At 43.5% G+C, this 57,671-nt stretch carries 45 protein-coding genes (2 of these 45 only partly in view); 24 read left to right on the top strand and 21 right to left on the bottom strand.

Going from position 1 to position 57,671, the window contains the following annotated elements:
• The 4 genes from M8998_RS06435 to M8998_RS06420 all read right to left on the bottom strand — a co-directional run.
• A protein-coding gene (locus M8998_RS06435) for a TolC family protein (RefSeq protein WP_249991503.1) crosses the window boundary here: on the bottom strand, positions 1-1,335 show its 5' portion. It extends 99 nt beyond the left edge of the window; the window shows 1,335 of its 1,434 coding nt (coding positions 1-1,335); its start codon is at positions 1,333-1,335; its stop codon lies beyond the left edge, outside the window.
• Positions 1,335-4,496, bottom strand: a complete 3,162-nt coding sequence (locus tag M8998_RS06430; protein ID WP_249991495.1) for an efflux RND transporter permease subunit — start codon at positions 4,494-4,496, stop codon at positions 1,335-1,337. The genes M8998_RS06435 and M8998_RS06430 overlap by 1 nt, the downstream gene beginning before the upstream one ends.
• 32 nt (positions 4,497-4,528) lie before the next feature.
• Positions 4,529-5,611 carry an efflux RND transporter periplasmic adaptor subunit gene (locus M8998_RS06425; RefSeq protein WP_249991493.1) on the bottom strand — a complete coding sequence of 361 codons (1,083 nt, stop codon included), beginning with the start codon at positions 5,609-5,611 and terminating at the stop codon, positions 4,529-4,531.
• A gap of 173 nt (positions 5,612-5,784) precedes the next feature.
• Complete coding sequence (locus M8998_RS06420; protein ID WP_249991491.1) at positions 5,785-6,216, bottom strand: hypothetical protein; 432 nt, start codon at positions 6,214-6,216, stop codon at positions 5,785-5,787.
• 296 nt (positions 6,217-6,512) lie between these two features.
• Between M8998_RS06420 and topA the strand changes: the two genes are divergently transcribed.
• From topA to cmk, 3 genes are read left to right on the top strand one after another with little or no spacing between them, the layout of a single operon-like run.
• On the top strand, positions 6,513-8,918 hold the full coding sequence (gene topA, locus M8998_RS06415; protein WP_249991490.1) for a type I DNA topoisomerase: 2,406 nt from the start codon (positions 6,513-6,515) through the stop codon (positions 8,916-8,918).
• 2 nt (positions 8,919-8,920) lie between these two features.
• Complete coding sequence (locus M8998_RS06410; RefSeq protein ID WP_249991489.1) at positions 8,921-9,334, top strand: hypothetical protein; 414 nt, start codon at positions 8,921-8,923, stop codon at positions 9,332-9,334.
• Positions 9,334-10,023 carry a (d)CMP kinase gene (gene cmk, locus M8998_RS06405; protein ID WP_249991487.1) on the top strand — a complete coding sequence of 230 codons (690 nt, stop codon included), beginning with the start codon at positions 9,334-9,336 and terminating at the stop codon, positions 10,021-10,023. The genes M8998_RS06410 and cmk overlap by 1 nt, the downstream gene beginning before the upstream one ends.
• Before the next feature lie 273 nt (positions 10,024-10,296).
• Here the strand turns inward: cmk and M8998_RS06400 are convergent, their stop codons facing one another.
• From M8998_RS06400 to M8998_RS06370, 7 genes are all read right to left on the bottom strand, one after another.
• Positions 10,297-11,448, bottom strand: a complete 1,152-nt coding sequence (locus tag M8998_RS06400; protein ID WP_249991485.1) for an efflux RND transporter periplasmic adaptor subunit — start codon at positions 11,446-11,448, stop codon at positions 10,297-10,299.
• Positions 11,441-15,817: a CusA/CzcA family heavy metal efflux RND transporter gene (locus tag M8998_RS06395; RefSeq protein ID WP_249991483.1), complete on the bottom strand. Its 4,377-nt coding sequence runs from the start codon at positions 15,815-15,817 to the stop codon at positions 11,441-11,443. Before M8998_RS06395 ends, M8998_RS06400 begins: the two co-directional genes overlap by 8 nt.
• Positions 15,818-15,930: 113 nt before the next feature.
• Positions 15,931-16,308 carry a hypothetical protein gene (locus M8998_RS06390; protein WP_249991481.1) on the bottom strand — a complete coding sequence of 126 codons (378 nt, stop codon included), beginning with the start codon at positions 16,306-16,308 and terminating at the stop codon, positions 15,931-15,933.
• Positions 16,309-16,738: 430 nt separating this feature from the next.
• Positions 16,739-17,302, bottom strand: a complete 564-nt coding sequence (locus tag M8998_RS06385) for a DUF4230 domain-containing protein (protein ID WP_249991479.1) — start codon at positions 17,300-17,302, stop codon at positions 16,739-16,741.
• Positions 17,303-17,425: 123 nt separating this feature from the next.
• Entirely contained in the window at positions 17,426-17,851 is a 426-nt protein-coding gene (locus M8998_RS06380) for a nuclear transport factor 2 family protein (protein WP_249991477.1), read from the bottom strand.
• Between the two features lie 218 nt (positions 17,852-18,069).
• Complete coding sequence (locus M8998_RS06375) at positions 18,070-19,182, bottom strand: EamA family transporter (RefSeq protein WP_249991475.1); 1,113 nt, start codon at positions 19,180-19,182, stop codon at positions 18,070-18,072.
• A 24-nt stretch (positions 19,183-19,206) separates the two neighbouring features.
• On the bottom strand, positions 19,207-19,677 hold the full coding sequence (locus M8998_RS06370; protein ID WP_249991473.1) for an Lrp/AsnC family transcriptional regulator: 471 nt from the start codon (positions 19,675-19,677) through the stop codon (positions 19,207-19,209).
• Positions 19,678-19,920: 243 nt separating this feature from the next.
• Between M8998_RS06370 and M8998_RS06365 the strand changes: the two genes are divergently transcribed.
• From M8998_RS06365 to M8998_RS06340, 6 genes are all read left to right on the top strand, one after another.
• Entirely contained in the window at positions 19,921-22,836 is a 2,916-nt protein-coding gene (locus M8998_RS06365; RefSeq protein WP_249991471.1) for an FAD-binding and (Fe-S)-binding domain-containing protein, read from the top strand.
• 102 nt (positions 22,837-22,938) lie between these two features.
• The gene (locus tag M8998_RS06360) at positions 22,939-23,589 is read left to right on the top strand and encodes a hypothetical protein (protein WP_249991468.1); all 651 of its coding nucleotides are present in this window, start codon (positions 22,939-22,941) and stop codon (positions 23,587-23,589) included.
• Positions 23,590-23,628: 39 nt separating this feature from the next.
• The gene (locus tag M8998_RS06355; protein WP_249991466.1) at positions 23,629-24,522 is read left to right on the top strand and encodes a hypothetical protein; all 894 of its coding nucleotides are present in this window, start codon (positions 23,629-23,631) and stop codon (positions 24,520-24,522) included.
• Entirely contained in the window at positions 24,522-25,343 is an 822-nt protein-coding gene (locus M8998_RS06350; RefSeq protein ID WP_249991465.1) for an alpha/beta hydrolase, read from the top strand. The genes M8998_RS06355 and M8998_RS06350 overlap by 1 nt, the downstream gene beginning before the upstream one ends.
• An 18-nt stretch (positions 25,344-25,361) precedes the next feature.
• A complete protein-coding gene (locus tag M8998_RS06345; RefSeq protein WP_249991464.1) occupies positions 25,362-27,689 on the top strand; it encodes a TonB-dependent receptor in 2,328 nt (775 codons plus the stop codon).
• Between the two features lie 4 nt (positions 27,690-27,693).
• A complete protein-coding gene (locus M8998_RS06340) occupies positions 27,694-28,512 on the top strand; it encodes a DUF4249 domain-containing protein (RefSeq protein ID WP_249991463.1) in 819 nt (272 codons plus the stop codon).
• On the opposite strand, the gene M8998_RS06335 is transcribed toward M8998_RS06340, so the two are convergent.
• Positions 28,507-29,115 carry a polysaccharide deacetylase family protein gene (locus M8998_RS06335; protein ID WP_249991461.1) on the bottom strand — a complete coding sequence of 203 codons (609 nt, stop codon included), beginning with the start codon at positions 29,113-29,115 and terminating at the stop codon, positions 28,507-28,509. The two genes, M8998_RS06340 and M8998_RS06335, sit on opposite strands and share 6 nt — an antisense overlap.
• A gap of 85 nt (positions 29,116-29,200) precedes the next feature.
• Between M8998_RS06335 and M8998_RS06330 the strand changes: the two genes are divergently transcribed.
• Positions 29,201-30,118, top strand: a complete 918-nt coding sequence (locus M8998_RS06330; protein WP_249991459.1) for a ComEA family DNA-binding protein — start codon at positions 29,201-29,203, stop codon at positions 30,116-30,118.
• A complete protein-coding gene (locus M8998_RS06325; RefSeq protein ID WP_249991457.1) occupies positions 30,119-30,649 on the top strand; it encodes an adenine phosphoribosyltransferase in 531 nt (176 codons plus the stop codon). It abuts the gene before it with no gap.
• A gap of 77 nt (positions 30,650-30,726) precedes the next feature.
• Here M8998_RS06325 and M8998_RS06320 read toward each other — a convergent pair whose 3' ends face one another.
• Together M8998_RS06320 and gpmI are read right to left on the bottom strand one after the other, a co-directional pair.
• Positions 30,727-31,290, bottom strand: coding sequence for a hypothetical protein (locus M8998_RS06320; RefSeq protein ID WP_249991455.1), 564 nt, complete (start codon positions 31,288-31,290; stop codon positions 30,727-30,729).
• A gap of 10 nt (positions 31,291-31,300) precedes the next feature.
• Positions 31,301-32,833 (bottom strand): 2,3-bisphosphoglycerate-independent phosphoglycerate mutase, encoded by a 1,533-nt coding sequence (gene gpmI / locus M8998_RS06315; protein ID WP_249991453.1) that lies wholly within the window; start codon positions 32,831-32,833, stop codon positions 31,301-31,303.
• Positions 32,834-33,031: 198 nt separating this feature from the next.
• On the opposite strand from gpmI, the gene M8998_RS06310 reads away from it, so the two are divergent.
• The 6 genes from M8998_RS06310 (at position 33,032) to M8998_RS06285 (ending at position 40,465) form a co-directional block, all read left to right on the top strand.
• Complete coding sequence (locus tag M8998_RS06310) at positions 33,032-33,370, top strand: DUF4783 domain-containing protein (protein ID WP_249991451.1); 339 nt, start codon at positions 33,032-33,034, stop codon at positions 33,368-33,370.
• A gap of 72 nt (positions 33,371-33,442) precedes the next feature.
• The gene (gene nadC / locus M8998_RS06305; RefSeq protein WP_249991449.1) at positions 33,443-34,303 is read left to right on the top strand and encodes a carboxylating nicotinate-nucleotide diphosphorylase; all 861 of its coding nucleotides are present in this window, start codon (positions 33,443-33,445) and stop codon (positions 34,301-34,303) included.
• A gap of 13 nt (positions 34,304-34,316) precedes the next feature.
• The gene (gene plsY / locus M8998_RS06300; protein WP_249991447.1) at positions 34,317-34,964 is read left to right on the top strand and encodes a glycerol-3-phosphate 1-O-acyltransferase PlsY; all 648 of its coding nucleotides are present in this window, start codon (positions 34,317-34,319) and stop codon (positions 34,962-34,964) included.
• A 69-nt stretch (positions 34,965-35,033) separates the two neighbouring features.
• On the top strand, positions 35,034-35,837 hold the full coding sequence (locus tag M8998_RS06295; protein ID WP_249991445.1) for a M48 family metallopeptidase: 804 nt from the start codon (positions 35,034-35,036) through the stop codon (positions 35,835-35,837).
• Positions 35,838-35,940: 103 nt separating this feature from the next.
• Entirely contained in the window at positions 35,941-36,825 is an 885-nt protein-coding gene (locus M8998_RS06290; protein ID WP_249991442.1) for an ABC transporter ATP-binding protein, read from the top strand.
• Positions 36,818-40,465: an ABC transporter permease/M1 family aminopeptidase gene (locus M8998_RS06285; protein WP_249991440.1), complete on the top strand. Its 3,648-nt coding sequence runs from the start codon at positions 36,818-36,820 to the stop codon at positions 40,463-40,465. Before M8998_RS06290 ends, M8998_RS06285 begins: the two co-directional genes overlap by 8 nt.
• Positions 40,466-40,527: 62 nt before the next feature.
• Here the strand turns inward: M8998_RS06285 and M8998_RS06280 are convergent, their stop codons facing one another.
• Positions 40,528-43,617, bottom strand: coding sequence for a ligand-binding sensor domain-containing protein (locus tag M8998_RS06280; RefSeq protein WP_249991438.1), 3,090 nt, complete (start codon positions 43,615-43,617; stop codon positions 40,528-40,530).
• A 294-nt stretch (positions 43,618-43,911) separates the two neighbouring features.
• Here M8998_RS06280 and M8998_RS06275 point away from each other — a divergent pair, with 294 nt between their 5' ends.
• The 7 genes from M8998_RS06275 to M8998_RS06245 all read left to right on the top strand — a co-directional run bounded on the left by M8998_RS06275 (position 43,912) and on the right by M8998_RS06245 (position 53,261).
• Positions 43,912-45,009, top strand: a complete 1,098-nt coding sequence (locus tag M8998_RS06275) for a glycoside hydrolase family 43 protein (protein WP_249991436.1) — start codon at positions 43,912-43,914, stop codon at positions 45,007-45,009.
• A 32-nt stretch (positions 45,010-45,041) separates the two neighbouring features.
• On the top strand, positions 45,042-46,073 hold the full coding sequence (locus M8998_RS06270; RefSeq protein WP_249991434.1) for a glycoside hydrolase family 43 protein: 1,032 nt from the start codon (positions 45,042-45,044) through the stop codon (positions 46,071-46,073).
• A gap of 376 nt (positions 46,074-46,449) precedes the next feature.
• Positions 46,450-47,733 carry a Gfo/Idh/MocA family protein gene (locus M8998_RS06265; RefSeq protein ID WP_249991432.1) on the top strand — a complete coding sequence of 428 codons (1,284 nt, stop codon included), beginning with the start codon at positions 46,450-46,452 and terminating at the stop codon, positions 47,731-47,733.
• A gap of 128 nt (positions 47,734-47,861) precedes the next feature.
• Positions 47,862-49,199, top strand: a complete 1,338-nt coding sequence (locus M8998_RS06260; protein WP_249992429.1) for a 3-keto-disaccharide hydrolase — start codon at positions 47,862-47,864, stop codon at positions 49,197-49,199.
• A 25-nt stretch (positions 49,200-49,224) separates the two neighbouring features.
• Positions 49,225-50,640, top strand: coding sequence for a Gfo/Idh/MocA family oxidoreductase (locus tag M8998_RS06255; protein WP_249991430.1), 1,416 nt, complete (start codon positions 49,225-49,227; stop codon positions 50,638-50,640).
• A 64-nt stretch (positions 50,641-50,704) separates the two neighbouring features.
• A complete protein-coding gene (locus tag M8998_RS06250) occupies positions 50,705-52,537 on the top strand; it encodes a glycoside hydrolase family 2 protein (RefSeq protein ID WP_249991428.1) in 1,833 nt (610 codons plus the stop codon).
• 136 nt (positions 52,538-52,673) lie between these two features.
• Positions 52,674-53,261 carry a TetR/AcrR family transcriptional regulator gene (locus tag M8998_RS06245; RefSeq protein ID WP_249991426.1) on the top strand — a complete coding sequence of 196 codons (588 nt, stop codon included), beginning with the start codon at positions 52,674-52,676 and terminating at the stop codon, positions 53,259-53,261.
• A 29-nt stretch (positions 53,262-53,290) separates the two neighbouring features.
• On the opposite strand, the gene M8998_RS06240 is transcribed toward M8998_RS06245, so the two are convergent.
• The 6 genes in view from M8998_RS06240 to panB are tightly spaced (at most 8 nt apart) and all read right to left on the bottom strand, a layout consistent with a single transcriptional unit that may run on beyond the window.
• Positions 53,291-54,466, bottom strand: coding sequence for an NRAMP family divalent metal transporter (locus M8998_RS06240; protein WP_249991424.1), 1,176 nt, complete (start codon positions 54,464-54,466; stop codon positions 53,291-53,293).
• Positions 54,463-55,224, bottom strand: a complete 762-nt coding sequence (locus tag M8998_RS06235) for a 5-oxoprolinase subunit PxpA (protein WP_249991421.1) — start codon at positions 55,222-55,224, stop codon at positions 54,463-54,465. The genes M8998_RS06240 and M8998_RS06235 overlap by 4 nt, the downstream gene beginning before the upstream one ends.
• A gap of 1 nt (position 55,225) precedes the next feature.
• Complete coding sequence (locus M8998_RS06230; RefSeq protein ID WP_249991419.1) at positions 55,226-56,221, bottom strand: 5-oxoprolinase subunit C family protein; 996 nt, start codon at positions 56,219-56,221, stop codon at positions 55,226-55,228.
• Positions 56,202-56,960: a 5-oxoprolinase subunit PxpB gene (gene pxpB / locus M8998_RS06225; protein ID WP_249991417.1), complete on the bottom strand. Its 759-nt coding sequence runs from the start codon at positions 56,958-56,960 to the stop codon at positions 56,202-56,204. Before pxpB ends, M8998_RS06230 begins: the two co-directional genes overlap by 20 nt.
• Before the next feature lie 8 nt (positions 56,961-56,968).
• Positions 56,969-57,568 (bottom strand): hypothetical protein, encoded by a 600-nt coding sequence (locus M8998_RS06220; RefSeq protein WP_249991415.1) that lies wholly within the window; start codon positions 57,566-57,568, stop codon positions 56,969-56,971.
• A 6-nt stretch (positions 57,569-57,574) separates the two neighbouring features.
• Positions 57,575-57,671 carry the 3' portion of a 3-methyl-2-oxobutanoate hydroxymethyltransferase gene (panB, locus tag M8998_RS06215; protein ID WP_249991413.1) on the bottom strand. The gene runs 719 nt beyond the window's last position, so only the last 97 of its 816 coding nucleotides appear in the window; its start codon lies beyond the right edge, outside the window; its stop codon occupies positions 57,575-57,577.

Here is a 57,671-nt window from a genome sequence, read left to right as displayed (position 1 = left end):
TCGCTGCGTGGTCAATACCTCCATATAATCTGCGTGTGCTGCGCTAAACAGGTCATTTGCAATCTGTATAGATTCATTGAGCACATTTACCTGCCGATTTTTGTACCGAGTGCCAGCCACCGCATTGTGGTATTTAGATAGCTGATTGGCCACTTCCACATAGGCGTTCAACACCGTTTGTTCGTATTCAAATACCGATTGAATCTGTTTGGCATTTGCGGTGAGATAATCTGCCTGAATCGCCTTCTTGTTTACCAGTGGAGCCATTAGATCTCCCGCGAGCGAATACACTAAGGATTGAGGCGTTTTCAACAGATATGCTGGGTTGAAAGCCTGGTATCCAATGTGGGCAGATATGCTTAATGATGGGTAGAATCTTGCTTTTGCCACCTTCACATCCAAATCGGCGGCAGCCATGCTGAGTTCTGCCTGCCGTACATCGGGGCGATTTTCCAGCAGCTGAGCCGGCAGCCCAGCATCCAAGGCCGATAAGGTGTTTTCATCAAACTCGGCGGTTGTTCTTTCAATATGTTGCGGAAAACGCCCGGCAAGGTAGTTGAGCTTGTTCTCAGTTTCGAGCAGTCGCTGATCTATTTCAAATTGTAAACTCTGGGTTTTCAGTAATTCAGCTTCGAACTTTTTTACCGCCAATTCTGTCACTCGCGTGGCCAGCTTCTGCACTTTGGCGGTTGCCAAAGCATTCTCTTGCAACGTAATATTCTGTTGCAAGATGATGCGTTGCTGATCTAAGGCGAGCAACTCGTAATAACTATTGGCAATCTCTGCTACAAGATTCGTAATCATAAAATTCTTGCCTTCTACTGTAGACAGGAAGCGCAACTGTGCTGCCTTGCTCGCATTATGTAGTTTGTGCCATACATCAATCTCCCAATTGGCAAATAATGCCGCGCCAAAATCGGGCATAGGATCTGGATTTTCCTTTCCATTTCTGATTTCCACTTCTCGTTCCAATGCACCTAAAGGCGTGTTGGCGCTACGCTTTTCTACGCCCGCTCCACCTCGCACCCCTACAAAAGGCATGTATTCTCCTTTGCGTGCCAATACCTCATTTCCAGAGATCGCAATTTCTTGTAGCATAATATTGAGTTCTTGGTTATGTTGCAGCGCGGTGTCTATGATTTGTACGAGATGCGGATCGTTGAAATACTTATTCCAGTGCAAATCTGCGATATTCTGCGTGGAGTCGGCCCGCGTATAGGCCATCGGTAAATCTGCCGTGGACGCGTGTTTTTCGATAATCTTTGGCGTGCTGCAGCTGCTTGCGAAAGCCGATGCTGCCAGTACGACGCTATATAATAAGGTTGTTCTTTTCATTAGTTTTCAATTTTTTCGAGCAAAGGCATTTCTTCCTCGTCTTTGATAAGTTTCCGTTTGTTGGCAATCGTTCCGAAGACGAAATAGAGCCCTGGAACAATGATTACGCCGAATACAGTACCTAGGAGCATTCCACCTGCGGCGGCTGCACCGATGGTGCGGTTTCCGATGGCACCCGGCCCATGCGCCATCACCATCGGAATCATGCCAGCGATAAAAGCAAACGAAGTCATCAAGATGGGACGAAAACGCACGCGTGCGCCCATAACAGCGGCACGGTAGATCGACAGACCTTCCGCATGCTTTTGCATCGCAAACTCGACAATCAATACCGCATTCTTACCTAGCAACCCCACGAGCATGACTAAACCCACCTGCGCATAAATATCATTGGCTAAGCCCATCACTTTCAGTAATAAAAAAGTACCAAATATCCCGGCCGGTAAAGAAAAGATCACCGATAAAGGAATAATAAAACTTTCGTATTGGGCTGCCAGTACCAAATACACGAATCCAAGTACCACGACAAAAATATAGATGGCTTCATTGCCGCGTGCGGCTTCATCTTTCGTTAATCCTTCCCAACCAATATCATATCCTCGTGGCAAGGTTTGCGCTGCCACTTCATTAATCGCCTGAATGGCTTCTCCAGTACTATATCCTGCTGCAGGTTCGCCTTTAATAGCCGATGAAGGATACATATTATACCGCGTAATCTCATTTAGCCCTTGCGTTTTATGCATCGTCATAAACGAAGAGTAGGGCACCATTTCATCTCTGTTATTCTTTACATACAGCTTCATGATATCATCAGGTAAAGCACGGTACTCCGGTGAAGCTTGCACATATACTTTGTAAAACGTACCAAAGCGGATAAATCCTTGTTCGTAAGTACTACCAATCAAAATCGATAGGTTGTTCATCGCGTTTTCGATATTTACCCCTTTTTGCATGGCGGCTTCATTGTCGATCTCCAATTCGTATTGAGGGTAGTTGGCAGAAAAGAAGGTAAACAAGCCGGTCAATTCTTTTCGTTTGCCCAATGCGGCCATAAAATCATTATTTACCTGCTCTAGCTCTTTGTAATCGTCCGAATTGGTCTTATCTAAGAGGCGAAGAGAAAAGCCGCCTGCCGCACCATAACCCGGCACCGCTGGTGGGCCAAAAAACTCAATATTAGCGCCTGCAATATTCTTGGTGTGCTCTTCCAGCTGTTCGATGATCTCAGGTACGCTGTGTGTGCGTTCCGACCAATCTTTGAGCTCAATCAGACAGGTGCCCGCATTAGAGCCACGGCCTTCCGTCAGAATTTCATATCCTGCTAATGCGGTCACGGATGCAACACCATCCACATGTTCGGCTGCCTTTTGTAATTGTCTAGCCAGGTCATTCGTTCGTTCCAGTGTAGATCCCGGAGGAGTTTGTACAACCGCGTAAATCATCCCTTGATCTTCATTGGGAATGAAACCAGAAGGAAGCGTTCTCGAGATACCAAAAATACCGACAGCAAATGCGGCCAATAGGGAAAAGGTGATGACACGACGGTTGACAATCTGCTTTAAAAATAGAGCATAGCGTACATTTAGCCGATCGAATTTCTTGTTGAATACCGCTAGAAATTTCTCGATGATATTGAGCTTGACTTTCTTGCCTTGATGTGGCTTTAAGAGCATAGCACATAGCACCGGGGTGAGCGTCAACGCTACGAAGCCCGAAATTACGATCGAACAGGCCATGGTGATGGCAAACTGACGAAAGAATACACCGACTGGCCCAGTCATAAATGCGACCGGCACAAATACAGCAGTCATTAATAAGGTAATTGCGATGACTGCTCCACTGATCTCCTTGATGACTTCTACTACTGCTGGATAGGGACGGAGGTGTTTTTCGTGCATCTTCGCATGCACGGCCTCCACTACCACAATGGCATCATCCACCACCACACCGATCGCTAGCACCAGTGCAAATAGCGTAATGAGATTGATGGTGAGTCCAAATGCTTGCATAAACATAAATGCACCGATCAAGGAAACAGGGACAGCAATAATTGGGATTAAGGTAGAGCGCCAATCGCCTAAGAACAGGTACACCACGAGCGCTACTAAGACGAAAGCTTCGCCCAGCGTGTGCACCACTTTATCAATAGATGCATTCAAAAAATTGGATACATCATACGTGATTTTGTAATCCATCCCAGGGGGGAAGGAAGACGCTTTGATCTCTTCCAGCTTACTTTTTACTTCCTTGATGACCTCGTTGGCATTGCTGCCGTAATTTTGCTTTAGGGTAATGGATGCAGAAGGCAACCCATCGAGGTTGGAGTAAATATCATAAAATTCACTACCTAATTCCACTGTTCCAATATCTTTCAACTTGAGGCTTTCGCCTTCCGGATTGGATCGGATAATGATGTTTTCGTATTGATCCGTCTTATTGTACCGACCTTTATACGTGAGCACATATTCCAAGGATTGGGAACGTTTGCCCGTACTTTGCCCGAGGCGACCGGGTGTTCCGATGATGCTCTGTTGGCTCATTGCTTCCATCACTTCATCGGTAGAGATATTATAGGCACGCATGCGGTCTGGATTAAGCCATATGCGCATGGCGTAAATACGGCTTCCCAGAATTTTGGCACTACCCACCCCATTCAGACGGGCGATTTCTGGGATTACATTGACGTTCGCAAAATTGTACAAAAATTTCTGATCGGCATTCGGATCCTTACTGTATACGTTTACATACATCAGCATGTTGGGCGAGGTGTAGCTCACGACTAAGCCTTCACGCTGTACCAGCTCTGGGAGGCGGTTTGTGACCTGCTCAATACGCGTTTTGACATTGACCATCGCCTGACTAGGATCCGTTCCCAGATCGAAATATACCATGATCGTTGCTTCACCGGCACTGGTGGCGTCCGAGGTCATGTATTTCATGCCGGGTGCGCCGTTGATGGATTTTTCCATGGGGATCAATACCGATTCGGTCAATACGTTGGCACTAGCACCTGGATAGGCAATATTCACCACCACCACCGGCGGGGCAATATCAGGAAATTGGGAAATGGGAAGTGTGCCGATAGCCAAGAGACCGAGGAACACAATCACTATAGAGAGGACGATGGCAAGCACCGGCCGTTTTATAAATTTTTCAAACATGTCTTACAATACTTTAAGATGCACCTAATTATTTACTCGCTGGCCAACGTTAGTTTGCTGAACGCGACGCGAGGATCTTCATAGTCGACGACCACTTTATCCCCATCCTGCACTTTACGGATACCGTCCAGCAGGATTTTTTCCTTTCCAGTCAGTCCGGATCCGACGATAAATAAATCTGGCATTTCCGCTTTTATTTGGATAGGGGTAAGCTTCACCTGATTATCTGCATTGATCACATATACATACCGTTTGTCCATGATCTCGAAGCTGGCCTTTTGCGGGATGATCACGGCATGTGGTATAGGTACTGCCATCAAGATAGTGCCCGTTTGTCCGTTTCTCAGGATGTTTTTTGGATTGGGAAATGTAGCTCTAAAGGCAATGTTTCCCGTTTCGTTATTGAAGTCAGCTTCAATTGTTTCCACTTTACCAGAGTTTTCAAACACTTTTTGATTGGCTAGAAAAAGCTGCACCTGATCAAGGTTGTGTTCGCTGGCGTTGCTTTTATAATTCAGGTACTCGGCTTCCGGTACATTGAAATACACCCACATTTGGCTGTTGTCTGATAGGCTGGTCAGTAGATCGCCCTCATCGACCAGACTTCCTAAGCGAAGGTTCAAGTGATCTACAAAACCGTCGTATGGAGCGGTGATACGCGTAAATTGCAGGTGCGTTTTGGCGAGTTCCATCTCTGCCTCGGCACGCTTGTATTTTGCCTTGGCTAAAGCCAGTTCATTGGCAGAAACGACATTTTTGTCGAACAGGGTTTGTGCATTGAGTACTTCTATGCGTGTGGTTTCCAACTCTGCTTCGGTTTTATGAAATTCTGCATTATATACGTTGGGCATGATTTGGAACAGTAGCTGTCCTTTGTGCACGTATTGGCCCTCGTCCACAAAAATCTTTTCCAGGTATCCACGCTCTTGAGAGCGGATTTCTATATGGCGTATGGATCGGATCTGACTGACGTATTGTTTGGTAATAGTCGTGTCTTGTACCAGCGGGGATGTGGCTGTATAGTGGCCTTCTTCTTTGGTATGGGTTTGGTGCTGCTGGCAAGATGTCGCCATGCATAGCGATAAGATGCTATACAGAAAGATGTTTATTTTCATATTAGAGATATGATGATTTTAATCACGGATTGATTTAATAAGATTAACTAGGGGGAGGTGTGGTGTTGCGAAAGCGCACAAAAGCAGCAGCTGTACGTAGGCCGTACACCACAAAATAGCTGACTGCAATCCATGCAGGGCAGCAGATCTCCAGAAAGGAGCCGGTAAGAATGTTAAATTCGGAAGTCTTGGAATAGGATGTACCGTTCGGTACGAACAGCCAATTGATTGGCAATGTGTTTCGTATAACTTGGTAAACAAGTTATTGCTGCAGTAGGGTTGCTATAGTACCACCTTGGGTGAAAGCCCTGCTGTGCTAAGCGATCGGGTTGCGGTGCCGATTCGTCTTTTTTGACAGATATTTCTTCTATTTGTTCAAGCGCTTGATCTAGCGCGTGATGTGAAGAAGAGCTAGTGGAAAATAAATGATGGCGTGAAGCGGGTGTTACAGCGCCGTTGGTAGACGAGGCTGAAATTAGTTCGGATTGTAAACGTGCAGGAGTTATCGTGCGAAGTCTATCTGGCGCAGTCTGGCCCGACACCGATAATATGGTGATCATCCACAACCCTACGAGGGTCAACAGCCGACTAATACGCGTTTCCATGCCGGGCAAATGTAAAAAAAAGTCGTAATACGTCGTGTTAATTTTTTATTAATATTTACAAACAGGCAGTGAATTTTTTTCAATCTCTTCTACACTTAACTAATTATTCTAAGACAGTCGTGTCATTGTGCTATAAAATGACGTAATAGCAAGAACTAGTTGCGCGATCGAGCTTGGTAATTGATGATTAGTTGTCAAGTTTTGTCCTTATTATTAACTTTTCCGACAAAATTCCCTAATTATATTGGCAATGCGTTCTAAAAACGTTTTCTTTGCAAGAATCTAAAGAGGCATTAATGGCGAAGAATTTATTGATAGTAGAGTCCCCTGCAAAGGCTAAGACGATTGAAGGTTATTTAGGTAAAGATTTCCTGGTAAAATCTAGCTATGGACACATCCGGGATTTAGTAAAAACCGATGATGCTATCGATACCGCCAATAAGTTTGAACAACGATACGAAGTTCCCTCCGATAAGAAAGCCGTTGTCAGCGAATTAAAAAAACTGGCAAAGCAAGCAGAGACCGTTTGGCTAGCGTCCGATGAGGACCGCGAGGGAGAAGCTATTTCTTGGCACCTTTTTGAGACTTTGGGTCTAAAGGATGACAATACCAAACGCATCGTGTTTCACGAGATCACCAAGCCTGCCATATTAAAAGCAATAGAAGCGCCACGAAAGATTGACTATAATCTAGTGAATGCCCAACAGGCGCGCCGCGTGTTAGATCGTCTGGTAGGTTTTGAATTGTCGCCTGTTTTATGGCGTAAAGTAAAACCTTCCTTATCCGCAGGGCGAGTGCAATCTGTCGCCGTACGTCTGATTGTAGAGCGTGAACGCGATATCAACAAGTTCGAAGCAACGGCTTCATTTAAAGTTACAGCCGTCTTTTCTACCGGCAACGCACGAGAATTATTTAAAGCCGAATTACCACAGCGTTTTGACAAAAAGCAGGAAGCGCATGATTTCTTAAAAGATTGCATAGCAGCATCATTTGAAATCAATTCACTGGAAAAGAAACCTTCTAAGCGTAGTCCATCCGCTCCTTTTACTACTTCTACCTTGCAACAGGAGGCCAGTAGAAAATTAGGTTTTTCTGTAGCGCGGACCATGCAAGTGGCGCAGCGACTATACGAGGCAGGACATATCACGTATATGCGTACCGACTCCGTGAACTTGTCAGACACGGCTATCGAAAGTGCTCGTGCGGAGATTGTTAAAGCCTATGGTGATCAATATCACAAACAACGTCAATATAGAACGAAATCCGCCGGAGCACAAGAGGCTCACGAAGCGATTCGTCCTACTTATTTTGCACACCACTCTGTGGATGCGGATGCTTCCGAGCGCCGTTTATATGAGCTCATCTGGAAACGCGCCATCGCTTCCCAGATGAGCGAAGCAGCGTTTGAAAAAACGGTAGCTAAAATTCATATCTCGACACGTGCTGAAGAATTTGTAGCTAATGGAGAGATTATGCAATTTGATGGATTCCTAAAAGTATATATGGAATCTATGGACGAGGATCAAGAAAGCGGATTGGATAATGATAGCGATAATGCCTTGTTGCCACCATTGGCGAAGGGTCAAGCATTGCAATTAAATGACTTATCTGCTACGGAACGCTTTTCAAGACCGCCAGCACGCTTTACAGAGGCATCTCTGGTGAAAAAATTAGAAGAATTGGGTATCGGTAGACCATCCACTTATGCGCCAACGATTTCTACTATTCAGAATCGCGGTTACGTCGTAAAAGAAGAACGAGAGGGCCGCGAACGACAGTTCGATGTATTAACCGTAGTAAACAAAGAAGTACAGCAAGAAACAAAAACAGAGATTACCGGCGCGGAGCGTAATAAAATGTTTCCAACGGATATCGGTATGTTGGTCAATGATTTCTTGATCCAGCATTTTAAAGGAATTGTGGATTATCACTTCACCGCTAAGGTAGAAAAGGAGTTTGATGAGATTGCTCATGGAGCAAAAGAATGGACAGATATGTTACAGGATTTCTACGGACCTTTCCATACCGAAGTGCAAGATACGTTGGAAAACGCAGACCGTGCCAACAGTGAGCGCGAGTTGGGAGTGGATCCTGCCTCTGGAAAGCCGATCAGTGTACGTGTCGGCAAGTTTGGTCCATTAGTACAGATCGGATCTCCCGATGATGAAGAGAAACCGCGTTTCGCTTCTTTAAGGAAGGGTCAGATGATTGAAACAATTACGCTGGAAGATGCCCTTGAACTGTTCAAATTGCCGAAGAAAGTCGGTCTTTATGAAGAGAAAGACATGTCGGTAGCGATCGGTAGATTTGGTCCATACATTCGCCACGACAGCGCATTCTATTCTCTACCTAAAGGAGTAGATCCATTGGACGTGACGGAGCAAGAAGCGATTGCCATTATTGAGGAGAAACGCCAGAAAGACCGTGAGAAAGTAATTCGTGTATTCGATGAAAATCCAGATGCCCAGATCGAAAATGGCCGTTGGGGTCCATTCATTCGGATGGGTAAGCAAAATATTAAAATACCTAAAGGTACTGAAGTAGAGAATATAACCTATGCAGATGTGCTGAAATGGGCGGAAACAGCTCCGAAACCTAAAAAAGGTGCCGTAGCGACAAAAGCTGCTACTAAAACGACCGCTAAGGCACCCAAGAAAAAAGCGACAACTGCAAAAAAGACAACCACTAAAAAGAAATCCTAATCATGAAAAAGGATCTGCCGGAAAATAGTGTCGTGGGTATCGATGTGGCGGTTGTATTAGAAAGCGATTCGCCGCACGGTAAGGTATGGAATGTATATCTGATCAATGAAAAGCAGGCCGATGTGCAAAATGTCTTGGTATCATCTAAAGGATACGGGATTAAGGATAATAGAGACGTAAAGACTACGACCTTACGCCACTTCTTGGGCGATGTCTCAGCAAAAACGGCGGTGAAGATCGAAGCGATCGATACCGAAGTGTTTGGTCTTACTAATGAATACTGGGTTAGTTACTACGAAAACGGCGTCATGTACGACAAAAAATATATCTTCCTACCGGAAAGCATCGTAGACGAAAATCTAATTAAGGCACCCTTTATCGGAAAACCTGCTGTGATGATAGGAGGACAGAGCTAATGGCGAAGACCAACTTTGTAATTGCTATTGATGGTTTTTCATCTTGTGGGAAAAGTACTGTCGCGAAAGCTTTGGCTAAGCAATTAAACTTTGTTTTCGTAGATAGTGGAGCGATGTATCGCGCTGTTACCTTGTATTTTATACAACAGGGTGTGGACATGGAGGATGAAGGAGGCGTGGCATCTGCAATTGAAGATATCCACATCGATTTTGTTCCTAATAATCAACAAACCCAGATTTTGTTGAATGGCGAAGATGTATCGGATGCCATTCGTACGATGGAGGTGTCCTCTTTAGTGAGTGAGGTGAGTGCTTTGAAACAAGTGCGCACGGCTATGGTCGCGCAGCAACAAAAGTTGGGCGCCAAACGTAATATCGTGATGGATGGTCGGGATATCGGTACTACCGTGTTTCCGAAGGCTGATTTAAAGGTGTTTATGACCGCTGATCCGTACATCCGTGCAGAACGTCGCTTTGCGGAGCTTGCAGCTAAGGGCGAGCAGCTTACGATGGAAGAAGTGGTAGAAAATCTGGCCCATCGTGATCATATTGATAGTACACGAGAAGAAAGTCCGTTGAGACAGGCCGAAGATGCTATTATATTGGATAACTCACAACTGACACAAGAACAGCAATTGGAATTTGTACTGGATCTCTACCAGCAGGCAAAAAAATCATCCGCTAAGTAGTACGGAAATTTAATTTATGCCTTTCAATAATAATATTCCTGCTTATTTGTAGCAGCCTTTAACTGATGTTGCCAAACGGATGAGAAATCAAGTCAAATAGATCAAGAATAATTATTTCTAGAGGAATACAAAGAAACGTACGTTATTAGTACTTGTAAGCATAATTGAGGTAAATTTCGACTTGATTATGGTGTCTTAGTGATTAAAAAAGATGGAAATATTTAGGGCACTTATCTTTTAATAATGTATAAGCACCCTAAAAGACCTAGATAGCTACATTTCAGAATTTTCAGATTTCATCAATAAAGCAAACGCATTTTTAATAACGACATTTGAATTTTCAGTTATATTACTATTGATAATTTGCTGTTTATGATCCCTCTGAACGCCAATCCTTACTTCAATCCTATTAAACTTTCCCTTAGACTGTTCTAGGAAAATATAGTGTTTATTCTGCCATCTTACTATGGCATCTTCGGGAACTACAATAGATTCGACGTCTTGAATACTTACTTCACTACTCATAAACATTCCTGGGATTAAGGAAGCGTCTGTAGTATTAAATTTACATAGAATTTCTGCCATCCTATCCACATCGAAGTTTCTGCTGATAGATACTATTCTGGCTTCATATTTAAGCTCGCCATCCGTGGGCGTAGATGCTGAAATTTTCTGACCGATTTTAATCTTGTCAAGGTCTTTCTCAAACACCTTTAGCGAAAGATAGATATTTAAAGGATCAATAATTTCAAATAACACATCTGTAGGTGCCGTATATTTACCGATGCTAACGTTTATTTTGGAGATAAAGCCATTTATAGGCGCTCTTACTACCGCTTCCCTCTTAATCGTGGAAGCACTTAGTGTATTATGATCTATCCCGATAAGTTGCAATTTTTCGGCCAAGGCGCTGACAAGTATGTTTTCCTTTTCAAGCGCATTTTGCGCTTGTTCAAAGGCTCGCTCACTGGTAGCTTTACTAGCATTTAGTTCCTGTTGCCTATTTAGTTCCCTTTCCGCCAGCGTCTTATTCGACTTGGCCGACAGGTAATCCTGCTGCAACTGGATGATGCTCAGGTCCTCTATTGTTGCGAGGATTTGTCCGCGACGCACGGGTTTTCCAAGTAACACATGGGTAGACCTGATGTACCCGCCCACCGGAAAACTTAGACTGACGTTATTTTCTGGAGCCGAAACGATCGAACCATGAAGGGATATGACGCCACTAATATTTTCTAAAGAGGGGTTGCCGATTTCGATCCCTACATTCTCGATCTGTGCATCAGTTAAAATGATCAATTCATTTACATTGGTGGAATCTGTCTGATTATTCTGCTTTTTTTCTTTGTCTTTCTCGGTGGCGCTATTGCATGATGCGCTGACCATGCCTACGATACACATGGTCATTAGTAATATCTTATTCATTATATAATTTGCTTAACTGAATTTTTGCCTGATTGGTATTATTTAAAGCATTGATGTACTCATTTTGTAACGTGATGGCCTGGTTCACCAGAATCACCCACTGTATGTAGTCAATGTCCCCAGCGTCAAACTTCTTATCTGCCGTTTCAAAGATTAGGTTGGCCTGTTTTAAACCAATTTGTTCGTAATAGGACAATATTTCTCTAGATTGCTCCAATTCCTCCTCCATATTATTCCGATCGTTGCGCACCCGGAGTGTTTGCTGTTTGGCTCGTAGCAGGCTGCTATTCCAGGATTCTTTAGCAGCTTGAGTCCTGGCCTTTTGCGCTCCCCAAAATATGGGCATACTGATTCCGGCCGCGACAGAGCTGAATCTTTTGGATAGGTCATAGGTCACGTCCATTCCACGGATATTCTGCGTGCCCTGGAATGTCTGCGTATTGTAACCGATCGTGATCTCCGGCAGCATACGTGACCGTTCCAGTTTCCAGCGATCTTCCTCGGTCTCAGCCAATAGGTTTGCCCTTTTAATTTCGGGCAGATCTACTATCGAGTCTGTATTCACCAGCCATGTTTTTCGAGTGGGGAGGTATGTTGGATTGGTGTACTCAGGCACGTACGAAATTGTATCCTGTAGCCAATAGTTAAAATTGTTCAACACCACATGGATGTCTTTTCTCAAGATCTTCAGCTGATTTTCGATCTGTTGCCTCTGCACTTGCGCGGCCGTCATTTCCAGAATGTTCGATGCACCAGAATTAAACCTAGTAACAGATCTTTCTTCAAAGAGTCGGTAGATACTATCTGCTTTTAATAATAGTTTCTCTCGTTCTATCAAGGAGACATATTGATAAAATAGGCTGCGTATGTTTGTGCGAATTTCCTGCCAATTCCATTTCGTAAGCTCCTGCGCAGCTTGATATTCTGAAATCAATACTTTTTTCTGGTTGGCATATACTACTGGAAAACTAAGTGTTTGTGTTATTCCGATCCTGTTATCGGTGTAGGCCGTATTAAGCTGTCCATAATCTCCAGAGATCTGTGCCTTTGTAGGGTCGAAACTCGTGTTGATCAGCTTTCGCGAAGATTGCTCATCGGATCGGACACTTTTTAACTGCAAATTATTCTCATTTGCAATCATAAGTGCGGATTCCAAGGATATTGGTGCGTTATGAGAGATCTGCTGTGCCCTAGCTGTTGCTGTACAAAATGCAAACGTGATCATCAGCGTAGCGGTTGCGCTCGCGATAGGCTTCAAGATAGCTTTGTTGAACAGGAGATAAAGGGAGGGCAATACAAATAGCGTTAGAAAAGTTGCCGAAATTAAACCTCCTATCACCACAGTGGCCAACGGTCGTTGCACCTCAGCCCCCGCGCCGGAGCTGATAGCCATCGGCAGAAAACCTAGGGATGCTACGGCAGCCGTCATCAGCACCGGGCGCAGCCTATTTCTGGTTCCAGTAAGCACAAGATCCAATGCGTTTGCATGATTGCCCTCTTTTTTTAGCCGGTTAAATTCGGAGAGCAACACAATGCCGTTTAGCACCGCAACCCCGAATAGCGCTATAAAGCCAACACCTGCAGAAATACTGAAGGGCATATCTCGTGCGGCAAGCGCAAAAACACCACCTATTGCCGAAAGTGGTATCGCGGTATAAATTAACGCTCCGTCTTTTAAAGAGGAGAAGGCAAAATAAAGCATGCCAAATATCAATAGCAATGCGACGGGAACCGCTATGCTAAGCCTTTCTTTTGCCTGCTGTAAGTTTTCGAATGCGCCACCATACTTCAAGGTATAGCCGGCATCCATTTGTAATTCGGAATCTACTTTTTGCTGCAGTTCTTTTACCAAAGACTGCACATCCCGTCCCCGTACATTGAAACCGACAATAATCCTGCGATGCGCATTTTCGCGTTGTATTTGATTTGGTCCCTCCACTTCCTCCACATTCGCCACCTGGTAAAGCGGTAATTGAATTCCTGTGGGTGTTGCTATCTGCAGATTACGTACGTCATCTATATTTTTACGGCCAGCATCACCAACTCTCACCACCAGATCAAAACTTTTCTCCCCTTCATAAATCTTTCCTGCGGCAGCACCTGCAAATGCGGCATTTACCGTGCGATTAATATTATCGATATCGAGCCCGTACTTGGCAATCTCGTCACGGTTGTAATCTATTACAATCTGTGGCATCCCAGTCACAGACTCTACATACCAGTCGGTTGTTCCATTCACTGTTTTGGCAATAGAGCCGAGTTTTTGTGCGTACAACGCCAATTTGTCGAGATCCTCTCCAAATATTTTGCAAACGACGTCCTGTTTTGCACCCGTCATCAGCTCGTTGAACCTCATCTGTACCGGAAACTGGAATCCCGTAGTCACACCAGGCATCACTTGCTGCACCGTCTCCGACATTTTACCAGCCAGCTCCGAAAATGTGCGTGCATTGATCCATTCCGATTTGGGTTTGAGTACGATGATCACGTCACCACCTTCGATGGGCATGGGATCGGTCGGGATTTCTGCACTGCCGATCCTGGCGACCACCTTTTCTACCTCTGGAAAGTTATTTTTTAGTGCGTTCGATATCTTATCAATCGCATGAATTGTGGTAGACAGGTTGCTACCTACCAATAGTCGGGTTTCTACTGCGAAATCTCCTTCTTCTAACTGGGGGATAAATTCACCACCCATCTTTGAAAAGACAAATACGGTCGTGCCGAAAAGAGCCAACGTAACCAGTACGACTAATTTTTTGACTTTTAGTATCTTACGCAATGCGTTTTCGTACGCCTCTTCTACACGAATCATAATACGATCCGAAAGATTGGGTTGGTGATTTATTTTTTTGCTGATCAATACCGAGCTAATCATCGGAACATAGGTAAGCGATAAAATAAAGGCACCCAAGATTGCGAAGGCTACCGTTTGCGCCATCGGCTTAAACATCTTACCCTCAATACCACTGAGTGATAAAATAGGCAGGTAGACAATTAAAATAATGATTTGTCCAAAAACTGCAGCATTCATCATCCTGGAGGCAGATGTGGATACTTCTTCATTTAATTCACTTTGCGATAATCTATCGACGCCTATGTATTTTTTTGAAAAGTGCAGATGATGAAGAATGGCTTCGACAATAATCACAGCACCATCCACAATCAACCCGAAGTCTAAGGCACCTAGGCTCATCAGATTTCCACTAACACCAAAGATATTCATCATGGTAATGGCGAAGAGTAGGGAAAGTGGAATGACCGAAGCGACAATGACCCCAGCCCTGAAATTGCCCAGAAACAGCACGAGTACCAATACCACGATCAAAGCGCCCTCCAATAAATTTGTTTGGACTGTGCTAATGGCATTGTCTACCATCTTGGTTCTGTCCAAAAATGGTTCTATTTTGATGCCTTCTGGTAAAGTTTGCTGTATTTCGAAGACCTTTTGCTTTACCGTCTTGATTACGTCGGAAGAATTTCCACCCTTGAGCATCATCACAATACCACCGCATACTTCTCCTTCTCCGGCCATGGTCAGCGCTCCGTATTTTATTGCCGACCCTAATTTGACCTCTGCTACATGACGGATGAGAATAGGAACTGAGCCATTATCTTTGATCACAACCTTGCCGATGTCTTCAATAGATTTGGTCAATCCCACACTTCGAATATATAGTACGCTGGGACCTTTTTCAATGTAGGCTCCACCTGTATTCTGATTGTTGCGTTCCAGCGCGGCGAAAACTTCACTTATCGAAATGTTGAGCGCCTTCAACCTGCTCGGATTAACGGCCACTTCGTACTGTTTTAACTCGCCTCCGAAGGTTGCCACGTCTGCCACTCCAGGGGTGCTTAGCAGTTGACGACGAACCGTCCAATCTTGGATCGTTCGAAGGTCGGCCAACGTGTATTGATCCTTGTATCCCTTCTCGGGCTTCAATACATATTGATAGATCTCACCCAGACCGGTGGAAACTGGCGCAAGGGACGGAAGGTTTGCATTCTCGTTCATCTCCACCTGAGATAAGCGTTCTGTGACCTGCTGCCTGGCCCAATATATATCGGTTTTATCTTCGAACACGATGGTAATAAGTGATAATCCAAACCTGGAAATACTTCGGCTTTCTTTGATATGAGGAATATTACTTACTGCCAGTTCTATGGGAAAGGTGATCAGGCGTTCCACATCTTCTGCCCCCAGAGATGGAGCCGTTGTGATTACCTGTACCTGATTATTGGTGATGTCTGGTACCGCATCTATCGGTAATTGAGTCAGTTGGTATACACCATAGATGACCCATATGGACATGAAAAGCCCAATTGCCAGTTTGTTTTTTACTGAAAACTGTATGATATAGTTAAGCATAAAAATTTCATTTCGGATGTTGAAATAGCACAAATGCCCAACGAATAAATCACGTTGAGTAGGTGCATTTGCTCAGCCTAAAAAGTGTTAGGCCACAATAAGATTAAATGAAATTATGCTTGTGGAGGGCGGAAACACGAAGTGCTATACGACGGTATGTAATTATTGGGCGGCATCAGGCCAAAAACGTCTGGCACGAGGTGCACTGTAGGGATAGCTACTGCAACATGACAGTGGGAAACGAATACAAAGGAAAAAGCATTCAGATCAAATTGCTTGAATGGCAATTTCATATCTTCTTTGTCGTCATCATCTGGAAGATCCTCTCCCCAGTAATGCATGGATAAGAAATCCGAGAAACAGACATTGGGGTTGATGTCCTGATGAGATGCAAAATGACTATACAGTGCAGGTAACTTGCTAAGCTGGCAGAGCATGAAAGACTCCCCAGCTACCAAAACAAGAAAAAAGTATAGAAAAAGCTTTTTCACTCGGCAAAACTAGCACATGACCTTCGTTATTCCCAATAAAAAAATAAAAATTGTGTGTAATAATTTTATGCCTATTAAAGGCTTTCACTGATCATAAATTGTATATGATCAGAACTAACTATCTCAACGAGATAATACAATTATTAGGAATGATACGGTATAAAAAAGAATGTGATATGATATACAACGAACTTTAAATTGTGAATTTTATAATTATCACACATCGTTATTACTACTAAAAGAAGCTTAAAAAGACATATAATAAAAAAAAGTCCTGAAACGGGGAGTTTCAGGACTTTACCAAACCAATTATTAACCTAAATTATGAAATTATACTACTAAAACGCCCTTACAAATGGAATGTTGTGAGAATAGTCATCGTTAACATTTCTTTAACAATTCGATTCTCTTGTTGTGCTGTCTATTTTATTTAGCGAGCAAATGATAAGTTTATCTTCGAATAACCCAATCCCTGCAATAATGGCCTGAATACATGGATCGCATTCGACTTAGTTTGCTCAAGAATGTCTGATTGCCTTACTTCTTTCGTGATCTGTGTCTCGGCTGCCTTATATGCTGCATCAACCAGTTGTGCCTCGCGGAAGAAAGCCATTTTGGTATCGTACACACGTGAATTATCATGGTCTATGCGTACATAGCAAATCTCAGGTATTGGCAATTGTATCGTAACGGAGTCCCCGATTACTTCAATGTCATCGGGAGTGATATTGGCTAAGTTTACACAACCCACTGCATCCGCTTTCACGATTAGCAATACAGAGGCATCTGGCAGATATGCGCTGATGTTTTTATGTTCTACCACATCACTTAGCCGGTACTTCACTAATTCCAATTTGCCCATTGCTTCAATACGCTCTACCAATATTTGATGTCGGGATTCCACATTGTCTACCGGACTAAATCTTTTCCAGATCATCCATCCGGCAAAACCTAAAAGAAGTACAACAAGTAGGGTAATTAAGATCTTTCTCATAATAAATGAATACTCAAATAACAGACCAATAGAAGGCCGGAAGGTTTAATTAATGGCATAACGCACAAAAAAAGCCTACATAAAAATGTAGGCTTACACACACTGAAACAAAATACCCAGTTTCTAAGGGTAAGTGGTCACGACTTTACTCACCTGCCAGCCATTATCAATTCGGCTTAATGTGATGTAGTCTACACGGGTGAAGTGGCCGAAGTCCATCGTTGCTTTAGCAATACTGGTATTGCCTACTTCATCTAAAATTTCATATCGGGATACGCAATCATACTTCAGACCTTTGTTCTTTTTAAGGAATTTCAGGTATTCAGACCGATTGTTCTTTGTACGGTTTAAATCGTTGACATACTCGAAATCTTTAGCGAGCAAGTGTTCGCTCCACTCATAGTTTCCAGCGGAGATCATCTCTACATACGTAGCGACGATACGATTCGTGTTGTAATTCTTTAAAGGATTTACCAGTGTTGCAGCAAAGGAGTTCATACTTAGACTAACCAAGATTGCTACGGTGAGGGTGATGAATATCTTTTTCATATCGTTTTGAAGTTATGTTTTAATGTTTCTTCAAAAGTAGTGTACAAATGGCTGGGTCGAAATGGCTATTCGACTAGCGTAGTGCTATATTCGGTCAGTTGGCGAGATTCACCGGTAAAAATCTCACGGACTTCTTAATATATCATTTTGCCGATTTATACGCTTACTTTCATAACTTCAAGACGCGAGGATAGAACGGAATGTTGCAAGCTGATATGTTAAATATTTTTAACGTTTTCTTTTTTGTTGCTTTCTGCGAATTCTGCAATCTCTACAATGCGTGGGATACTCGCTTTCGGAGCCATATTGCGTAGCTTCTTGATACGGCGTTTTCTTTTAAAATTGTGAATCAGCTTGCTATCGGAATACATTCTCCAGTTCATCAATAGTACACTACTCAGTACAATACTTAAGCCTAGGATCTGTAGTCCGGTAACGATATGATCTGTAAAAAAATGAGCTAGTAGGAGAGCAACGATAGGGTTTACATACGCATGCGTGCTCACCTCTGTGGCGGGCCTTACCTGTAACAACCAGATATAAGAACTAAATGCCAAGATCGATCCCATAATAATTAAGTACACGATCGTACCCCAATACTCCAAAGGCACACTAGCCGCATCGAAACGCGCATAATCGCCGTTTGTAGCCCCTACGACGGTAAAGACGACACCTGCGGTCAGCATTTGCCAAGCAGTTTTTACGCTTACATGCAAATCTTTTGGCTTGCGTGATTTATTATCTTCGCTCTCATCATCATAATCAGTAGGTTTTCTACTGTATTTACTATATAGAGAGCCGATGGTCCAAGCAATGGTACCCATGGTCATCACAATCATGGCGATGAGAATCATAGATTGATCGTGTTCATCGTCGCTGCCTTTGAAGATTTGCTCTGCAAAAAGCATAAATACACCGATGAAGCCCATTACCAGACCGATTACAGTCGTTGGACTTGTAAAATTTTCTTTCCAACGTGGTTTATCCAATACGATAAACCAAATAACCGTAGCAGCCGATATAATAGAGACAATACCGCTAGAGATATATTGCTCAGACCAGATTACGGCAGCCATATCTAAAAATAGCAATAAGAAGCCTACGAACATAGCCTGCTTAACAGCGGTACGCTCAAAAAGTCGGTAGCCTTTTATTTTACAATATCCCATCAGTAATGCTCCGGCTATCAAGAAGCGTATAGAACCAATTACGAATGGCGGGAAAACATGCAACGCCTTTTCAATAAAGAAAAAGGTAGATCCCCATACAATATATACGACCAGATATGCGAATACGATAAGCGCAATTGGTGATTGCAGTTGTTTAACCATGATAAAAAATCTAAAATATGTACACTATGGAATAACCAGTTTATGGCTTTCCTTTACTGTTTCTAACACAATGGTGGTGCGTGTAGATACAATTCCGTCAATCTGACTAAGGGAATTACGCATGAGATCAACCAGTCCTCCCGAATCGCTGGTGCGCACTTTAATTAAATACCCATCATCTCCGGCAATGTCGTGAACCTCTAATACTTCGGGAATCTCCGCCAACAAAAGACCTACCCGCTGGTCCCCAATGTTGTCGTGCGATTTGATAAAGATGAAAGACAACATCTTTTGATCCAAGGCATCTGGGTTGATGTGCGCATGGTATTCCAGAATAACATTTTTATGTTCTAATTTCTTGACACGCTCTAATATAGCCGAGGGTGCCATGCCCAACTCACGTGCAATATCAGCATTGTTTGTCCGAGCATTTTGCTGCATTATCCGAAGTATATGCAAGTCTACCTGATCCAGATTGTATTCAATTTTTTCCATTGCGGCACAAAAGTAAGAAATGATATGAATATTATTCGTTGTTTTTATGTAAATTATGAATAATATTCATGTTAAGTTTTTTATATAGAACATAATCCTGTGTAGGTGATTTTATTTAGAACAATATTCGTATTGTCATAGTGTTGATTTTGAGCTCATCAAAACGATCATTATAGATAGAATCACAATCGTTTTATTTATGTTTGCTACACCATTCATCCATATTCCATTGTAAAAAGTTTTATGAACAAGGACGTATTAGGGCAACTTTCAGATATTTTGCAAGGAGCACTTTTTTTCGATAGAGACATCCCCGCGCATCAAACTATGTGCATGGCCTATGCCACCGATGCTTCGATCTATCAAGAGTTGCCTTTGGCGGTAGCTATTCCGGAAGATGAATCCGATATTCAAAAACTAATTGAATTTGCCCAGATACATCGTGTCACGCTGATTCCGCGTACTGCCGGCACTTCTTTGGCCGGACAGGTTGTCGGCAACGGAATCGTGTTGGATATGTCGCGTTGCTTTACGGATATTTTGGAATTAAATGAAGAAGAGGGATGGGTGCGTGTACAACCCGGAGTGATACGCGATGATCTGAATGCTTTTTTGAAGCCATTCGGTTTGATGTTTGGCCCGGAGACATCCACCGCAAGTCGTGCTATGATAGGAGGGATGGTCGGTAATAACTCCTCGGGGCTGCACTCCATCGTTTGGGGAGATACGCGTCAAAATTTGCTATCGGCAGTTCTGCTATTGGACGATGGATCGCGCATGGAGATGGCCGCTTTGCTGCCAACGCAATTGCTCGAAAAGCTGAGTTTGAACACGCGGGAAGGAGAGATTTACCGAAAGTTAAACGATCTGCTAAAAAACAAAGTTAACCGAACAGCGATCGCTAAAGGATATCCAAAGAAAACATTGACAAGGCGTAATACCGGCTACGCACTGGATTTGTTGGCCGAAGAAGATCGACCTTTCGATCTCTGTCAATTGCTAGCGGGCTCCGAAGGTACATTGGGCATTATGCTCGAAGCAAAATTAAAACTCATGTCGTTGCCGCCAGCACAGGTGGGTGTGCTTTGTGTGCATTTTACAGATATGATATCGTGTATGCATGGAAACGTGGTCGCTTTGCAACACGCACCGCAGGCTTCTGAATTGATTGATAAGTATATCCTGGATTTTACGGTAGGGCACCCTACCTATCAGCATAATCGATTTTTCATCTCGGGAGATCCAGCGGCGTTGCTTATTGTCGAGTTTCGTGCAGATACAGTAGAAGGGGTGTTTGCTCAGGCAGAAGCGTTGAAGTTAGATTTACAAACACAAAACTTAGGGTACGCCTATCCTTTAGTAATAGGCGATCAGTCTCAGCTGGTGTGGGATGTCCGCAAAGCAGGTTTGGGACTAATCCGTAATCTTCCTGGTGATGCACAGCCCGTGAATTTGATAGAGGATTGTGCTGTGGCACCAGAAGATTTGCCGGCTTATGTGTCGGATGTGCAAGCCTTGTTGGCCGAGGAAGGTGTTCAAGCTTCCTATTATGCGCATGCCGGTGCTGGTGAACTGCATATCGAACCTTTTTTGAACCTTAAATCTTCACAAGGTGTCAAGCAATTCCGAGATATATTAGAAAAGACCACCGACTTAGTTTTAAAATACAATGGATCTCTGAGTGGCGAGCATGGCGACGGCCGTTTGCGAGGTGAATTTATTGGTAAAGTACTCGGTAAGGAAGTATATGCTTTGCTGCAGCAAGTGAAGTATATCTTTGATCCATCTGGCATTTTCAATAGCCAGAAAATTGTAGATACCCCACCGATGGATACCGCGCTTCGTTATGAAGTCGGCAATCCGCAGGAACAAGTGACTACCTATTTTGATTTCACAAAACAAGAAGGAATTCTTCGGCTGGCGGAGAAATGTTCTGGCTCGGGCGATTGCCGGAAGACAGAGGTAAGCGGTGGTACGATGTGTCCATCCTTTATGGCGACCCGCGACGAAAAAGACACGACAAGAGCACGAGCCAATATCCTCCGCCAGTTTTTAACCTCTTCTGCGCAGAAAAATCGCTTTGCCCATCAGGAAATCAAGGAGGTGATGGATCTGTGCCTAAGCTGCAAAGCCTGTAAGACAGAGTGCCCATCCCAGGTAGATATGGCCAAGATGAAGGCTGAATTTCTACAGCAATATTATGATCAATTTGGGCCTTCTTTTCGTTCGAGAGTAGTTGCCAATTTTACAAAATCGCAGCAGTTGGCTTCCATGGTTGCCCCTTTATACAATGCAGTAGTGCGCTCACCAATGTTGTCGTCAGGCGTTAAGCGTGTGTTAGGCTTCGCAGAAAAACGCTCCTTGCCCACTGTCGGAAATACGACGCTCAAGCAATGGCACGCGAAGAAGGCTAAACCACAATTTACAGATCGCCAGGTGTATTTATTCTGTGACGAATTCACAAACTATAATGATGTAGCGATTGGAAAGAAAGCTATTTTGTTGTTGGAAAAGTTAGGTTACGAAGTGATTATCCCAAATCACAAAGAGAGCGGACGCACCTACTTATCTAAAGGCTTTGTAAAAGAGGCAAAGCAGTTGGCTAAGTATAACGTGCAAGCTCTTTCATCGCTGATCACCGAAAAAATACCGCTAATCGGCATTGAGCCCTCGGCCATATTGACTTTTCGGGATGAGTACTTAGATCTTGCGGATGCAGGCTGGAAATTACAAGCACAGCATGCGGCACAACACGCACTGACGATTGATGAGTTTCTGGATCGGGAGATGTCACGGGGTAATATTGCCAAAACCGCTTTCACCATGGATGAAAAGCGATTGAAAATTCATGGACATTGTTATCAAAAAGCATTTCAACTAATGCAGCACACGTCGAATATAGTATCATTCCCTGCTAACTATCACATCGAGCTCATCCCATCTGGGTGTTGCGGTATGGCGGGTTCGTTCGGATATGAGAAAGAGCACTACGAGGTATCCATGAAAATCGCAGAACTCGTCTTGCTACCTGCTGTTCGAGAGGCGGATACAGAGACGCTGATTGTGGCGGCCGGTACTTCCTGCCGACATCAGGTAGCCGATGGTACCCATCGGCGAGCGTACCATCCGGTAGAGATTTTGTACGATGCATTAGTTTAGTTTTGTATTCGCCCAGCGAAGGCTTTTAAAAAATAACACGATCACCTATTCCTTCTCAAACTAATTTTTTGCAGATTTGTTAAACGATCAAAACTAAAGACCATGAAAAAAAGATATGCTATACTCGGTATGATTGCGTTGTTGGGTGCATTGGTAGGTTGCCAGTCTCCAAAACAACAAGGAAGTGACAGCACGGAATCTGCTAACACTGATCAGGTGATGGACAGTCGCCCGTTTGTAAATGACGAGAAAGCCGCTAAATTTAGGTTTTTCCTAAATATTGTTGGTGAAGAGCAAACAGACTCCACCATCATCTACACCGCAAAATCTATTTTCAGAGAAGATACTGTTGGACTGAAAATCGAAGTGCTGAAAAAGATTGCTGCTGGAGTGACCGCTTCCGGAGAACCGGATCAAGAGAATGGTTTTGTACCAGGTGCTATCCGGTTTTCTTCTCTCGGAGCATCTTCAGATCATTTTGTGCAGGCACTACAAGACTTATTCGATCTGAAAGATACGGGTAAGATGACGGCTAGTGTCGTAGCGCCACTTGTTTTCTCCTCTAATAATGAAGCTATAGACCTTGGAACAGATAAGCAGGCAACGTACAGCTTCAAACTGTTTCTGGAAAATGAGTTAGGGGCTGAAGCGGAAGTGTTTGCTGTGTTAGATACCTACCGGAAGTCTTTCGAAATCTCAGAAAAAGATACATCATTCCGCCCACAGCTAATTGCCGCATTTGCGTCGAACTAAATTGATTTTATTATTCATATTGCTGTGACTACTATACGCATGAGCCGCATACATTGGAGACTTTGTCTTATCCTAAGCTTAATTGGATTTTCTGTCTCTTTGATGCATGCACAAGTGCATCCAGATTCTATTCGCCAAACCTTGGGTAAGGTGAGGCATCCAGCCCTGCAAGAACTTTCGGGCATGGTGCCTTCGGTTGCTAATCCGCATTGTTTTTGGGTGCATAATGACAGTGGCGATGAGGCGAATATCTATTTAATCGATTCTGTTGCTAATTTATTGTGTACCTACGGCCTCGAAGGGGTTTCCGCTAGAGATTTTGAGGAAATAGCTTGGGTGGTGAAGGATGGAAAATACCATTTGGTAGTCGGAGATATTGGCGACAATAGGGGTAAAAGGAAGCAGGTTGTATTTCATTTATTTCCAGAGCCAGTATGGCAAAAGGGAGATCTTAAGGAGCAGATTACTCAGGTATCTTCCTTTTCTGCAGTCTACCCAGATGGTCCTAGAGATGCGGAAGCCTTCTTTGTTGATCCGCTTACCAATCAATTGATTCTGATCTCCAAAAGAGATTTCCATGTGCATGTGTATAGTGCGAACTTTCTACAGGATGCTCATTACGCTGGATCTAACAAGCCCTACCTATTAAAAAAGGAAGCAGAGCTACCTCTGTTCTTTGTCACCGCTGCTGATATATCTCCCAATGGACAAGATATCTTAATCCGAAATCTTACCAATATTTATCACTGGCGCCGCGACCCATCGCAATCCGTAATATCTGCACTGCAAAAGGCATATACAGAAATTCCCTATGCTCCAGAACCGCAAGGAGAAGCAATCGCCTTTGATCGTAATAGCCGAAGTTTTTATACAATTAGTGAGCGACCATTAGGTTTGGATTCGTACCTTTACCAGTATCAACTCATTAACTAATGAAACTTTCCTATATGCTGGTGTGTTTCCTGCTGTTGTGTCAACAATTGCTGGGCGCACAAGTCGACACGGTCGACGTGTTTAGCAATAGCATGCAAAAAAGCATAAAAACAGTCGTTGTGCAACCTACGATAAAGACTGCTAAAGACAAAATGCCCACTTTGTATCTATTACATGGTTTCGGCGGTAAATATCATGATTATGTTCAGCGCGTGATGCGGCTTCAGGAAATGGTAGATCACTATCAAATGATTGTTGTGTGTCCAGACGGAGGGCATGGTTCCTGGTATTGGGATATTGAAGGCGATACCAACTTTCAATACGAAACCTTTGTTTCTAAAGAATTGGTTCAATATATTACCGAGCACTATCCTGCGCAAAACGACGCGCGTTATCGTGCCATTACGGGCTTTAGCATGGGAGGCCACGGGGCTTTGTATCTTGCGTTGAGACACCAGGACGTGTATGGTGCTGTCGGGAGTATTGCCGGAGGGGTAGATATTCGTCCGTTCCCAAATAATTGGGACATGGCTAAGCGGCTGGGGAACTATGCAGAAAATCCAGAGCGCTGGAAAACGCATACCATTATGGAAATGCTTCATTTGGTGGGGGGTACGTCTTTGCCTATTTATATTGATTGCGGTCGCGATGATTTCTTTTACGGAGTAAATCAACGTCTGCACGAAAAAATGACCGATCTCAACATACCGCACCATTATCAAAGTATGCCCGGGAGGCATGATTGGGCGTATGTAAATAAATCACTCGATTTCCAGTTTGCCTTCTTTAATCAGGTTTTTCTTGATGGAGAAGTGCAATAATCGCACAATTAATTTTTAATGATGCTTCGGATATTCTTTGCGCTATATACCTTATTGATATTTATTGATGTAGCTCAGGCTCAAAATCGTGTAACACTCAGCGGTTTTGTAAAAGATGCTCGCTCTGGCGAAACGATGATTGGTGCCATGATCAAGCTGCCTGACCTACAGATTTCTGCTAGTACCAACAGTTACGGGTTCTTTTCAGTACAGGTGCCAGCGGGCACACATCAGGTAGAAATATCTTTTGTAGGCTATACCACTTTCTCCACTAGCATCGTGTTAGAGCAGGATGTGCAGCGCAGTTTTGAAATCACCCATCAAGATAAGGAGATTGAAGAAATTGTAGTCTCTGCTTCTTCCAGGGGCAATCAGGTGAAAAGTCCACAAATGGGTGCTGTGAAAATCACGACGGAAGAGATCAAAAAGATCCCGGTAATTTTTGGTGAGCAAGATATACTCAAAACCATCCAGTTATTGCCGGGAGTAGCTACAGGCAACGAAGGCTCTTCCAATTTCTTTGTGCGTGGTGGCGGAGCAGATCAGAACCTGATCCTGCTAGATGAAGCTATCGTGTATAATGCGGCTCATTTATTAGGCTTTTTCTCCACCTTTAATTCAGATGCTATAAAAGATGTAAACCTTTTTAAAGGAGGGATTCCAGCGCAGTATGGAGGCCGTATATCTTCGGTACTCGATATCAATATGCTAGATGGAAACCAGAAAGAATTTGGTGTAGAAGGTGGTGTGGGTTTAATCGCCTCTCGCGTAAAAATTGACGGTCCCATTATCAAAGATAAAAGTTCTTTCATGGTGAGTGGACGTAGAACCTATGCCGATCTGTTTTTGAAATTGTCTAACGACGAAAATGTTAACCAAAGTAAGCTTTACTTCTATGATCTGAATGCAAAGATGAATTACAAGATTAACGACCGAAACACCTTGTATCTATCTGGCTATTTTGGGAAAGATGATTTGGGTTATTCTGATCTGTTTAGTTTTGATTGGGGCAATGCGACAGCTACTTTACGTTGGAATAGTATTCTAAATGACAAGCTTTTTAGTAATACTTCCTTAATTTATAGTGATTTTACCTATAATGTGCGGGTTAACAGCAATGACAATGATTTTGGAATCGCTTCTCAAATTCAAAACTGGAATCTGAAACAGGATTTTACGTATTATGGTATCAATAATCACTCGTTTCGCTTTGGCTTAAATGTGTTGAATCAACGTATTAGCCCTGCTAGTCTTAGCGCTGCCGCGAATACAACGGTCAATTCGATATCAGTGGATACCCGACAGGGGGTAGAGTCTGCCATTTACGCTTCGGATGAGTGGAATGTGACAGATCGTTTTTCCATGATTTATGGGCTGAGACTTACTAACTTTATGGTGATGGGCCCAGGCACTTTTTACGATTTTGATAGTGATGGTGAAGCGATCGGTCAGCAACGATATGATGGGCGCGAGATTGTGAAAAACTATCTAAATCTTGAACCACGCCTTTCCATGAGCTATTTACTCAATCGCAACAATAGTATCAAAGGAAGTTATAATCGCATTGTACAACATTTGCATCAGCTCACGAATACTACTTCGAGTTTGCCGACAGATCAGTACGTGATTAGTAGTAGGAATATAAAACCGCAGATTGCTGATCAGGTGTCGCTCGGCTATTTCCAAAACTTTGCGAACAATGGCTATGAGTTTTCTACCGAAATCTATTATAAGGATATGCAGAATCAGATCGATTTCCGGAATGGAGCCGATCTGCAAGCCAACAATCAACTGGAAGGCGAGTTGTTATTCGGAAAAGGGCGGTCTTATGGAGTGGAATGGCTTTTGCGAAAAAATAGTGGTAGGCTGAATGGTTGGGTGAGTTATACCTTGGCTAAAAGTGAGCGTCAGTTTGACCAGATCAATGAGGGCAATTGGTTCAACGCGCGACAAGATCGTACACATGATATTTCTATTGTGGCTATGTATGAGCTTTCCAAACGCTGGACCGCCGGCGCTACCTTTGTCTATAACACCGGAAATGCCATTACTTTTCCATCTGGAAAATATCAAGTAGACGGCAACACCATGTTTTATTATACCGAACGCAACGGCTATCGTATGCCCGATTATCATCGTCTGGATCTATCAGTGGTTTACGAACCCACACCTCAGAAGAAACGTTTTCAATCTAGTTGGGCATTTGGTGTATACAACGCCTACAATCGGCGCAACGCTTACATCATCGATTTTAGAGATAGTGAAGTAAACCCAAATGTGACCGAGGCCTACAAGATTGCGTTATTCGGAGCAATTCCTTCTGTAACCTGGAATTTTAAGTTTTAGTCCCATGAAAAGATTATATATAGGTACCCTTGTTCTGGTTTTATGTCAATTCTTTTCGTCTTGCGAAGAATTAATCGATATCAACCTCAATGATGCCGACCCACGCATCGTTATCGAAGCAGATCTAAATAATCTCAGTACTACACAGGTGATTTACGTATCGCGTACGGTACCTTTCAACGATACAAGACCAAATGAGGTAGTAGAGAATGCAGAAGTTCGCGTGACGAGACCACAAGGTAATTCGATTTTATTTACCTATTCTGATGAACATAGAGGCTATGTTAACCGCGCATTTTCTGTCCGTGAAAATAATACCTATAGCCTTCGCGTGACGGTAGACGGGGAGCTGTATGAAGCCACAGAAACTATGCCTATGCGAGTAGGAGTAGACTCTGTAGGTATGCTACGCGAAAATATATTTGGTGATACCTATTATTTTGCCACTTTACGCTTCCAGGATCCCGCAGGCATTGATAATTACTACAAGTACAATGTCTCTGTAGATGACCGACCTATGAAGTTTTTTGCGGCGTTTAGCGATAAGTTTAATGATGGCTTATATGTAACACACCAGATTGGAAGCGTGGATAACGATATTGAGATGACTTCACAAGTGCTTATCCGCAGGCAAAGCATTAGTGCATCGGTTTTCCGATACTGGAACGAAATTCAGTCGACGAATCCTGGATCCGCAGCACCGGCAAATCCTACCTCTAATATTTCTAACGGAGCATTGGGTTATTTCAGCGTAAGTAGTGCAGAAGAATTTCGATTCGACTTTTCTAATTACCAGGAGATGACGACGGAAGATAATTTATAACAGAGAGAACTCATACCCCTTTTTTTGTAGATATTCTATCATTCGGGGTAAGGCGTATTGCACGTTTTTGAATGATTTGACGTTATCATGAAACACGATGATGCTTCCATTTTTCGTGTATTTTATAGCATTTTTAAGACACTGTTCAGGGCTAATTTTAGGATCATAATCTCCTGTCAGCACATCCCACATCACGATTTCGTACTTTTCTTTTAAAGCTTTTAATTGAGATTTTTTCGCTCTGCCATAGGGTGGACGAAACAGCTGCGTATCGATTAGTTTTTGACATGCCTCCACATTTTCCAAATAGATATCGTGCGGAGTGTCCCAGCCTCTCAGGTGCTGCATAGTATGATTGCCTACAGCATGTCCTTCTTGCATCAGCCTTTGCAGGATACTCCCATTTTTCTGTACATTTTCACCTACACAAAAAAAGGTAGCTTTCACTTGATGGTCTTTTAGCGTGTCCAAAATCCAAGGAGTAACTTCAGGAATTGGGCCATCATCAAAGGTCAGGTAAATTTTCTTTTCCTTACGTGATCTGTTCCAGGTAGCTTCCGGATACAGGCTGCGGAGTAGAAATGGAGCCTTGACGATGTGCATGTGTTGTGTACGTTAAAAATTTATCCCAAATTTAAGCATATAAATTGCCAATCAGGCAATTGGGGTTCACCAAATCTGACCTGAAATGAAACGTTTGCAAGATTTTTTTAATCTCACCTACAAAGAGCGCAACGGCTTTTTAGTGTTCACTATTTTCATTTTAGGACTTGTCCTCGTACCCAGTATCTGGTCTTTGCTCCCCAAAGATCCTATTCCCGAGTATAAGCTGCAGGTATTTCCGTCTTCTCACCCCAACTTAATTCCTGAAAATGCGACGGCAAATATTCCGAACGAAATTCAGTCAATACAACCATTTAACCCCAATCGGTTGCCATCATCGGAATGGGCAAAAATGGGTCTGTCTGCAAAGCAAATTGCTGTAATACATCGCTATGAGGAGCGAGGGGGTACTTTTCGCGAAAAAGGAGATGTACAGAAAATGTACGTAATCGACGATGTTTTGTACCGTAGGATCGCTCCTTTTATTAGGATCCCCTCAGGTAAGCACGAAAGGAATAAAATCAGTCGCGATCAATTCGTTTTACCACTATCACGCAAATCGGTACGTGCTGTCTACCCCGCTTCTGGAGTTGACACTTCGGTGCGGATTGAAGTTAATCTTGCAGATACGACCGATTGGAAGATGCTTCGCGGGATCGGTAGTGTTTACGCAGCACGCATCGTGCGCTATCGGGAGTTGCTAGGAGGTTTTCATCAGCTGGAGCAGCTACGTGAGGTATATGGATTACCGGAGGAACGTCTTGAAGGATGGCTTAAACAGCTTTATCTGGAATCGCCAAGGCTTCGTAAAATTCAGATCAATCATTGGAGTGCAGATGAAATGCAACGGCATCCTTACATATCTAAAAAACAGGCAGAGCGTGTGGTGAACTACAGAAATCAGCACGGTGCTTATCAATCGGTAGATGATATGCGTAAAATACTTGTGCTGGATACAGATTTTTTTGTTAAAATTGAGGCCTATTTAGATTTCCAACAATAGATGCTTGAAGAAAAATTGAAATCCCTGGTACGTGATGTGCCGAACTTCCCTCAGCCGGGAATAGTATTCAAAGATATTACGCCGATTTTACAGCATGCGGATGTATGTAGTGAAGTGGTGGCCGAGTTTGCCAAACAGCTAGCACATTTAGAATTTGATGTGATTGCTGGCATCGAGAGCCGCGGCTTTTTATTTGGTCTCATGCTGGCCAATCACCTGAACAAACCTTTTGTGCCCATTCGTAAACAAGGGAAGCTACCACACAAAACGGTTTCGGAATCGTATAAGCTGGAATATGGACAGGCCACCATAGAAATCCATGAAGATGCCATAGCTCCAGGTGCGCGGATATTGATCCACGATGATCTCTTGGCTACTGGCGGCACGGTGGTAGCGGCCTCCAAGCTTATTGAAAAAGTGGGTGGGGAAGTAGCTGGTTTTTGCTTTCTAATCAACCTGGCTTTTTTGCAGGCCAGTGGACGATTGGACCGTTTTAGTACGCATGTTGTTTCGCTGCTTTCGTATCATTAAAAAAACCATTCTCTTCGTCCTTTCAGTATAAAGACGAAGAGAATGGTTTGGGTTTTTATCTATTCTTGTAGGTATGCTTACTTCGCGATAAAACTACCGACGATATGGTATCGATTAGTGCCTAGAAGCAAGATGTGTTGTTCTTTAGACATCGTATACTCTCTGCCGCGCAGATAAGATAATTGTTCCTTATTTTGATATAAGAAGTTGTTCTCATTTCTTACCATAACAATAGATTCTACTTGTCCTAGTTGATCGAAGGATACAGACATAGATTGCACATCTACATCTTCTGATAATGCTGTATACGTGATTTTTTGCGCTGTGCTATCCACTTTATACATGCCTTCGTAAGCAGGTTTTGACAGGTCAATGGAAAGGAAAGCACCTAACTCTGCCTTCCAATTTTTGATATGTATGGTTTTGGTTTCCTCCTCACTACCTTTACCTACAGTCTTACGTACGGTTGGATTGTTCTGCTGCAAGCTATCTACTTCTTTCTGAAAGAAAGAGTGAACGGCATAATAACCAGACTTATTATGAGTCGGCGTATTGCCATTGTCCGATTTGCTGCAGCTGCTAATTAGCAATATACTGCATACCAGAGCAAGGCCTGTGGAAAGCATAGATTTTTTAGTCAAAGATTTACTATTATACCAATACATTGCCGGTCATTTCCTCAGGAATAGGTAAATCTAATAAGCGCAATACTGTTGGAGCCACATCACCTAGTTTGCCATCTTTAACCGATTTGTAATCCTCATCAATCAATATACATGGAACCAGGTTTGTTGTGTGTGCCGTATTAACAGATCCATCCGCGTTAAGCATAAATTCAGAATTTCCGTGGTCTGCTAGGATGATGAAAGAGTACCCATGCGTCAATCCTTTCTCCACGACCTGCTGCGTGCAGTGATCAACGGTTTCTACGGCTTTTACCACGGCATCAAATACACCTGTATGGCCTACCATATCCGGGTTAGCAAAGTTCAAACAGATGAAATCCGGTTGATTTTCGTCCATATCCTTTGTAATAGCATCGACAATTCCGTGTGCACTCATCTCTGGCTGCAAGTCGTATGTTGCTACTTTCGGAGAAGGAACAAGTAAACGACTTTCATTAGCAAAAGCATCTTCTTGGCCTCCAGAAAAGAAAAAAGTAACATGTGGATATTTCTCTGTCTCGGCGATACGAACTTGCGTTTTACCTTCTGTCGCTAATATCTGTCCGAGCGTATTGGTTAGGTTGTCCTTTCTAAACACCACTTCCACCCCTTTAAAAGTATCATCGTAAGAAGTAAGCGTCACATAGTGTAGGGGTAGTGGTCGCATATCGTACTCCACAAATTCTTCCTGTGTTAATGCAATGGTAATTTCACGGCCACGGTCGGTACGGAAGTTGAAACAGATCACAATATCGCCAGGCTGAATGGTGGTCAGGGGCTTGCCATCCGCACCAGCAACAACCAAAGGTTCTATAAACTCATCGGTTACACCTTCCGCATAGGATGTCTTGATCGAATCGATCAGGTTATTTGTTAATGTACCAGTTCCATGTACGAGTAGGTCGTAGGTTTTCTTTACACGTTCCCAGCGATTGTCTCTATCCATGGCAAAATAGCGTCCAATGGCAGAGGCCAATGTGCCTACCGAATGCGTTAAATGCTGCTGTAAATCCTGTAAGTAGCCTACGCCGCCATTTGGGTCTGTATCACGACCATCAGTAAAGGCGTGAATAAAAACATGATCATTTGTTAAACCGGCATGCTGTGCCGCGTCACATAATCCTTTTAAATGTTCAATATGCGCATGCACACCACCGTCGGAAAGCAGTCCGATAAAATGTACGTTCTTATGATTTGATTTTGCTATTTCAAATGCCTTTTGTATGACGGGATCACTATTGAATTCGCCATCGCGAACAGCTTTGTTTATTCTTCCCAATTCCTGGTATACCACACGACCTGCACCTAGGTTCATATGGCCCACTTCAGAGTTTCCCATCTGTCCGTGAGGTAAACCTACCGCTTCACCAGAAGCTTCTAATTTGGAGTGAGGATATGTTGCAAATAATTGGTCTAGGAAAGGCGTTTTGGAAGCCAGGACCGCGTTAGATTCATCATTTTTACCGTAGCCTAATCCATCTAAGATTAAAAGGGCTACCTTTTTAGTGTTCAAGCTCATTAGTACAAATATACTTTTTATCAAAGTAAAATGAGCCAATCAGCTGTAAATTGTAAGCCTTAATATGCTTGGCACTAAAATTGATATGCGTTTAAACATAAATTATCTATCTGCCGTAATGATAACAACTTTTCTTAGGGGATTGGAGGACTAATAATGGTACTAAAATCTTTACTCCTTATACCTTTTGCGTTGCTCATGATGACCGACGTGCTTGGCGATATGGAACAGGAAATCTACCTGGGCCTGAAGGAGGGTAATGCAAAAAGAATAGCCGCATACTTTGCCGATCACGTATCCGTGACGTTAAAAAACGATACAGGTTACTATTCCAAATTTCAATCGGAAATGGTACTCAAAGAGTTTTTGCGAACCTTTCGTGCTACCGAAGTAAAACAGGTGCCTGTGACGACTAAAAGCGGAAAGCAGAATTATAGAACTTACGAATTCATTACCTCGTCCCAAACATTTAGAGTGTTTGTGCGCTTCGCCACGGAAGGCGATAAAATACTCATCGGAGAAATACGTATCGAGTAAGGCAACAATTTTACTGCATTGCTTTCGATTAAGCCAAATTTTTTCCATCTTCGCTTAAATTATCAAGGTCATATGGATAGGAATTTTCGGGAACGGCTACATCAGTTTGTAGCGTTGGCGATGTTAGAGGATGTAGGTGAAGGCGATCATACGACACTATCCACTGTTGCCACAGATCAATCTGGCGAAGCTAAATTATTGGTAAAGGAGTCTGGAGTATTAGCCGGAGTAGAGGTCGGTATCGAAATCATTCAATACATAGACAGTACCATAGAGGTCGAAAAATTGCTTTCCGACGGTGACCAGGTATCTGTAGGAGATATCGTTCTTTACATGCGCGGGAAGATTCATTCCATTCTTAAAATAGAAAGATTACTCTTAAATGTGATTCAGCGTATGTCGGGTATTGCGAGTCGTACGCAGGAATACATTGATCTGTTAGAAGGAACTACTACGCAAGTGTTAGACACGCGCAAGACCACGCCAGGGATCCGCTTTCTGGAGAAAGAAGCAGTACGAATCGGAGGAGGAACCAACCACCGCTTTGGACTATATGATATGATTCTCATAAAGGACAACCACGTGGACTATGCTGGCGGCATCGTAGCAGCCTTGGATCGTGCGTTTCAATACCGTAGTGAGAAAGGATTGACTATTCCTATAGAAATTGAGGTGAGAAACATAGAGGAGCTAAACGAAGTGCTGCGCGCGGAGGACAAAGTCGATCGCGTAATGCTAGATAACTTTAGCCCAGAAGAAACGCAGGAAGCCGTTAAATTGATCAATGGTCGTTTAATTACAGAGTCTTCCGGCGGGATTACATTAGATACGATCAGAGCGTATGCACTTGCCGGCGTGGATTTTATTTCGGTTGGCGCATTGACGCATTCTGTCAAGAGTTTGGATTTGAGTCTAAAAGCCAAATTAATTTAGTAAATTTAGGAGTATGATTTCTGTTTATCTGTCGGGCATCGTCATATTGGCTTATCTTTTTGGTTCAATACCCACGGCGGTTTGGTTCGGAAAGGCATTTTATGGGGTGGACGTACGTGAGTATGGGAGTGGTAACGCCGGAGCTACTAACACCTTTCGAGTATTGGGTGCTAAAGCAGGTTCCGTGGTGATGTTTGTAGACATCCTCAAAGGATGGACAGCTACTAATCTTCCTTACCTCTTAGATTCTTCTGTAATCGGAAATGCCAATGCCACCACATTTGTTAACTTTCAATTGGCTTTAGGAGTTATCGCAGTGATAGGTCATCTATTCCCCATTTTTGCCGGTTTTCGCGGTGGTAAAGGTGTAGCCACACTCTTTGGTATGGTACTGGCTATTCATTTGTATGCAGCGCTGATCTGTGTGACTGTTTTTATTGCTGTTTTACTCATAACCCATTACGTATCACTGAGTTCTATTTTAGCTGGTTTTACCTTTCCGATTAGTATTGCCTTTATTTTTAAAACCAGCGTTCCGTCTATATTGCTATATGGTATCGCTATATGTGCTCTAATTTTGGTCACACACCAAAAGAACATTGAACGGTTATTAAAGGGGCATGAATCAAAAATATATCTCTTCCGACGCAGATCTGGTTGAATTAGGCATAGCATTTGTGTTTTACTAATAAGTAAAATACGTTGATCACTAAACACAGTTCTATATAATATGAAAAAAATAACAAAATATATACCACTGGCCTTGATTTCTGCCGTGTTGGTTGGTTGTGCGACGTCTGCTATTACGGGGCGCAGATATTTAAGACTAGTTGATTCGGAGACCATTAATCAACAGGCATCTGTTGCATACAAAGAGTTCTTGGGGAGTAACAGCTCGAAAGTAGTTACCGGTACAGCACAAGCCACCATGGTAAAAAACGTGGGTAATCGTATAGCGACAGCGACACAACAGTTTTTAACGGAAAGAGGAATCGCAGATAATTTCAATTTCAATTGGGAGTTTAATTTAGTAGAAAGCCCAGATGTAAATGCATGGTGTATGCCTGGTGGTAAAGTGGCTGTCTATACTGGTATTCTTCCAATAACAGCTACAGAAGCTGGTTTGGCCACGGTGATGGGACATGAAATTGCACACGCGATTGAAGAACACTCTGTTGCACAGATATCTAACCAAATGGCTTTGCAGTTAGGTGGCGCAGTCGTAGGTGGTGCGGCACAATTGAGTAGAAATAGAAGTGTCGGCATCTTTAATCAAGTATATGGTATTGGTGGAAATCTAGGTATGTTGCGCTTTTCCAGACAGGATGAGTTAGCTGCAGACCGTGCTGGAATCATTATCATGGCTTTGGCGGGATACGATCCGAATGAAGCTGTTCAATTTTGGAGCAGGATGGCAAACGCTAAATCTGGTCAGTCTCAGCCAGAATTTTTGAGTACGCACCCAAGTGATGCAAGACGTATTAGCCAGTTGGAATCATTGGTTCCGGAGGCGATGAAACACTATAGAAAATAAATAGCATACACTATTATACGGTAAAAGGAAGAACCCCACAGGTTCTTCCTTTTTTTTGTAACAAATGTTTATATATAGCTACTAATACTAAAAAACCAACGGAATGGATCTATTGATTAATAACCTGACAAAAACATATGACAATGGCGTGAAGGCCTTAGATGGGATCGACTTGCACATTAAACCCGGTATGTTTGGACTATTAGGTCCTAATGGAGCTGGAAAATCTACATTGATGCGTACCATAGCTACACTACAGCGACCAGATAAGGGTACAGTATCTTTCGGCGATATAGATGTATTGAAAGATCCTATGCAATTGCGCCGTGTTTTAGGTTATCTTCCGCAGGAGTTTGGCGTGTATCCCAACATGTCTGCAGAAGATTTATTAGACTATTTTGCCCATTTAAAAGGAGTCAGTAGTCGCGTTGATCGTAAGAAAATTGTACAGAAGGTGTTGGAGATCACGAACCTATATCAAGTAAAATCCAAGAGTGTTAGTGGGTATTCCGGCGGTATGAAGCAGCGTTTTGGAATTGCTCAACTTCTGCTGAATGATCCTAAATTGATTATCGTCGATGAGCCTACAGCGGGACTTGATCCAGCAGAAAGACAGCGTTTCTTAAATGTACTTCGTGAGATCGGTACCAATCATACGGTTATTTTTTCGACACATATCGTCGATGATGTGCGCGAATTGTGCCACGAACTGGCTATCGTAAATGGCGGAAAGGTACTATACCGAGGTAGTTCACAGGCTGGCGAAGATGATTTGCGCGGTAAGATATGGACAAACAATATCGATCGGGAAGCTTTTGACGCCGTCAACAGCCAATATAATGTCATCTCGTCCAGCTATAATAGAGACAACTCACTCAACATTAGAGTATACAATGAGCAAAGTCCGGGCGAACAGTTCGCCTCCGCAGAGCCGATCTTGGAAGATGTGTACTTTGTTTCATTAAAAAGAGATAGCCAACATGTTTAGTACTATCTTTTCTTTCGAAATCAAGCGTTGGCTTCGCAATCCCGTTTTTTACGTGTATTGTGTGCTCTTTTTTGTGGTGTCGGTATTTACATCGATGTCGTCTTTGGGCGCCTTTGATGCGGTAACAGTCACCACATCTAGCCCAACATATGTCAATTCACCGGTAAATGTAGCTGGTTTTCTTAATGCATTCTCTACGTTAGTTTATTTTCTGCTGCCTACCATTATTGGCGCATCGGTGTACCGAGATTATCAGTATCAAATGCACCATGTGCTTTTCTCTTATCCGTTGACGAAACCCGCTTATCTTTCTGCTAAATTCTTAAGTAGCTTATGCATTACGCTAGTCATTCCGGTAGCTTGTGTTCTCGGTTTTATCGTTGCACAATATATGCCAAATGTGAATCAAGAGTTGTTGGGTCCCAATGATGTATTGGCGTATTTCCAAGCATTCTTGGTAATCATTGTGCCTAATATGGTGTTGTTTGGTTTGCTGGTTTTTGCGGTAGTCAACTATGCCAGAAACGTCTATATCGGCTTTATCTTCGTGCTGTTACTCTTTGTATTGCAAACGGTGTTGGGCATGTTGGGAGGCAATATGGAAAACCAATACTTAGTAGCTTTGTTAGACCCGTTTGGCTTCAGTCCAATAAGTTATTACACCAAATACTGGAGTGTAGCGGAGCAGAATACCCGTTATTTACCATTCACGGGTGTTATGCTATACAACAGGCTGATTTGGCTGGGCGTAGCTGCTGTAATCGGCGTATTGGTTTACCGTTCTTTTAGCTTTTCACATTTAGGTCATCAATTTGCCAGACGTAAAGATGGTAACCGTGTGATTAAGGAAAACTTCGGCAGCGTGATGAAGATTGATTTGCCAAAGGTCAGATTGTTTTATGATTTCTGGAGCCGTTTAGGTGTGGCTTTTCGAATCTCACTCTACGACTTGAAAGCCATTGTGCGCAATTGGACCTTTATCGTTATTATGGTAATTGCCGTGTTGATGGTTCTTATCGTAACAGCATCTGTCGGAAATTTGATGGGAACAGAAACGTATCCAGTAACCTGGAAGCTGTTATCTACAATTGGATCAGTTTATAGCTTTTTTATTGTGATCCTGATCTTCCTTTTCTCCGGCATCCTGATCCAACGGGCTCGCATGGCGAAGATGGATTTGCTTGTAGATTCGACCGCAGTACCCAATTGGGTGTTGTACTTCTCCAAGATTTTGGCTTTGCTGCAGATGACAGTGTTGATTCTGCTGACCAGTATGCTTACCGGAATTGGATATCAGATTTACCATGGTTTCTACCACTTTGAGATCGGTCATTACCTCATGGAATTGTTTGTTTTAGATCTGCCAAAGTACCTCGTTTTCGTTCTCTTTGGTCTATTTATACATTCTTTCTTCAAAAATTACTTCGTCGGATTTATTGTTTGCTTGGCGATCTTTATTGGTTTACCTTTTCTATCCCGAATAGGGATAGAACAAGCTATTTATAAGTTTAATGCTGGCCCGAGCTATGAGTATTCTGATATGAATAGTTATGGCAGCTTGCGTACCTACTTCTACTATCGATTATATTGGTTTTTGTTTTCTGTTGTGCTCACGGGCATTGCACTGCTATTTTGGAGACGAGGATTGATGGGAAGTTTTAAAGGTCGGTTCAGTACACTCAGCCAACGTGTAAAACTCGGCTTGATACTACCTACAGCATTCGCCGCGATTGCCTTTGTCGGGCTGGGATATGCCATTTATTATCAAAATAATATTGCGGAGCCCTATTATTCCGATCAGGATCGTGAAAAAATCTTGGTAGATATTGAGAAAAAATACCATCATTATGGTGACATGCCTGCACCACGTCTTATTGACGTGAAACTGAATATGGATATCTTTCCTGAAGAGCGCAATTACCAAGCTTCATTACGTATGGTGTATGTAAATCGTACCGATAGGCCGATCGACACCTTATTTATGTCGCACGACGATAATATTACGTCGGAACGATTTTCCATTGAGAACGCTACGGTAATAGATGATACCGTAGCAAACATAAAAATCTATGTATTGGCAACACCATTGCAGCCATTGGACACGATGGAGATGGCCTTTTCTTTTGCCAATAAGCCCAATACATTTTTGAAGGATAAGTCACCAATCTTGGCCAATGGAACGTTTATCAACAGTAGCATGTTTCCAACATTTGCCTACGATCCTGGAATGGAGCTGACCGACAATAAAGTGAGAGCGAAATACGGACTTCCTCCAAAAGATAGGATGCCTGATCCGACAAATACGGAAGCGCTGGGCAATAATTATATCTCGCACGATGCGGATTGGATCGATTTTGAGGCTACGGTAAGCACTTCATCCGATCAGATTGCTATAGCACCCGGATACCTGCAAAAAGAATGGACTGGAGAAGACGGACGGCGTTATTTCCATTACCAGATGGACAATAAAATGCTGAATTTCTATTCCGTGATCTCTGCACGTTTTGAGGTGATGCGCGATTCTTTGAATGATGTAAATCTGGAAATCTACTATCACCGTGATCACACCTATAACCTGGATCGCATGATGGCTTCCATGAAAAAATCACTGGAATATTACGAAGCCAACTATAGCCCGTATCAATTTACTCAATTGCGGGTAATCGAGTTTCCAATGACGCATGGCACCTTTGCGCAAGCATTTGCCAATACGGTTCCGTTCTCGGAAGCGATTGGCTTTATTGCTAAAGTGGACGAAGACGATCCGAACGGAATAGACTATCCATATAGCGTGATCGCACATGAATTTGCACATCAGTGGTGGGCACATCAGGTGATTGGAGCCCGGGTGAAGGGGGTGACCATGATGTCCGAATCCCTGGCAGAGTATAGCTCCTTAAAAGTACTGGAACATACGTATGGCACGCATCAAATGCGTCGCTTTCTTAAGGAAGCGCTTGATAGCTATCTGCAGGGTCGCTCCAACGAACAGTTGGGAGAAAATCCGCTTATGTATAATGAAAATCAAGGTTACATTCATTACAACAAAGGGTCTTTAGCCATGTATGCACTTAGTGATTTGATGGGAGAGCAGCCCTTCAATGCGATGTTGAGCGATTATATTGATGCGGTTGCCTTTCAATATCCTCCATATACCACCTCCTTGGAGTTTGTTGAACTTATGAGAGAGCGAGTGCCTGATTCGCTTCGATATACCATTCGTGATATGTTTGAAACGATTACGCTTTACGATAATAAGATTACGAACGTCAGTTCCAAAGCGCTGTCCAATGGCAAGTACCAGGTCGACCTTGAGTTTCAAGTATCGAAATACCGCACGGATGCCAAAGGGAAGAAAAGTTTTGAGGACATAGTAAGTACTGGCCTAAAAGCGGACGTGGATGGCGAAGAGGTACGCTCGCTTCCATTGGGCGATTACATTGATGTCGCCATCTTTGGAGAACCAAGTAAAGCTGGCGCACACCAAGTCGACAACCCGATTTATACGAAGCGCATTAAGGTCAATGAGATCAAAAATAAAATGCAAATCGTGGTAAGTAGTAAGCCGCTTGAGGTTGGGGTAGATCCGAATAACAAGTTGATTGATGCCGATTCCAACGATAATCGGAAGAAGATATAGTTTAATTTTTACCTGTTGTTAAGACCTCGATGGCAATTGCCGCGAGGTCTTTTTTATTCGCTTCACGGTATATTTGTCTTTGCAGAATCCAGAGGAACACGAAGTACAAAAATGTTGTGATTCGAACCATTGTCTTCGTAGGAAAGTGTTCCACTATGCAATTTAGCAAAAGAGTAAGCCAGCGCTAGGCCTAAACCAGACCCGCTAACGTGATAATGTACGCTTGATCGATGGAAAGGTTTAAAGATTTCGGAAACGTCCGAAGCTTGCAATTTAATACCATCATTCTCCATCATCAAAACAAATGTGCCTTTTTTCAAATCCTCTTTTAGGTTGATAATAACTAGCTTATCGGCGTATTTCACCGCGTTGGATAATAAATTACTGATTATTTTATAAATGACTTCTACATCAATGTATGCTTCTAGCGAGTCTTGAATCTGTAGTGTTACTTGAAGGGATCTATTTTCTATAATCGGCTCAAATTCCTGTACGCAAAGTTGCACTAGCGGCGCCAGGTGCTGCCTCTTCAAATGCAGAGATACCTCGTCACTCTCGACCTTTCGGAAATCCAGAAGCTGGTCGGTCAATGATATGAGCCTATCCGTATTGATTTGGATCGTTCGGAGCCATTTATTTGTTTTATCATTATGTTCTACCGAAGTGATCTTCTCCAATGGTGCTTTAATCAGCGTAAGTGGCGTCTTTATCTCGTGTGTTACACGCATAAAAAAATCCATTTTGGCTTTGTACAATTCACGTTCTTTGTGCGACTTTATCGTCTGTAACCGTCGTCTGTTTTTCTCTCGCACATGCCGATCATAAAAATAGATCGATAAGCTTATGATGCTGAGCACAAAAATGCCATAAAATACAAATGCGGGCAGACTTGCCCACAGTGGTGGTCTAATTATGATTTGCAATTGTTTCTCTTTCGAGATGGGTAATCCATTGGCATCACAGGCCAAAACCTGAAAGGTATAACGCCCGGGCGGTATCTTGGTGAAGTTAGCTTTGCTGTTTTTACGCAGAAAAGTCCATGCCGAATCCAAGCCAAGCAGCCGATAGCGGTAGGAAGTAGACTGTGCAGATACATAATTGAGCGCAGCAAAATCTATACTTAATGTAGATTCATCATGATCTAATGTGATGGCGTCGGCATAAGTAATCGATCGGGTAAGATCACCGGGCGCCCCACCAATTATCAGCTCCCGCTGATGAGATTGTATCCCAGTAATGTAAATTGGGGTCACCATATTGGTGCGATACAGCGCGCTTAGCACTTGCGGATTAAAGCGAATCATTCCTTTGGTAGATCCGAAGTAGAGGTATCCATTAGAATCTTTAAATGCAGAGTTGTAATTAAACTGAAGATCTAAAATGCCCAATTCTGTGTCGAATGTTTCAATCCCACGCTTGCTGTACTCCATTTTTACCAAACCTTGAGACGTGCTGATCCACATGTTATGTAAGACATCTTGCTCAAAACCTAGGATAAGATTGCTGGGAAGTCCATTTCTAGTGGTGATGCGCTCAAAATTGTTTTCCTTTTCACGCCATAGCGCGATGCCACTCTCTGTACCAATCCAAATTTGTCCGGCATGATCTTGAAATATTCGGTTCGCACGATTGCTATTGAGCGAATTTTTATCTTTTGGATCGTGCCAGTACCTTTCGATCTTGCCATTTATACGATCCAACTTGATAATGCCATTTCGCCACGTCGTGAGCCAGATGAATCCCTTATTGTCTTCGAAAATGGAGGTATAAAAGACATGTTGCGGCACGTGTTGTACATATTGAATACGATCACTGCCGGGCGTAAACGTATACAATCCTTTGGAAGTGGCGAGTAACACGCCATCTTGGCGCGTTTTATAAATAGAATATACAAAATCATCTCCTAATGCTCCATCGGTAGAGGCGATCGTGAGAGATTTGATCACACGTTTGCTACGTACATCTACCACATCCATTCCTTTATAAAAAGTGCCTACTAAGAGACTATCGCCGACCAGTGCTAAACCATGTATGTTCGTGTGGGAAAGGCCAGAAGATGGACCTAAGGTTTGGAAATGATTTCGTTTTGGCGACCAGCAGGTCAGCCCTTGATCTTCTGTGCCAATCCAGATGTTGTGATATGCATCTTCTACTACCTCTCTGGTGGCATGTCCCTGGATAGAATTGCTGGAATAGCGCGGGAAAATCTTTTCAAAAAAGTTGTGCTGTCGATGGTAGTAATTTAACCCGCCGAAAAATGTGCCGACCCAGATTCCCTGCTGATGATCTTTGGTGATGGTGTATAAGGCATTATCGCTTAGGCTCCAAGGATTATCTTTTTCGTGATTTTGGACAGTATAGCTACCACGCTGTTTATCATAAATTACTAGGCCCATTTCTGTAGCGATCCATAGCTGGTCTTGATCCACTTCTATGATATCACGCACAAACAAAGGCGTATTGGGTAACAAGTTTGGAATCAGGTGATCAGCCTTTCTTGTAGCTTGGGACCAGCGGAAAACACCACGTTTGGAGGTGCCTGCCCAAATCTCATTCTGATCATCTACGTACAGCTTTTCAATCCGATTATTCCAGCGAGTGTCGGACTCCAGCGGGTAGCGCTGCTGTCCGCTCAACGATACAATGCTGGCTCCTGCGCCATACCATATTTTGTTGAGTCGATCGATGCAAAAATGCGCAACATGATCTCGCATATGACTGACTTTACACGTTAGTTTACGCTGTTTTACGCTATAGTGGAATAGTTCGTTGTTGGCAATGAACCACATATCTCCAATACGATCTTTCTGAATCTGTACAATCTCTTTTGTTAGCGTTTCGGGCAACAAAGAAAAGGCTTGTCTGTAGGGATCGAAAATATATAAACCCTGATCGGTACCTACCCAGATTTCTTTATTATCAGCTACACATAGACTGTGAATGAAATTGCTTCCTAAGCCCGTTTCAATGGTGGGATTAGCATAGTAGGTTTTGAAATTATAACCATCAAAGCGGTTGAGCCCATGTCGGGTGCCAAACCATAAGAAGCCGTCTTGATCCTGAGCACTGCAAAGTACCGCATTATTAGACAATCCACTGGCTACTTGAAAATTGTTGAAATAAATCTGTGCAGAAAGAGGTGTTGTGCTCAAAAAAAAATAGAGCAAAATAGTACACAGGCCAATCCAAGACTGCGTGGGTGAGACGATTTTGAACCTTTTTGAGCTAAAACAGCAAATTTTTAACATGATTATTTCACAACTTTGCGATAGGTAGTTACGTGATATTCACGTTTTTTCATCTGCAATTATAAACAAAAATACGATAACAGGTAGTATTAAAAGGAGTTTCGCCGGAAGGGCGTTTGTCTATCATAATAACCCGTTAATAGGTACTTTTCCATGGGGAGAATAATGCAAAATTATCCCAAAATCTAATATGAACGCATGAAGCTATATTTGTTTTTTTTCCTTTGGCTATTTGTTAGCCTTGCCTCCTGTAATCGGTCGGTATCAGAGCAGGCTCAACCCAGTAATCCGTTGGACGTACCCTTTGGCGATCCCTATGTTTTATATGATAAAGCATCTGATCGCTATTATATGTATGGCACCGGAGGCGTAGATAATGGATTCGCCGTGTATGCGTCGGATGACATGACATCCTGGGAAAAGGAGGGCACAGCATACAGTAATAATCAGGAACACGCGTGGGGTGTAAAGGATTTTTGGGCGCCAGAAGTATATGAGCACAACGGCAAATATTACCTCTTCTACAGCGCGCACTGGAAAGACAATCCCAATAATGAATTGGAGAACTATCGGATCGGCGTAGCAGAAGCAGATACCCCCCTTGGTCCGTTTATAGATCGTTCATCGGGCCCAATCTTCGATCCAGGATATCCTATCATAGATGCCAATTTATACTTTGCAGACAATGGCAAGGTGTACATGTACTATTCCAGATGTTGCTACAAGCATGCCGTAGAGTCCGAGATATCGGAGTGGGCAAAGGAGAAAGGCCTATTCGATACGATTGAAGAGAGTTGGATTTATGGCATTGAGCTCGCAGCCGATTTCTCTCGTGTAGTTGGTGAACCAGTATTGTTACTGCGCCCACCCGTAAATATGGCCGATAAGCAATCCGAGTGGGAAAGCCGCTCTGTAACCAGCGGAGAAGTAAACCGCAGGTGGACAGAAGGATCCTACCTTTTCAAAGAAGGACAAACCTATTATATGATGTATTCGGCTAATTATTTTGGTGGCGAGAATTATGCCGTTGGTTATGCGACATCCACGCATCCTTTGGGTCCGTTTGAAAAATCAGCAAACAACCCTATACTACAAAAAAATACGCAGGATGGCGGTATAGTAACCGGCACTGGCCACAATAGTTTGGTAAAAGATCGTACTGGAACTACCTGGTGTGTATACCATGGCCGCACGAATAAAACAGGAGACCAGCGTTTGGCATTTATTGATCGCCTCCTGATCGACGATGCAGGCAACCTCAGGGTAGAAGGCCCTACCGTAAATAGTAAAGATTGATAAATAGCACCCCTCTATCAAAGCGATTAGTTATGAGATTATTTTTTTCCCCTTTTCAACGTTTGTTAAGCTGTGTCCTGTGGTTTGGTATAACGGCACTGGCGTTTATTTCCTGTAGCTTTAGCGATGATACGGAGATGATTAGTCAGCTTCAGCAGGCAGATTCTATACCAATTTATGCAGCAGATCCCACCATCTTTGAAGACAATGGTGTCTATTATCTTTACGGTACGGATGGGGGTCAGCCAGATCACGGATTCCGGGTATATCAATCTACAGACCTGAAAAATTGGGAAGGTCCGGTAGGGGCTCGCGATGGATTTGCTTTGGTTAAAGACGATGTGTTTGGAGACAAAGGATTTTGGGCGCCTCAAGTGTGGAAAGAAGGTAATGTATTTTATATGGCTTACACGGCCAACGAGAATATCGCGATTGCACAGAGTACATCTCCGATTGGTCCATTCACACAACAGCAAAAGGTACCCATTATCTCCGAAGGAAAGCAGATCGACCCGTTCATTTATACCGATGACGACGGGAAAAAATACCTGTACCACGTAAAGTTGCAAAATGGCAACCGTATTTTTGTCGCGGAGCTTAATGATGACTATGGATCGATTAAGCCCGAGTCATTGCTGGAGCTTCTGGATGCCAACTTGCCCTGGGAAAATACAGAAAATGCTTCTTGGCCGGTTGCCGAAGGACCAACCGTTATAAAACGCGATAATAAGTACTATATGTTTTATTCGGCGAATGATTTTCGGAATCCCTATTATGCGGTAGGAGTCGCTGTTGCCGATCAAGCAACAGGACCGTGGACTAAGGTTGGAAATGAAGCATTGTTGAGTGTCGATCATACCAATTGGCCGGGTACAGGGCACGGTGATGTTTTCAGAGCAGATAATCAATGGTATTATGTATGCCACACACACAACTCAACAACCACAGTGGGCCCGCGTCGTACAGCTATCGTGCCTTTCGACTGGAATACCGAGGATGCTGGCGGTATAAGAGTCCCTGTTTTTAAAGGCGATAAAATAAAGTTTTTGCACGTGAAAAATTAAGCATATCATGCTCCACACGACTAAGGATGTGGAACGTGATACAGTTTGATTAGGTTTTGATACAATATGGCAAGCTTTGTGTCCACAAAATGAATAGCTTCGATACGATCAGTAATGAGGTAAATTAACTACAACGATATCGTATTTTTTAGTGGAATTTCCATTAAAAAATAACTAGCTTCGATATCATCAGTCTCTGAATAAGCAACTTCTAACGATAGCGCTTTTCAGTAGATCTTTTTGATGCCATTATAGACGATCAACTTTACGAATAATAATGTATGACGAAAATCGCAAAGCGATTTTCATGATTGTATTTTCACGAGATAAGCCTGTTAAAACTATATGCTTTCTGGATAGAAGAGTACCTAACCGAATGGACAGAAAAAAATTTATTACAAGTTCAGCACTTTTAGCCGCTTCCGCCCTGAGTTGGGGAGCTTTGGCCAAATCCTTTACATCCAATTCCGTACGTGTGGGTGTTATTGGTATACATGGTATGGGTTGGGCCAATTTGCAGGCGATCCTGAAAGATAAGAGGGTGCAGTGTACTGCGCTTTGCGATGTAGATCAGGATGTACTGACCAAGCGGGTAGGAGAGTTGGCTGCCCGAAATATTCATGTAACTACGTATACCGATTATAAAGAATTACTTAACGATCCAAAAGTAGATGCCGTAATCATTGGTACGCCAGATCATTGGCATTGTTTGCAAATGGTAGATGCGGTAAAGGCTGGAAAACATGTGTATGTAGAAAAGCCAATCGGTAACTCCATTGCGGAGTGTGAGGTGATGGTCGCTGCCGCGCAATCTCGCCGCGCAATTGTGCAGGTAGGACAGTGGCAACGCAGTCAGCAGCACTTCAAAGATGCTATTGATTTTGTGCACTCTGGTAAATTAGGTAAGATAAGACAGGTAAAAGCGTGGTCTTACGTAGGGTGGAAAACGCCCATCACCAAAAAACCGGATGGAGTGGCACCGGCCGGAGTAGATTACAATAAATGGCTTGGCCCTGCTCAAAAAAGAGCCTTTAATCCCAATCGCTTTCATTTCGAATTTCGATGGTTTTGGGATTATGCCGGGGGCCTGATGACTGATTGGGGCGTACATATGCTGGATTACGCACTACTGGGAATGAAGGTGTCTGATCCGGTATCCGTGATGGCGGCAGGAGGTAAATTTGCAGATCCGAATGGTGCATCGGAAACGCCAGACACGCTTACTGCAGTATACGAGTTTGAAGATTTTAATATTCAGTGGGAACACGCTATTGGCATCAGTGGAGGCCCATATAACCGAGATCATGGTGTGGCTTTCATCGGTAATAACGGCACATTAGTACTCAATCGTGGCGGCTGGGAAGTCATTCCCGAGAGCAACCGCATGCCAGCCGTATCCCTGCAAAAATCGGTGGACGACGGGCTGGATAAGCACATGGTCAATTTTGTGTATGCGATTATGCAGCAGAAGCCGGAGGTATTGCATGCGCCTATCGAAGCCGGTGCACATATTGCCATCTTCGCGCAACTAGGAAATATCGCGTACCGAACAGGACAAAAACTTTACTGGGACAAAGACAAGCGTCAGTTTACCAACAGACGTGCAAATCGATTGCTCGCCGCGCGTTATCATAATGGGTATACTATGCCCAAGGCCTAGCACAATTTTATAGTTAAAAAAGAACAACCAAATAAATGCTAATGATGATTAAAACAACGATAATAAGAAGAAGGATGCAATCCTGGTGTAAGGTAATGGCTGTGGCCGGTGCCGCTTTGGTGATCGGTATGCCCGCTGAGGGATTCGCGCAAGGAAATAACAACAAGCGCGGTTGGAAAAATTTGTTCGATGGTCAAACTTTGCAAGGCTGGAAAGCGGTAGGTGGCAAAGCGCCATATGCAGTAACCAACGGTGAGATTGTCGGCACGATGACGAAGGGAACACCAAACTCTTTTCTGATCACGGAGCAGGAATATGGTGACTTTATATTGGAATTAGATATTAAGCTGGAGGGCGATCAAACTAACTCCGGTGTGCAGATACGTAGTCATATTGATATGCAGGCAGATGGCGGGAGAGGTCGAGTTTACGGCAGGCAGGTAGAAGTAGATCCTAGCGACCGTGCCTGGACAGGAGGTATTTATGATGAAGCACGGCGCGGCTGGCTATATCCGCTGGATTTGAATGAAAAAGCGAAGACCGCTTACAAAAGAAATGAGTACAATCGTTTACGTATTGAAGCCATCGGCGACGAGTTGCGCACCTGGGTAAATGGGGTGCCGGTAGCCTACGTAGTGGACACGCTGGATCAAAAAGGATTTATCGGATTGCAGGTGCATAGCATCACAGACGATCAAGATGGCAAGAAAGTATATTTTAAGAATATCCGGATTCAGACGGAAAACTTGAAACCTTCTTCTTTTGCCAAAGAACAACACATTGTCAATTTAAAGCCCAACAACCTTAGTGCTGCCGAGAAGAAAGCAGGCTGGCATTTGCTGTTCGACGGAAATTCGGCGGATCAATGGCGCAGCGTACGCGATCAAAACTTCCCGGCTAACGGTTGGAAAGTCGGAGACGGTATCATCAAGGTACAAAAATCAGATGGTGGAGAGTCCACGAATGGTGGCGACATCATTACGCGTGACAAATACGCTGTTTTTGACCTGTCTTTCGAATTCAAATTGACCCCGGGAGCGAATAGTGGTGTAAAATACTTCGTAACGCTGAAAGAGCAAACCACAGGTTCGGCCATTGGGTTGGAGTATCAGGTATTGGATGACGCACGTCATCCAGATGCCAAAATGGGACGCGATGGCAATCGTACCTTGGCTTCCCTGTATGATTTGATGACCTCTAAACGGGATGACCGCGCCCGCCGCCCGGTAGGTGAGTGGAATCGTGGACGTGTTGTGGTCGATGCAAACAACAACGTGACCCACTACCTCAATGGCGTTAAGATGTTGAGTTACCAACGCGGATCGGAAGAGTTCAAAGACTTGGTAGCGAAAAGTAAATACAAAGATTGGGAAAAATTCGGCGAAGCTAAAGAAGGTCATATTCTGCTGCAGGATCACGGAGATGAGGTCTCGTTCCGCAACATCAAAATTAATAAACGCAAATAATCCTGCATCTAAAAATTAACGAACTATGAATCATTACTTATCCCGTAGAAGTTTTATTGCTCGTACTGCGATGGCAGGTGGCGCAGCCCTACTTTCTAATAGCGTCCTGGGGAACGTGAAACTGGCATCGGCCAATGAGCGGGTAAATCTTGCCTGTGTAGGCATTGGCAATCGAGCGGCCGAAATTATCAAAGATTTATATAAAACCGGATTGTGTAACGTCGTGGCGTTATGCGATGTAGATATGGGCGCAAAACAAACACAGGAAATCCTAAAAATGTTTCCTGATGCGCGCAAATTCCAAGATTTTCGACGGATGTTTGACGAAGCCGGTAAGGACTTCGATGCGGTTTCGATTGCTACACCCGACTTTGCTCACTTTGCGGTGACTATGCTAGCGATCGATCAAGGAAAACACGTGTATGTAGAAAAGCCCATGGCGCACACATTCAACGAAGTGGAATTGATGATGCAGATAGCGAAAAAACACCCCAAAGTAGCCACACAAATGGGTAACCAAGGGCACTCTGAAGCCAATTATTTTCAATTTAAAGCCTGGAAAGAAGCGGGGATTATCAAAGATGTCACGCGGATAGATGCGCATATGAATATGCCGCGTCGTTGGCATGGTTGGGATCCGAATATTAAACGATTTCCGATGCCGGAAACTATTCCAAGTACACTAGATTGGGAAATTTGGCAAATGCAAACTTGGGGTCATGACTACAATAAAGACTTTGTAAATGGGCAGTGGCGCTGTTGGTTTGATTTTGGTATGGGTGCGCTAGGCGATTGGGGGGCACATATTCTGGATACAGCACATGAGTTCCTGGCTTTGGGCTTGCCTAACCGGGTAGAAGCGGTGTCCTTAGATGGGCACAACTCGTTCTTTTTTCCGATGTCTTCCACGCTGAAATTCAGCTTTCCTAAACGGAAAAACATGCCGAAGCTGGATATCAACTGGTACGATGGATTAGATAACCTGCCTCCGATTCCGGAAGGCTACGGCGTATCGGGCTTGGATCCAAATATACCACCACCAAGTACGGGTACGATCGAGCCCGCCAAACTTAACCCGGGTAAGATTATCTATGGAAAAGACCTCACCTTCAAAGGTGGATCACATGGTAGTACTTTGTCTATCATTCCGGAAGGGAAGGCGCAGGAAATGGAACGTCGCTTGCCAGAAGTGCCAACATCTCCATCCAATCACTTCGCCAACTTTCTGAAAGCCTGTAAGGGGGAAGAGAAAACGCGTTCTCCGTTCGAAATTGCTGGTCCCTTAAGTCAGGTGTTTTGTTTAGGTGTGATCGCGCAACGGTTAAATACCAAAATGGATTTCGATCCCGTCCGTAAGGAAATAACGAACGATAAATTTGCTAATGCCCTCTTGGTTGGGCCGCCGCCAGTAAAAGGTTGGGAAGACTTTTACAAAGTGTAAACGCAAAATCACCAAGAAAAAATACAATCATTACATCATTTACTTATCAGAAACAGCACAAATAATGAACAAACTTCGCGTATTAGCTTGTTTGGTAGCGGTCGGATTTGCTTCGGCCGAAGCGCAAGAATGGAAGCCTGCAGGGGACAAGATCATGACTACCTGGGGCGAAAATCTAAATTATAAACAACCACATCCAGAATACCCACGGCCACAGCTGGAAAGAACAGACAACTGGAAAAATCTAAATGGGCTTTGGAAGTATGCTATTGTGGAGCAAGGAGTATCCGCTGCACCTACGCAATGGGACGGAGATATATTAGTGCCATTTGCAGTAGAATCCGCACTTTCTGGTGTTGGTCGCTCTGTCAATAAAGATCAGGCACTTTGGTATAAGAATGAAATCAGCGTGCCAACACGCTGGCAAAAAGGAAAGACCTTGCTTCACTTTGGAGCGGTAGACTGGCGTTGCGACGTCTATGTGAATGGCCAGCATATCGGACAGCACGAAGGCGGATTCGATCCATTTTCTTTTGATATCAGCAAAGCGTTGAAAAAGGGCGAAAAACAAGAAGTAGTGATTCGAGTCTGGGATCCTACGAGCGATGGGCCACAGCCGCGCGGGAAACAGATTAATAATCCTCACGGTATTTGGTATACACCCGTATCCGGGATCTGGCAAACCGTATGGGTAGAGTCTGTGCCAACCACATACATTGTAGACACAAAGCAAACACCCAATGTGGATAAATCAATCTTAACAGTTTCTGCCCATATCGAATCTGCCCAATCCGGCGATCAGTTATTGGTGGAAGCATTCGACGGTTCGAAGAAAATTGCCGAGGCGACAGCAGCTGCTTCCGGGTCGATAGATTTGCCATTGAGCAACATAGAATTGTGGAGCCCAGACAAACCAAAGCTATACGATTTACAATTGAAAGTAGTACGCGGTGGAAAAGTCATTGACCAGGCAAAAAGTTATTTTGCCATGCGCAAAATTAGCATGAAGGCCGATGAGAAAGGTATTCAACGCATGTACCTGAATGACAAATTTGTTTTCCATTATGGGCCACTCGATCAGGGTTGGTGGCCAGACGGATTGCATACGGCTCCTTCCGATGAAGCGCTTAAATTCGATATCGTCAAGACAAAAGAAATGGGCTTTAACATGATTCGTAAACACATTAAGGTAGAGCCGGCCAGATGGTACAGACACTGCGATAGCTTAGGTATTTTGGTATGGCAGGATATGCCAAGTGGCGATTTAGGTGGTAATACCTGGGATATGCAACCCGGAAAAGTCTCTAATGGCCAGCATGACAAAGATCGTACGCCAGAGTCGGAAGCCATCCACCGTAAGGAGTGGAAAACCATTATGGATAAGTTACATAATTTCCCAAGTATTGTAATCTGGGTGCCTTTCAATGAAGCTTGGGGCCAATTCAAGACTGAGGAAATCACTAATTGGACGATGGAATACGATCCATCTCGCTTAGTAAATAGCGCTAGTGGTGGTAACTTTGCTTATGTAGGCCACATTTTGGATATACATAATTACCCGGATGCTGCTATGCCAGATCCAAGATTATTTGGGGATAAATTTATCTTAGCATTAGGTGAGTTTGGTGGCTTCGGCTTACCAATCGATGGGCATACTTGGCAGGATAAAGACAATTGGGGATACGTGTCATTCAAAAATAAAGAAGAATTGACAGAGCGCTATCAAAAAGCGATCACAGATCTTTCTAAATTGATCCCGAGAGGATTATCTGCCGCGGTGTATACACAGACTACAGATGTAGAAGTAGAGACCAATGGATTAATGACGTATGACAGAAAAGTGATTAAAATTCCAGAGGCTACCCTCGAAAAAATGCATAGCATCCTGTACAAGTAATAAAAATTGTAAGAATTAATTTTTTTAAAGTCCCTCAAATGAACATTTGAGGGACTTTTTTCGTGGTTATCTGCCAAAAAGTTAAGCGTCCGCAGATTAAAATTTATTTAAAGTAGAGGGCTTATTTCTATTTAAAATGATGAAACGAAAAAGATCAGCAAGTACCAAAGCAAAAATGCTACGAGGAGTGGAAGATATCCTGAAAGAGGCAGGATGTAATAAGATTAATGTCGCCTATATTAGTACCTTCAGCGGTATAGACCGTAAACTCCTGTATTACCACTTCGGAAGCTTTTCCAACATGGTAACCGAATTTCTAAGACTGGAAAGTATGCAGTTTAAAGAGAAGTCTTTAGATGTACAGGATGAACAGGCTTTACCTAAATACTTGGAGCAGCGAATGAATACACTTTTTAATAATCCTTTGCTCGGTCAGCTATTGGTATGGGAACTCTCAGATCGAATTCCAGCATTGGAGGATTATGCTAGTCAACGCGAAAAAGAGGATATTGAATTTATGAAAAAGGTACTACCTGCTTCGAAAGATGTAGCAGGTGGAGCAGATATGCAAGCCGTATTTGCTCTTTTGCTGGGAGGTATACATTACTTGTCGGCCTATTCGCATCACAATACAAAACCATTTTTTGGAATGAATTTTAATGAGGAGCCACAGCGAAAGCGTCTTTTAGATCTATTGACCAGGATGCTCCTAGAAATTAAATAGATCGAATAAAAATCTTACATATAGCCTGATTACGCGAGCAATTCTATCAGCGTCTGGATGCCCATGTAGGTCATAATGATAGCGATAATGGTTCCCGAAGTCGTCAACAAGATTGGTTGTCGGTAGGAGCCAACCACCTGTGTATGATGGGCGGCGATAAGCATTATAGCCAGCGCTAAGGGAAGAATAAATCCATTTAGAGCACCCACGATAACCAAAGTTTGTACGGGATTGCCGATGAATCCGTAAAGCAGACAGGATATGACGATGAAGCATGTCGTTACCAGCCGAGTGTTGGTCTGGATACGTACGTGAAAACTTTTAATAAAAGTAATGGAGGTATAGGCCGATCCAATGACGGAGGTAATCGCTGCTGCCCACATCACAAGCCCAAAGATCTTATACCCTATTTCTCCGCCGGCCCACCTAAAAACGGACGCAGGCGGATTGGAGGGATCTATCAGATGACCAGCAGATACGACACCCAATGCCGCGATAAATAATAATATACGCATCACTGAAGCAATGCCAATAGCACTGATCGCTCCGCGATCTACAGTAGGAAGATTTTCTACCCCTTGAATTCCTCTATCTAATAAGCGATGCGCTCCCGCAAACGTGATATAACCACCTACTGTGCCGCCAATAATGGTAACCAGGGCGGTAAAACTAAATTGTTGGGGAGATAGGCTACGCACAGCCGCTTCCATGAGCGGTGGGTTGCTCTTAAAGGCAATGTAAAGCATGAGGAAAATCATCATCACACCCAGGATTTTTACGAAAAAATCCATCGCGAGGCTGGCTTCTTTGTACAGAAAGATGCCAATCGCGATCACCGCACTGCAGATAGCGCCATGGGTCACATCCAACCCAAATAATACCTGCAACCCAAGTCCTGCGCCTGCCAGGTTTCCGATATTGAAAGCCATACCGCCTAAAGCCACCATTGCTGCCAAACCATAACCTAAGCCCGGCAGTAATCTGTTTGCAATATCCTGCGCTGGCGTACCGCTCACCACAACGATCCGCCAAATATTTAGTTGGGCGACAATGTCGACCACGATCGAAGCTAGAATGACGAATCCAAAACTAGCTCCTAGCTGCGAGGTAAATAAAGCCGTCTGTGTTAAGAATCCTGGTCCGATAGCAGAGATTGCCATTAGGAAGGCTGCACTTAGCAGAGCACCCCAGTTTGATTTTTTCATACTATTGGTGCGCTGATAAAGATGTTTTCTTTCAGGAGGTGTGTAGTGAGATCTTGCGCAAACGACAAAGCATGTTCACCATCACCGTGAATACAAATAGTTTCAATATCTCGGGATACCCATATTTTGTCTATGCTTTGTACCCCCTGTTTCTTGACCATTAGAATAGACTGTTGCACTGCTTCTATTCTATCGGTAATCAATGCCATAGGGTCTTGCCTGGATACCAGGGTGCCATCCGATTCGTAACGTCGGTCGGCAAAACCTTCTTGTACTACTCGCAGGCCGTGCTCTTTGGCTACGTCAACGGTAGTGCTACCAGCCAATGCATACAACTTTAGTGCAGGATTAAAGTCAACAATAGCTTGCACGACTGCTTCAGAAAGCAAACGATCCTGCGCCACCATATTATAGAGTGCGCCATGCAGTTTAACATGTTGCATCTTACCACCAGCAACCTGTACGAAGCCGGATAAGGCTCCCATTTGATATAACACCAGCTGATAAGCTTCTCTGGGAGATATAGGATGAGGAATACGACCAAAATTAGCCTTGTCATCCAATCCGGGGTGTGCTCCAATCGCCACCCCTCTTTTTAGTGCTGCTGCGATAGTAATTTCCATGCGCATAGCATCCCCTGCATGAAAACCGCAGGCAATATTTGCGGAGGATACCAAATCTAATAAAGCCTCATCGATTTGGTTTGGTTGGTTTCCCGGAGTTTCGCCCAGATCACAGTTGATATCTATTGCGTACATTTTACGAGCTGTGGTAGTTAAAATCGATTGCTTCTGTCATTTTCCAATAATGGTCTTCTTGTTCAAGATAAAGGTTTTCTGCGTCTGCTACCGAAATTTCTTGAAAACAAATGCGATCGCCGGGCTTCAATTGTCCGCAGCGAGGCAGATCCACCGCCGCTACCTGCGCGATACGTGGGTAGCCGCCAGTCGTCTGGCAGTCGGCCATTAGCAGAATAGGGTGTCCGTTTCCAGGTACTTGTATGGTGCCAGGCAATACAGCGGTAGAAAGCATTTCCTGGTTTTCTTCTCTCTGCAGTATGGCACCCTCTAAAGTGTAACCCATGCGATTACTGTTTCGATCTATCTCAAAAATGGAGGATAAAAATCGTTGTTGGCTTTCGGACGTGAACCGATGTGCTTCCGGCCCGAGTACTACCCGAATTGCCTGTGTTCCCGCCGTTATTAACGACAGCGGCTTGAGCGACCATTGTGGATAGTGGCGCTTGTTATCTAATAGGTTTTTAAACAGCTGGCGGTGCTTTCTTTCCCAAGTCGATGCACGCAGTACATCACCGGTTTGTAGTAAACGGCCAGCTAAGCCACCAATTGCTGCAGGCAAGTACGTGCTCCTGCTACCCATTACTTCGGCCACGTCCCAACCGCCTGGAGCAGCCAGATAGGTGCGGCATCCAGTTCCGTCAGGAACCAATCTTAATCTCGCCCCTTTTTCTAACGCTAGCGGTCGGTTTGCCGGTAAGGTTTGATCGTCTTGAATGAAGTTGCCACCGTATCCAGAATAAGCCAATAGCATATCAGAAAGAATCTCTATCTCCGCTTGTGCGTAGGTAAACTCGATTACGGCTGCACCTGCCGTGTTGGCCAGTGCGGCATTGGCCAAACGAGCTGAGGCAGTATCCATTGCGCCAGATTTAGGCACACCAGATGAAAGGAAGTCTAAGCGTCCTAGGTCTTGAATAGTGCTAAAAGGCCCCGGTTTATGAAGTTTTATTTCCATAAGAATCACGTTGATATGCTTCGAAATGGTGATGATCCAATGTTTCAAACCGAACCTGTTGACCACTTTTTAGCAAAATGGGTTGCTCATTTGTAGGGTCGAAAAGTCGTAACGGTGTCCGTCCAATCAGTTGCCAACCTCCCGGACTATCCAGTGGATACACGCCCGTCTGTGCTCCGGCAATACCTACGGATCCTTGCACTACAAGTTGTCGAGGCATTTTTTTGCGCGGTGTAGCCAATCGTTCATCCAGCCCACCAAGATAGGGGAATCCGGGCATGAAACCCATCATATACACCAGGTAAGTGTTGGACGTATGTAGTGCAATAACGTCTTCTTCAGATAGGCCGGTATGAGCCGCGACCTCTTCTAAATCGGGGCCATAGGTGCCCCCATAGCATACCGGAATGACTACCACCTCTGGCCTGTCATCTGCTCGCTCCCGCAAAGAATTCATCAGTTGAGAAAGGTAATCCATTACCCATGCCTGTATACTTTTATTTTCGATAACAACGGAGGATCTAATCACAAAAGGGTCGTAATGAATACATAGCGTAGTATAAGCTGCGACGATGCTCAGCATGCCTGGAAAAGGATGGTTCTTCAACACGCTTTCGGCCAAACGTATTTTATGGGATATTTTTGGATCAATGCTGTCTCCAAATACCACCGTCACGGCCTTTTCACCTAGTGCGTAATAGCGGAGGGAATTGTCTGTGGTGGTCAATTGATCAGCCATGATGAGTCTTAAAGTAGGGGGAAGAGCGCACGATGAGGTTTGATATCAAACCCATCACGTAAGGTGTCGAAGAAGAAAGTATTTTGCCTATTTTCACTCAATAATGAAGGAAGCCGTATGAATCCATTGGTGGTGATCAGCTCGTAATAACCAAAAAAAACATCCCGATTCTGCTGAATAGCGCCTACTGTTTTTACAGCAGTAATATCGCGATACACATTGACCGAATAATTCCCATTTGTGGCATCCTCAATCCATAGGTCAGAGGTTTGGGGGTTAAACCAGACTTTCTGCCTTCGAATGGCATTCATTTGATTGGCCAACAGGAAAATCTGACCGATTAGATACAGGGCAATAGGTAATAAAATCAGTAAAATCTTGATCTTTAAGCCGAGCAGTAAGATAATGAGTAACAAAATGCCACCTGTTCCTACCGTTACCGCGGTAGAACGGATAGCCCGTTTCGTATCGGCAGAGTCTACCTCCAACGCAATGTATCCCGGTCGGCTCTTTTTCACGGAAGCCAAGCCAAAACTACGTTTCAACCTACGAAAGCTGTAGTACAGCAAGATGCCTAGTAAGGCGCCGATGATCAGGATTTTAAACATAGCCGTTTAGTATTGTTCGGATTCGTTCGGGTAGCTCCCGGATTTCACATCATCCACATATTGTGAAGCTGCTTTGGAGATGTCACTATACAAGTCCAGGTAT

The organism is Sphingobacterium sp. lm-10, from assembly GCF_023554555.1.
GTDB lineage: Bacteria > Bacteroidota > Bacteroidia > Sphingobacteriales > Sphingobacteriaceae > Sphingobacterium.
The sequence above is the reverse complement of the archived record's forward strand: the minus strand, read 5'-3'. Positions and strand labels throughout refer to the sequence as shown.

Bases quoted from the DNA above. Each gene is read 5' to 3' on its own strand.
- M8998_RS06430 (WP_249991495.1), bottom strand. From the start codon at position 4,496: ATGTTTGAAAAATTTATAAAACGGCCGGTGCTTGCCATCGTCCTCTCT.
- M8998_RS06425 (WP_249991493.1), bottom strand. From the start codon at position 5,611: ATGAAAATAAACATCTTTCTGTATAGCATCTTATCGCTATGCATGGCG.
- M8998_RS06420 (WP_249991491.1), bottom strand. From the start codon at position 6,216: ATGGAAACGCGTATTAGTCGGCTGTTGACCCTCGTAGGGTTGTGGATG.
- topA (WP_249991490.1), top strand. From the start codon at position 6,513: ATGGCGAAGAATTTATTGATAGTAGAGTCCCCTGCAAAGGCTAAGACG.
- M8998_RS06410 (WP_249991489.1), top strand. From the start codon at position 8,921: ATGAAAAAGGATCTGCCGGAAAATAGTGTCGTGGGTATCGATGTGGCG.
- cmk (WP_249991487.1), top strand. From the start codon at position 9,334: ATGGCGAAGACCAACTTTGTAATTGCTATTGATGGTTTTTCATCTTGT.
- M8998_RS06400 (WP_249991485.1), bottom strand. From the start codon at position 11,448: ATGAATAAGATATTACTAATGACCATGTGTATCGTAGGCATGGTCAGC.
- M8998_RS06395 (WP_249991483.1), bottom strand. From the start codon at position 15,817: ATGCTTAACTATATCATACAGTTTTCAGTAAAAAACAAACTGGCAATT.
- M8998_RS06385 (WP_249991479.1), bottom strand. From the start codon at position 17,302: ATGAGAAAGATCTTAATTACCCTACTTGTTGTACTTCTTTTAGGTTTT.
- M8998_RS06380 (WP_249991477.1), bottom strand. From the start codon at position 17,851: ATGAAAAAGATATTCATCACCCTCACCGTAGCAATCTTGGTTAGTCTA.
- M8998_RS06375 (WP_249991475.1), bottom strand. From the start codon at position 19,182: ATGGTTAAACAACTGCAATCACCAATTGCGCTTATCGTATTCGCATAT.
- M8998_RS06370 (WP_249991473.1), bottom strand. From the start codon at position 19,677: ATGGAAAAAATTGAATACAATCTGGATCAGGTAGACTTGCATATACTT.
- M8998_RS06365 (WP_249991471.1), top strand. From the start codon at position 19,921: ATGAACAAGGACGTATTAGGGCAACTTTCAGATATTTTGCAAGGAGCA.
- M8998_RS06360 (WP_249991468.1), top strand. From the start codon at position 22,939: ATGAAAAAAAGATATGCTATACTCGGTATGATTGCGTTGTTGGGTGCA.
- M8998_RS06355 (WP_249991466.1), top strand. From the start codon at position 23,629: ATGAGCCGCATACATTGGAGACTTTGTCTTATCCTAAGCTTAATTGGA.
- M8998_RS06350 (WP_249991465.1), top strand. From the start codon at position 24,522: ATGAAACTTTCCTATATGCTGGTGTGTTTCCTGCTGTTGTGTCAACAA.
- M8998_RS06345 (WP_249991464.1), top strand. From the start codon at position 25,362: ATGATGCTTCGGATATTCTTTGCGCTATATACCTTATTGATATTTATT.
- M8998_RS06340 (WP_249991463.1), top strand. From the start codon at position 27,694: ATGAAAAGATTATATATAGGTACCCTTGTTCTGGTTTTATGTCAATTC.
- M8998_RS06335 (WP_249991461.1), bottom strand. From the start codon at position 29,115: ATGCACATCGTCAAGGCTCCATTTCTACTCCGCAGCCTGTATCCGGAA.
- M8998_RS06330 (WP_249991459.1), top strand. From the start codon at position 29,201: ATGAAACGTTTGCAAGATTTTTTTAATCTCACCTACAAAGAGCGCAAC.
- M8998_RS06325 (WP_249991457.1), top strand. From the start codon at position 30,119: ATGCTTGAAGAAAAATTGAAATCCCTGGTACGTGATGTGCCGAACTTC.
- gpmI (WP_249991453.1), bottom strand. From the start codon at position 32,833: ATGAGCTTGAACACTAAAAAGGTAGCCCTTTTAATCTTAGATGGATTA.
- M8998_RS06310 (WP_249991451.1), top strand. From the start codon at position 33,032: ATGATGACCGACGTGCTTGGCGATATGGAACAGGAAATCTACCTGGGC.
- nadC (WP_249991449.1), top strand. From the start codon at position 33,443: ATGGATAGGAATTTTCGGGAACGGCTACATCAGTTTGTAGCGTTGGCG.
- plsY (WP_249991447.1), top strand. From the start codon at position 34,317: ATGATTTCTGTTTATCTGTCGGGCATCGTCATATTGGCTTATCTTTTT.
- M8998_RS06295 (WP_249991445.1), top strand. From the start codon at position 35,034: ATGAAAAAAATAACAAAATATATACCACTGGCCTTGATTTCTGCCGTG.
- M8998_RS06290 (WP_249991442.1), top strand. From the start codon at position 35,941: ATGGATCTATTGATTAATAACCTGACAAAAACATATGACAATGGCGTG.
- M8998_RS06285 (WP_249991440.1), top strand. From the start codon at position 36,818: ATGTTTAGTACTATCTTTTCTTTCGAAATCAAGCGTTGGCTTCGCAAT.
- M8998_RS06275 (WP_249991436.1), top strand. From the start codon at position 43,912: ATGAAGCTATATTTGTTTTTTTTCCTTTGGCTATTTGTTAGCCTTGCC.
- M8998_RS06270 (WP_249991434.1), top strand. From the start codon at position 45,042: ATGAGATTATTTTTTTCCCCTTTTCAACGTTTGTTAAGCTGTGTCCTG.
- M8998_RS06265 (WP_249991432.1), top strand. From the start codon at position 46,450: ATGGACAGAAAAAAATTTATTACAAGTTCAGCACTTTTAGCCGCTTCC.
- M8998_RS06260 (WP_249992429.1), top strand. From the start codon at position 47,862: ATGCCCGCTGAGGGATTCGCGCAAGGAAATAACAACAAGCGCGGTTGG.
- M8998_RS06255 (WP_249991430.1), top strand. From the start codon at position 49,225: ATGAATCATTACTTATCCCGTAGAAGTTTTATTGCTCGTACTGCGATG.
- M8998_RS06250 (WP_249991428.1), top strand. From the start codon at position 50,705: ATGAACAAACTTCGCGTATTAGCTTGTTTGGTAGCGGTCGGATTTGCT.
- M8998_RS06245 (WP_249991426.1), top strand. From the start codon at position 52,674: ATGATGAAACGAAAAAGATCAGCAAGTACCAAAGCAAAAATGCTACGA.
- M8998_RS06240 (WP_249991424.1), bottom strand. From the start codon at position 54,466: ATGAAAAAATCAAACTGGGGTGCTCTGCTAAGTGCAGCCTTCCTAATG.
- M8998_RS06235 (WP_249991421.1), bottom strand. From the start codon at position 55,224: ATGTACGCAATAGATATCAACTGTGATCTGGGCGAAACTCCGGGAAAC.
- M8998_RS06230 (WP_249991419.1), bottom strand. From the start codon at position 56,221: ATGGAAATAAAACTTCATAAACCGGGGCCTTTTAGCACTATTCAAGAC.
- pxpB (WP_249991417.1), bottom strand. From the start codon at position 56,960: ATGGCTGATCAATTGACCACCACAGACAATTCCCTCCGCTATTACGCA.
- M8998_RS06220 (WP_249991415.1), bottom strand. From the start codon at position 57,568: ATGTTTAAAATCCTGATCATCGGCGCCTTACTAGGCATCTTGCTGTAC.